Origin of the sequence: Nostoc sp. (genome assembly GCF_036917975.1) — a bacterium.
Taxonomy (GTDB): Bacteria; Cyanobacteriota; Cyanobacteriia; order Cyanobacteriales; family Nostocaceae; genus Nostoc.
The window spans coordinates 57,672-115,342 of the sequence record NZ_JBALEJ010000034.1 but is presented as its reverse complement, the minus strand read 5'-3'; the positions used below and the strand labels follow the sequence as shown (position 1 = coordinate 115,342).

Annotated in this window: 46 protein-coding genes and 1 pseudogene (2 of these 47 cut by a window edge); 24 read left to right on the top strand and 23 right to left on the bottom strand. The window is 42.6% G+C overall.

Going from position 1 to position 57,671, the window contains the following annotated elements:
• The 3 genes from V7K76_RS15175 to V7K76_RS15165 form a co-directional block, all read left to right on the top strand.
• Window positions 1-217, top strand: the 3' portion of a protein-coding gene (locus tag V7K76_RS15175; protein WP_334780087.1) for a hypothetical protein. The gene continues 1,073 nt to the left of window position 1, outside the view; 217 of the gene's 1,290 nt are visible here — the last part of the coding sequence; its start codon lies beyond the left edge, outside the window; its stop codon occupies window positions 215-217.
• A gap of 525 nt (window positions 218-742) precedes the next feature.
• Entirely contained in the window at window positions 743-1,102 is a 360-nt protein-coding gene (locus tag V7K76_RS15170; protein WP_442936234.1) for a chaplin, read from the top strand.
• 249 nt (window positions 1,103-1,351) lie between these two features.
• Window positions 1,352-2,440: a nucleotidyltransferase domain-containing protein gene (locus V7K76_RS15165; RefSeq protein ID WP_334780085.1), complete on the top strand. Its 1,089-nt coding sequence runs from the start codon at window positions 1,352-1,354 to the stop codon at window positions 2,438-2,440.
• Between the two features lie 84 nt (window positions 2,441-2,524).
• Here V7K76_RS15165 and V7K76_RS15160 read toward each other — a convergent pair whose 3' ends face one another.
• The 3 genes from V7K76_RS15160 to V7K76_RS15150 form a co-directional block, all read right to left on the bottom strand.
• Window positions 2,525-2,821, bottom strand: coding sequence for a hypothetical protein (locus V7K76_RS15160; protein WP_334696389.1), 297 nt, complete (start codon window positions 2,819-2,821; stop codon window positions 2,525-2,527).
• A gap of 169 nt (window positions 2,822-2,990) precedes the next feature.
• Complete coding sequence (gene bchI / locus V7K76_RS15155) at window positions 2,991-4,115, bottom strand: magnesium chelatase ATPase subunit I (protein WP_334780084.1); 1,125 nt, start codon at window positions 4,113-4,115, stop codon at window positions 2,991-2,993.
• Window positions 4,116-4,391: 276 nt separating this feature from the next.
• Window positions 4,392-7,094 (bottom strand): beta strand repeat-containing protein, encoded by a 2,703-nt coding sequence (locus V7K76_RS15150; RefSeq protein ID WP_334780083.1) that lies wholly within the window; start codon window positions 7,092-7,094, stop codon window positions 4,392-4,394.
• A 782-nt stretch (window positions 7,095-7,876) separates the two neighbouring features.
• Between V7K76_RS15150 and V7K76_RS15145 the strand changes: the two genes are divergently transcribed.
• From V7K76_RS15145 to V7K76_RS15130, 5 genes and pseudogenes are all read left to right on the top strand, one after another.
• Complete coding sequence (locus tag V7K76_RS15145) at window positions 7,877-9,100, top strand: glycoside hydrolase family 10 protein (RefSeq protein ID WP_334780082.1); 1,224 nt, start codon at window positions 7,877-7,879, stop codon at window positions 9,098-9,100.
• On the top strand, window positions 9,101-9,451 hold the full coding sequence (locus V7K76_RS15140; RefSeq protein WP_334780081.1) for a DUF952 domain-containing protein: 351 nt from the start codon (window positions 9,101-9,103) through the stop codon (window positions 9,449-9,451).
• A 36-nt stretch (window positions 9,452-9,487) separates the two neighbouring features.
• Window positions 9,488-9,556: pseudogene (locus tag V7K76_RS34600) on the top strand (AtzG-like protein); the annotation flags it as partial.
• Between the two features lie 72 nt (window positions 9,557-9,628).
• Window positions 9,629-10,231 carry a hypothetical protein gene (locus V7K76_RS15135; RefSeq protein WP_334780080.1) on the top strand — a complete coding sequence of 201 codons (603 nt, stop codon included), beginning with the start codon at window positions 9,629-9,631 and terminating at the stop codon, window positions 10,229-10,231.
• Between the two features lie 521 nt (window positions 10,232-10,752).
• The gene (locus V7K76_RS15130) at window positions 10,753-11,712 is read left to right on the top strand and encodes an RluA family pseudouridine synthase (RefSeq protein WP_334780212.1); all 960 of its coding nucleotides are present in this window, start codon (window positions 10,753-10,755) and stop codon (window positions 11,710-11,712) included.
• Between the two features lie 354 nt (window positions 11,713-12,066).
• On the opposite strand, the gene V7K76_RS15125 is transcribed toward V7K76_RS15130, so the two are convergent.
• From V7K76_RS15125 to V7K76_RS15115, 3 genes are all read right to left on the bottom strand, one after another.
• Complete coding sequence (locus V7K76_RS15125; protein WP_334780079.1) at window positions 12,067-12,834, bottom strand: phycobilisome rod-core linker polypeptide; 768 nt, start codon at window positions 12,832-12,834, stop codon at window positions 12,067-12,069.
• Window positions 12,835-13,310: 476 nt separating this feature from the next.
• On the bottom strand, window positions 13,311-13,856 hold the full coding sequence (locus V7K76_RS15120; protein ID WP_334780078.1) for a hypothetical protein: 546 nt from the start codon (window positions 13,854-13,856) through the stop codon (window positions 13,311-13,313).
• On the bottom strand, window positions 13,853-14,470 hold the full coding sequence (locus V7K76_RS15115; RefSeq protein WP_334780211.1) for a phycobiliprotein lyase: 618 nt from the start codon (window positions 14,468-14,470) through the stop codon (window positions 13,853-13,855). The genes V7K76_RS15120 and V7K76_RS15115 overlap by 4 nt, the downstream gene beginning before the upstream one ends.
• Before the next feature lie 318 nt (window positions 14,471-14,788).
• On the opposite strand from V7K76_RS15115, the gene V7K76_RS15110 reads away from it, so the two are divergent.
• The 4 genes from V7K76_RS15110 (at window position 14,789) to V7K76_RS15095 (ending at window position 17,173) form a co-directional block, all read left to right on the top strand.
• Complete coding sequence (locus V7K76_RS15110) at window positions 14,789-14,959, top strand: NblA/ycf18 family protein (RefSeq protein WP_442936235.1); 171 nt, start codon at window positions 14,789-14,791, stop codon at window positions 14,957-14,959.
• 235 nt (window positions 14,960-15,194) lie between these two features.
• Complete coding sequence (locus tag V7K76_RS15105; protein WP_179068457.1) at window positions 15,195-15,752, top strand: bleomycin hydrolase; 558 nt, start codon at window positions 15,195-15,197, stop codon at window positions 15,750-15,752.
• Between the two features lie 85 nt (window positions 15,753-15,837).
• Entirely contained in the window at window positions 15,838-16,332 is a 495-nt protein-coding gene (locus V7K76_RS15100; protein WP_181931968.1) for a bleomycin hydrolase, read from the top strand.
• Between the two features lie 232 nt (window positions 16,333-16,564).
• Complete coding sequence (locus V7K76_RS15095) at window positions 16,565-17,173, top strand: HEAT repeat domain-containing protein (RefSeq protein WP_334780077.1); 609 nt, start codon at window positions 16,565-16,567, stop codon at window positions 17,171-17,173.
• Between the two features lie 51 nt (window positions 17,174-17,224).
• Here V7K76_RS15095 and V7K76_RS15090 read toward each other — a convergent pair whose 3' ends face one another.
• The 6 genes from V7K76_RS15090 to V7K76_RS15065 form a co-directional block, all read right to left on the bottom strand.
• On the bottom strand, window positions 17,225-17,623 hold the full coding sequence (locus V7K76_RS15090) for a helix-turn-helix domain-containing protein (RefSeq protein WP_334780075.1): 399 nt from the start codon (window positions 17,621-17,623) through the stop codon (window positions 17,225-17,227).
• Complete coding sequence (locus V7K76_RS15085) at window positions 17,607-17,906, bottom strand: type II toxin-antitoxin system HigB family toxin (protein WP_334780074.1); 300 nt, start codon at window positions 17,904-17,906, stop codon at window positions 17,607-17,609. The genes V7K76_RS15090 and V7K76_RS15085 overlap by 17 nt, the downstream gene beginning before the upstream one ends.
• A gap of 105 nt (window positions 17,907-18,011) precedes the next feature.
• Window positions 18,012-18,920: a HEAT repeat domain-containing protein gene (locus V7K76_RS15080; RefSeq protein WP_334780073.1), complete on the bottom strand. Its 909-nt coding sequence runs from the start codon at window positions 18,918-18,920 to the stop codon at window positions 18,012-18,014.
• Window positions 18,921-18,952: 32 nt separating this feature from the next.
• Window positions 18,953-19,192 carry a hypothetical protein gene (locus V7K76_RS15075; protein ID WP_179068461.1) on the bottom strand — a complete coding sequence of 80 codons (240 nt, stop codon included), beginning with the start codon at window positions 19,190-19,192 and terminating at the stop codon, window positions 18,953-18,955.
• 576 nt (window positions 19,193-19,768) lie between these two features.
• Complete coding sequence (locus V7K76_RS15070) at window positions 19,769-21,397, bottom strand: Na/Pi cotransporter family protein (protein ID WP_334780072.1); 1,629 nt, start codon at window positions 21,395-21,397, stop codon at window positions 19,769-19,771.
• Window positions 21,398-21,744: 347 nt separating this feature from the next.
• The gene (locus V7K76_RS15065; protein ID WP_334780071.1) at window positions 21,745-22,545 is read right to left on the bottom strand and encodes a DUF1838 family protein; all 801 of its coding nucleotides are present in this window, start codon (window positions 22,543-22,545) and stop codon (window positions 21,745-21,747) included.
• A gap of 152 nt (window positions 22,546-22,697) precedes the next feature.
• On the opposite strand from V7K76_RS15065, the gene V7K76_RS15060 reads away from it, so the two are divergent.
• The gene (locus tag V7K76_RS15060; RefSeq protein WP_334780070.1) at window positions 22,698-23,966 is read left to right on the top strand and encodes a HEAT repeat domain-containing protein; all 1,269 of its coding nucleotides are present in this window, start codon (window positions 22,698-22,700) and stop codon (window positions 23,964-23,966) included.
• 126 nt (window positions 23,967-24,092) lie between these two features.
• Here V7K76_RS15060 and glgA read toward each other — a convergent pair whose 3' ends face one another.
• Entirely contained in the window at window positions 24,093-25,535 is a 1,443-nt protein-coding gene (gene glgA / locus V7K76_RS15055; protein ID WP_334780069.1) for a glycogen synthase GlgA, read from the bottom strand.
• Window positions 25,536-25,873: 338 nt separating this feature from the next.
• Window positions 25,874-26,866 carry a hydroxymethylbilane synthase gene (gene hemC / locus V7K76_RS15050; RefSeq protein WP_334780068.1) on the bottom strand — a complete coding sequence of 331 codons (993 nt, stop codon included), beginning with the start codon at window positions 26,864-26,866 and terminating at the stop codon, window positions 25,874-25,876.
• A gap of 645 nt (window positions 26,867-27,511) precedes the next feature.
• Between hemC and V7K76_RS15045 the strand changes: the two genes are divergently transcribed.
• Complete coding sequence (locus V7K76_RS15045) at window positions 27,512-27,697, top strand: hypothetical protein (protein ID WP_335029857.1); 186 nt, start codon at window positions 27,512-27,514, stop codon at window positions 27,695-27,697.
• Between the two features lie 29 nt (window positions 27,698-27,726).
• Here V7K76_RS15045 and V7K76_RS15040 read toward each other — a convergent pair whose 3' ends face one another.
• The gene (locus tag V7K76_RS15040; RefSeq protein WP_334780067.1) at window positions 27,727-29,994 is read right to left on the bottom strand and encodes a sensor histidine kinase; all 2,268 of its coding nucleotides are present in this window, start codon (window positions 29,992-29,994) and stop codon (window positions 27,727-27,729) included.
• A 154-nt stretch (window positions 29,995-30,148) separates the two neighbouring features.
• On the opposite strand from V7K76_RS15040, the gene V7K76_RS15035 reads away from it, so the two are divergent.
• Together V7K76_RS15035 and V7K76_RS15030 are read left to right on the top strand one after the other, a co-directional pair.
• Entirely contained in the window at window positions 30,149-30,484 is a 336-nt protein-coding gene (locus tag V7K76_RS15035) for a hypothetical protein (protein WP_334780066.1), read from the top strand.
• A gap of 736 nt (window positions 30,485-31,220) precedes the next feature.
• Window positions 31,221-31,904, top strand: coding sequence for a response regulator transcription factor (locus V7K76_RS15030; protein ID WP_179066558.1), 684 nt, complete (start codon window positions 31,221-31,223; stop codon window positions 31,902-31,904).
• A 213-nt stretch (window positions 31,905-32,117) separates the two neighbouring features.
• Here the strand turns inward: V7K76_RS15030 and V7K76_RS15025 are convergent, their stop codons facing one another.
• The 6 genes from V7K76_RS15025 to V7K76_RS15000 all read right to left on the bottom strand — a co-directional run bounded on the left by V7K76_RS15025 (window position 32,118) and on the right by V7K76_RS15000 (window position 41,136).
• Entirely contained in the window at window positions 32,118-35,426 is a 3,309-nt protein-coding gene (locus V7K76_RS15025; RefSeq protein ID WP_334952822.1) for a GAF domain-containing protein, read from the bottom strand.
• A 255-nt stretch (window positions 35,427-35,681) separates the two neighbouring features.
• On the bottom strand, window positions 35,682-36,869 hold the full coding sequence (locus tag V7K76_RS15020; protein ID WP_334780064.1) for a TRC40/GET3/ArsA family transport-energizing ATPase: 1,188 nt from the start codon (window positions 36,867-36,869) through the stop codon (window positions 35,682-35,684).
• A gap of 104 nt (window positions 36,870-36,973) precedes the next feature.
• Window positions 36,974-37,255 (bottom strand): hypothetical protein, encoded by a 282-nt coding sequence (locus tag V7K76_RS15015; RefSeq protein WP_292842212.1) that lies wholly within the window; start codon window positions 37,253-37,255, stop codon window positions 36,974-36,976.
• A 439-nt stretch (window positions 37,256-37,694) separates the two neighbouring features.
• Entirely contained in the window at window positions 37,695-38,615 is a 921-nt protein-coding gene (locus tag V7K76_RS15010) for a polysaccharide deacetylase family protein (RefSeq protein ID WP_334780063.1), read from the bottom strand.
• Between the two features lie 436 nt (window positions 38,616-39,051).
• Window positions 39,052-39,699 carry a response regulator transcription factor gene (locus tag V7K76_RS15005; RefSeq protein ID WP_334780062.1) on the bottom strand — a complete coding sequence of 216 codons (648 nt, stop codon included), beginning with the start codon at window positions 39,697-39,699 and terminating at the stop codon, window positions 39,052-39,054.
• 219 nt (window positions 39,700-39,918) lie between these two features.
• Window positions 39,919-41,136, bottom strand: coding sequence for a sensor histidine kinase (locus V7K76_RS15000; RefSeq protein ID WP_334780061.1), 1,218 nt, complete (start codon window positions 41,134-41,136; stop codon window positions 39,919-39,921).
• A 464-nt stretch (window positions 41,137-41,600) separates the two neighbouring features.
• On the opposite strand from V7K76_RS15000, the gene V7K76_RS14995 reads away from it, so the two are divergent.
• The 8 genes from V7K76_RS14995 to V7K76_RS14960 all read left to right on the top strand — a co-directional run bounded on the left by V7K76_RS14995 (window position 41,601) and on the right by V7K76_RS14960 (window position 55,062).
• Entirely contained in the window at window positions 41,601-41,984 is a 384-nt protein-coding gene (locus V7K76_RS14995; protein WP_334780060.1) for a hypothetical protein, read from the top strand.
• A gap of 151 nt (window positions 41,985-42,135) precedes the next feature.
• Complete coding sequence (locus tag V7K76_RS14990; RefSeq protein ID WP_334780059.1) at window positions 42,136-43,416, top strand: S41 family peptidase; 1,281 nt, start codon at window positions 42,136-42,138, stop codon at window positions 43,414-43,416.
• A gap of 276 nt (window positions 43,417-43,692) precedes the next feature.
• Window positions 43,693-44,601, top strand: a complete 909-nt coding sequence (locus tag V7K76_RS14985; protein ID WP_334780058.1) for a hypothetical protein — start codon at window positions 43,693-43,695, stop codon at window positions 44,599-44,601.
• 20 nt (window positions 44,602-44,621) lie between these two features.
• Window positions 44,622-45,611: an RNA polymerase sigma factor, RpoD/SigA family gene (locus V7K76_RS14980; protein WP_334780057.1), complete on the top strand. Its 990-nt coding sequence runs from the start codon at window positions 44,622-44,624 to the stop codon at window positions 45,609-45,611.
• 255 nt (window positions 45,612-45,866) lie between these two features.
• Entirely contained in the window at window positions 45,867-47,480 is a 1,614-nt protein-coding gene (locus V7K76_RS14975) for an efflux RND transporter periplasmic adaptor subunit (protein ID WP_334780056.1), read from the top strand.
• Window positions 47,477-50,599, top strand: coding sequence for an efflux RND transporter permease subunit (locus V7K76_RS14970; RefSeq protein WP_334780055.1), 3,123 nt, complete (start codon window positions 47,477-47,479; stop codon window positions 50,597-50,599). Before V7K76_RS14975 ends, V7K76_RS14970 begins: the two co-directional genes overlap by 4 nt.
• 262 nt (window positions 50,600-50,861) lie before the next feature.
• Window positions 50,862-51,842 carry a HEAT repeat domain-containing protein gene (locus V7K76_RS14965; RefSeq protein ID WP_334780054.1) on the top strand — a complete coding sequence of 327 codons (981 nt, stop codon included), beginning with the start codon at window positions 50,862-50,864 and terminating at the stop codon, window positions 51,840-51,842.
• An 85-nt stretch (window positions 51,843-51,927) separates the two neighbouring features.
• Window positions 51,928-55,062: an efflux RND transporter permease subunit gene (locus tag V7K76_RS14960; RefSeq protein WP_334780053.1), complete on the top strand. Its 3,135-nt coding sequence runs from the start codon at window positions 51,928-51,930 to the stop codon at window positions 55,060-55,062.
• A gap of 333 nt (window positions 55,063-55,395) precedes the next feature.
• Here V7K76_RS14960 and V7K76_RS14955 read toward each other — a convergent pair whose 3' ends face one another.
• Window positions 55,396-56,946, bottom strand: a complete 1,551-nt coding sequence (locus tag V7K76_RS14955; protein ID WP_334780052.1) for a metallophosphoesterase family protein — start codon at window positions 56,944-56,946, stop codon at window positions 55,396-55,398.
• A 134-nt stretch (window positions 56,947-57,080) separates the two neighbouring features.
• Window positions 57,081-57,671: the 3' portion of a YegS/Rv2252/BmrU family lipid kinase gene (locus V7K76_RS14950; RefSeq protein WP_334780051.1), read on the bottom strand. 381 nt of this gene lie beyond the right edge of the window; 591 of the gene's 972 nt are visible here — the last part of the coding sequence; its start codon lies beyond the right edge, outside the window — the gene reads right to left on this strand; it ends in the stop codon at window positions 57,081-57,083.

Sequence of the window (57,671 nt, the reverse complement as noted above, 5' to 3'; positions counted from 1 at the left end):
TAACTCTGGAATAATATTAATGTTTATTAATCCAAGTGTCTTTAAGCTCAATCCAACTACCAATCAAGAATCATCTCAAGACCAACAAAGGTCTCTAATTTTTGTAATAGCATTCGTTGTTGGTTTTAGTGAAAGACTTGCAAAAGATTTTATAGGTAAAGCAGAAGAAATAGCAGGTGCTAACCGAGATAACCCGGAATATAAACCAGTTACTTAGGAATTAGCAAGCGATGTAGATAGTTTAAATACATTGCCAATAAAAGCAACTAATAGTGCAGTTGCTTCAAATAAACTGCCAAATAAAGTAGATGGTAATGATTTGCTAAATATTGCAGAGAATTTAAACTCTAGCACAGGCGATCGCTAATCCCAATTTGAAAAATAATTGCGACAGATAGATTAATATAACCCAATACAATTCAGAATGAGCAACAAAACACTTGTAGAGACGGCGATTTATCGCGTCTTTATAGCCGTCAAAATAAATTTTACAGACGACTAGATAACAGTTCAACACTTCTATCCCAGTGATTGTATACCGCCTTTTTATCAAGAATTATGGATGCTTTGTTAATAATTATTAAATTATGTTGAAGCAAGAGTTTTGAAGTATATATTTTTTAAATTTAGAATTGCTAGAGTATCAACAGGAGACTTTCTATTGTCTCCTTGTTTATGGAAGAATACAAAAATCTGTATCATAAACTTTTTTTGCAGAAGTTAAGTCAAAACCTAATATTCTTTGGTAAAAGAAATGAAAAACTTTGTCAAGCTTATAGTTTTCAGCTTTTTGATACTTGTTGCAACTGTAGGACTTGTTATAAGTCCAGTACTATTTGATAATCAAGCTTTTGCTGCTGAGTCTTCTACAAAAACTCAAGATGTTCCAGCAAAAAAATCTAGTACAACTGTAGTTGGCGTTGGTGCCAATGCGAGTGTAAAAAAGCCTAATGTTTCGTCGCCTGGTGTTCTGTGGGGTAACCTCGTTCAAGTTCCCGTTCATGTACCTGTTAATGTCTGTGGTAACAGTGTTAATGTAATTGGTTTATTAAATCCAGCATTCGGGAATACCTGTGTCGATTCTGAAGAACCCAAGAAATAAAGAAGAATTCAGGAGTCAGAATCAATTAAGTGACTGAATTAAGCTCCAAGTTGTCTTTTATAATCAGACAACCTGGAGCGATGCTAATTGCTAATGTGGATTCAAGACTGGCGATAGTAGGCAAATTCCATTGGAGAGGCTACGCGTAGCAAGATCCCCGTAGGGGTACACTCTACTTCGTTACGTACCCTGCGGGTTCCCCAAAGGATTACGCAATAATACAGTTATAAATTTTACCCACTTACGTAGATGAAAAGAATAGAAGTTGAGCAAAGAACTATTTTAATTGGTTTGGCTGGTAGCCACGGCTATGGTTTAAATCGTCCTGATTCCGACTTTGATTATCGGGGAGTATTTATCGCGCCCAAAAGATATTACTTGGGATTTGACCACATAGAACAAAAAGATACTGGTTGGGATGAACCAGGAATATTTCCATTCGTTGATGGTAACAAAGACACGGTTATATATGAATTAAGAAAAATCCTCCAGTTATTAGCGGGCGCTAATCCCAATGTTTTAGAATTACTCTGGTTAAATAATTATCCTTTTTTAAGCGCAGTCGGACAGCATTTAATCGATCATAAGCAGCTATTTCTGAGTAAAAAGGTAAAACATACTTACACTGGTTATGCTTTTGCCCAAATTAAAAAGATGGAAACTCATCGGAAATGGTTGTTAAAGCCACCGCAAAAAAAACCGATACCATCTGAATTCGCCATAGAAGACGAAGCACCCCTCAGTAAAGATGAGCTAAATGCTTTTCTGGAGTATCTTTATAACTTAATTAGAGGACGGATTGAGTTTTTGGAAGAAGCAGAACAATTATATCAATTGCTGACAGCAGATATTGATTTTAAGGGAGTGCTAAAACAATATACTTTACCTGATGAAACTTTAGAATATACCCAAAAGTTAACTAATAGCCGTAAAGATTTTATCCGTCTGCTTCAGAAAAGCCAAAGCTATCAAATAGCTTTAAGAGAATGGAAGGCTTATTTATCGTGGCAGGAAAATAGAAATCCGGCTAGGGCAGAAATGGAAAGAAAGTCGGGTTTTGACCTCAAACATGGAATGCACTGCATTAGATTGTTACGCAGTGGAGTAGAAATATTGCGACGAGGCGAAGTCATTGTAGATAGAAGAATAGCTGGTAATTTTGAGGATTTAAAAGCTATTTTAAAGGGTGAGTATTCTTATGAGCAGGTGATGAAAATGGCAGAAGATTTAGTTGCCGAAATGGAAGTTGTTTACGAACAATCTACCCTACCTCATAAACCTGATTTGGAGCAAATTAATGAGTTGTGTATGGAATTGGTGGAAATGCAGAATTGGTAAATGCAAAAGTTAGGAGTTAGGAGTTAGGAGTTAGGAGTTGCTAATTAATTTCTCACTCATAACTCCTAACTGATTAATTAAATTTTAAAGAGTGTACATTAAATCAGCAAAACCATAGAGGCTGATGATGAGTAATAGGGATGCTGTTAGTTGGGTAATTCGCGTCTGGGGTGAGGGGGCGATCGCTTCCCGCACTAAGATAGAAACAGATGCCCCAACTACTAAGCTCAAGCCTAAGATTAAATAGGGTATATCGGGTAAAATACTGGCTATTGCCAGCATGGCGATCGCTAATAAGAGCATCAATAATTCTACAAACCTGGGCGGGTTGTATTGACTAGATAAAACAAAGCTGTTGAACCAAAAAGACCAAAATCTCATATTTAGTGCTGAGTGCTGAGTTAGGAGTTAGGAGTTATATACCCAGTTCTGAGTGCTGAGTTAGGAGTTAGAAGTTGTGAGTTATATACTCAGTGCTGAGTGAGGAATTAAAGTTGTGAGTTATGAAGCAGCTTTCCATTCAAAACTCTTAACTCCTAACTCCTAACTTTTAACCCCTAGCCCCTAACTTTTGACCTGTGCCGTTTTTTTGTGCCGTATCACTTTCTGGTAGTTCAACGCCAAAGACGCGGCTAAAAACTTTGGCGACTTTGTAGCCAGAATCAATCGATTCTAAGGGGTCTTTCCGCAGTCTGTGACGCAAGCATAGGGTAATTACGCGATGGATATCATTAACTGTAACTTCAGTGCGTCCTTCATAAGCTGTTAAGGCTTTGGCGGCACGGTTACTAACAATGTCACCCCGCAAACCATCTACATCTAGTTCTGAACAGACTTCAGAAATTTTCACCCGCAAATCGTAGTCAATTTTCACTTCTGGCAAAAGCTGTTGAGCATTGACAATTTGCTCTTGCAATGCTTCTTGCTGGGGTTTGTAGTTTTCGAGAAATACTGGCGGATTTTGGTCAAAATCTGCTCGTTGTTCTACGATTTGCACCCGCAAGGCTGGTTCTTTGACCGTGTGAATTTCAGCGTGCATCCCAAAGCGATCGAGCAGTTGGGGGCGTAGTTCGCCTTCTTCGGGGTTTCCAGAACCCACAAGCACAAAACGCGCTGGGTGACGGATAGAAATACCTTCCCGTTCTACAGTGTTCCATCCACTGGCAGCGGAGTCGAGTAACACGTCTACAAGGTGGTCATCTAGTAAGTTGACTTCATCCACATAGAGAATTCCTCGGTTAGCCTTTGCCAGCAGTCCCGGTTCAAAGGCTTTGACACCTTCAGATAAAGCTTTCTCGATGTCGATTGTGCCACAAACTCGGTCTTCTGTAGCTCCTAGCGGCAGGTCTACCATTTGGACTTTTTTGTGAGCTACGGGAATTTCTGCCCCTTGTTCTAACAGTTGGCGGACTTCATCGCTCATCAAGTCGGGGTCGCTAGGATCGCTACTAAAAGGGTCATTGGCAACCACAGAAATTTCTGGCAGCAGATCCGCCAGCGCCCGGATAGTTGTGGATTTTCCGGTGCCGCGATCGCCCATAATCATTACACCCCCAATTTTGGGGTCAATCACGTTCAATAGCAGCGCCAGTTTCATTTCTTCCTGGCCCACTATTGCCGTAAAAGGAAATACTACGCGACGCGCACTTGCCGTGGATTGAGCAGTTGGACTCACTAAATTACCTTAACAATATTTTTCTTATTACAGTTCTTTATTGTGACACAGGTCGGGCGTGGGGGAATGTGAAGATGAAGAAGCAGGGAGGCAGGGGAGCAGGGAGCAGAGGAGAAGTTGTAGTAAGTATTTCCTCTTGTGCCCAATGCCCAATGTACATTGGGCACTAATGACTACTAAAGAATGAGGATTTGCATTTAGCAAAAGAGATGCGAGATGCTAAAAATAGCACCGCGCAAACCTTGCCGATTGGTGATGATAGAGTGCGAATAAAGATTAAAGAACAACCACAAAATTATTTTCGGTCAATGACAGACCTGCAGATAATTGTGCAAATTGTACCTTAGCAAAAGCGCCTGCACTACCATCTTGATCAAAGAACAATCCACCTGTAGTGGAGTCATAAATAAATCGCTGACTGCTTGTGGTTGCAGATGTTCCGATTCTAAACTGACTAGCTAAGAGTATACCTGGTGATAACCCGCCACCAAAACCAGTAGATGATACCTGAATCACTTCATTAGCGGCGTTGAAGTCATAAATGCGATCGAAACCTTCGTCGTAACTATAGAAATTAAAGGTATCAATACCATCTCCTCCATAGAGGGTATCATTACCAGACTCACCTGTGAGAATATCATTGCCAAAACCACCATAAAGGGTGTTATTGCCTGAATAGCTAGCAGTCAAGATATCGTTACCTGCACCGCCAATAATTGTATCATTGCCACTATAGCCCCCATCTATCGTATCGTTCCCACTATTTCCCACAATGTTGTCATTGTAGGTTGTACCACTGATATCTAATCGTTCGATATTCTTGTAGCTAACTTGATTCGTGCCTGCTGTAATTGATCCAACGTTAGTAGTAGCATTGAAAGTTGAAGTGATTCCTCCGTTAGCACTCCTGTAATTGATCAACAACACATCTTCACCCTTACCCCCGTCTATGGTATCTTTGCCACCATCGCCCGTGGAGAGGGTATCGTTGCCATTGCTACCCACAATGTTGTCATTGTAGGTTGTACCACTGATATCTAATCGTTCGATATTCTTGTAGCTAACCTGATAAGTACCCGCTGTAATTGAGCCAATGTTAGTAGTGGCATTGAAAGTTGAAGTGATCCCTCCGGTAGCATAGCTGTAATCGACGGACAACAAATCGTCACCTTTACCCCCATCGATCGTATCTTTGCCACCATCGCCCGTGGAGAGGGTATCGTTGCCATTGCTCCCCACAATGTTGTCATTGTAGGTTGTACCACTGATATCTAATCGTTCGATATTTTTGTAGCTAACGCGATTTGTACCTGCTGTAATTGAGCCAATGTTAGTAGTGGCATTGAATGTCGTTGCGATCCCTCCGGTAGCATAGCTGTAATCGACGGACAACAAATCGTCACCTTTACCCCCATCGATCGTATCTTTACCGCCATCACCTGTGGAGAGGGTATCGTTGCCATTGCTCCCCACAATGTTGTCATTGTAGGTTGTACCACTGACATCTAATCGTTCGATATTTTTGTAGCTAACGCGATTCGTACCTGCTGTAATCGAGCCAATGTTAGTAGTGGCATTGAATGTCGTTGCGATCCCTCCAGTAGCATAGCTGTAATCGACGGACAACAAATCGTCACCCTGACCCCCATCGATCGTATCATTGCCACTAATGCTGCCAGAGTTCCCATCATTGGGATTGTTCCCTACACTGAATGAGTCATTGCCATCGCCCCCAGAGAGCAGATTATTGCCTGATGAATTTACAACATTCAAGTAATCATCACCAATACCACCGTTGAGAGTGTTATTACCTGCTGTATAACTAGCATCCAAGTAATCATTACCAGCATCACCGTTGAGGGTGTTATTGCCTGTGCCATAAATTCTACCAAAAGATCCAAATTCGTAGTCGTTGAAACCAGAAACGGAGAGTTTATCATTTCCATCGCCTCCAGAGAGCAGGTTATTACCTGTTGAATAGATAGCATCCAAGTAATCATTACCAGCACCACCGTTGAGGGTGTTACTGCCTGTTGAATACTCAGCATACAAGTAATCATTACCAGAACCACCGTTGAGGGTGTTATTCCCAGAGATAGGATTGCCAAATGAAATGCTGTGTCGGGGTCGGGTGTAGTCACCAGAGGCAGAAAGAGAATCATTTCCATCGCCACCATCCAGCAGGTTATTACCTTCTGAATAGTTAACATTCAAATTATCGTCACCAGTGCCACCAACGAGGGAGTTATTGCCCGCATTACCAACGAGAGTATCATCACCCACGCCACCAATGAGAGTATCATTCCCCGCACCACCTCTCAAAAGGTCGTTGCCAGTCAAGCCATCGATTTTGTCATTACCTCCCTGACCATTAATGACATCATCTGAGTTGTCTAAACCCGTAATGTTGTTGTTCAGGTCATTGAAGAAGGTCACCGTGTTTTTGATGCCGATGCTCGTATCGGTAGAGTTGGCATCTAGGACATTAAAACTATCGGTGATGCTAGTTTGCCCATCAAACAAGATATTACCAATGGCTGGTCTTGTACCAGAAGCTTTCAGGTTCTTAAAGTCCTCTAATTTGAAGTTTTTCAGGATGACTTTTGTATTAAATGGTCCTTCAAAGGTGATTTCCAAATTGCTCCCATTCTGAGTCAGCACAAGATTTCGGGCAGTCAACCCAGCACCCTGGAATTTGATGGTATCGACTTCGGCAATGACTGCTGCTGTTGGGTTTGTGCCTTTACCTATGCCACCGAAATCGGTGATGATATCAGTGCCGTCGCTCGAGTAGCCGTCGATCGAGTAGCCGTCGCTGTAATAGTCGTAAATAAATTTATCCTTGCCACCACCACCAGTTAAGGTATCGTCGCCCTGGTTAGCTGTAATGGTATCGTTACCTGCTTTACCATTAATCGTGTCAGCGCTGTCGCTGCCCACTAGGGTATCATTCCCGTTGGTTCCAATGATATTTGCCATTATTTTTTCTTACCTGAATCGATTTTTTGACTAAGTATAACTTCTCAGTTGTTAATGCTGTTTTGGCACAGCGAAATCCGCCAAAACTTGACGAGGCGATTGGGCAAAGCCCACGCTAGGCGATCGCAAACTAACACTACCAATATTTTGGGGATGAGTCAAACTAGACCCGTGAAACCTAAGTAGGTTGGCTTAAATAAACCTAACTATGTAACTAAATGTAAAATGGACGAAACCCTGCGATTGCAACTCTTGGAGACGCTACGCGTAGCTTGCTTCCTCGTAGGGGTACACTTCGCTTTGCTCCGTACCCTGCGGGTTCTCCAAAGGAGTACGCAATGACATAGTTATAAATTTTCCCACCCACACCAGAGTTGGGATAGCCAGGAGGTACCCACAGAATCGGACTGAAGAAAAACTGTAAATCTGGTGCAACCTCCTGATTGTCCTGACTATGCAAAAACAATCCAGCTTCAGCGATCGCATTAGTTGTGATTGGGGACTTCCAAGAAATAAAATATACAGTTATTGAAAATAATAATTATTCCAGAGGCAGACCAATGGTGAACAACTATCTACTAATTACGTCTAACATTTTATAACTTTGCTGGGTCTGGCTTTGGTTATTCTGGTGCAAAAGTTCCATAAGCAGGGAACAAAAAACTACCAACTTATCAATCCTGTTGTAAGCATAAATACTGTGTAAACTATATATGCTTAGTAAATTCATTTATAAAAACGAGCAATGACGTGTGTGGGTAGTTAATGCATCATTCAAACCTATGAAATCATCTTTTAGTATTCAAAATTGGCGGCGTAGATGCCTAGCAGCTTGTTGTCAGGCATCGCTCAAGTATCTTTTTCCCTTTCTGATTTTAATATCCTTTGTTACGGTATTGCTGGTAGACAGTTTTACCCCTGCCATCGCACAGATACCCCGTCAGGAAATTCGCGGGGTTTGGATGACCAGCAATGATTTTGATACCCTTAAGAGTCGCGATAAAGTGCATGATGCAGTGAGTCAACTGCGGCGGTTGAATTTCAATACAATCTATCCTGTGATATGGAACTCTGGTTATGTAATGTATCCCAGTGCCCTAGCGCAACGTGCAGGGATTCAACCTTTTGTCTCCAGAGGTTCAGATGGACATGATATTCTTGCAGACCTCATTACCCAAGCCCATCGCAAAGGATTGCTAGTAATTCCCTGGTTTGAATTTGGTTTCATGGCTCCCCCAACCTCAGAACTAGCATTAAATTATCCCGATTGGTTCACACAAAAGCGGGATGGTACCCAAACTTCAATTAGTGCGGCGGGTGAGGTAATGTGGCTGAATCCGTTTCATCCACAAGTGCAGCAGTTCATTACCAATCTGGTGCTAGAAGCTATCAGCCAATATGATGCCGATGGCATTCAGTTTGACGATCATACAAGTTTACCCTACGAATTTGGCTACGATAAATATACAGTTGCCTTGTACACCCAAGAAACTAATAATGCTCCCCCAAGTAATCCTCAAGATGAAGACTGGGTAAAGTGGCGGGCAGATAAAATTACGGCGTTCATGGTACAACTTAACCAAGCTGTGAAGCAGAGAAAACCCCAAACGATTTTCTCAATTTCTCCCAATTACTATGATTTTGCTTACAAATTTCAACTGCAAGACTGGCTGATTTGGATGCGGCAAAATATTGTAGACGAATTAATTGTGCAAGTTTATCGTCCGAATCTGCAAAGTTTTATAGCCAATATTTCCCGCCCAGAAATTCAAGAAGCGCAACAAATAATTCCAACTGGTATTGGTATTATGACAGGGTTAAGAAATAACCCAGTTCCCATGCAGCAAATTCAGTCTCAGGTGCGGGCTGCCCAAGAACGCGGTTTAGGCGTAACCTTCTTTTATTATGAAAGTCTTTGGAACGATGCCCAAGAATCTTTAGAAGAGCGACAAGCTGGATTTCAAAATCTTTTTCCATCTCCCGCACTCCGCGCCAGAGTTGAATAAATGAATACTATCCTCCACATTACCAAACGCCAACAATGGGAACAAGCAAAAAATCTCGGTAAATATCGTGCTGATTCGTTAGACAGTGAAGGTTTTATACATTGCTCAAAATCAACACAGATACTCAAAGTTGCCAAGAGATTTTTTGATAATCAAAAAGAATTGGTACTACTTTTTATTGATTCGGAAAAAGTACAAGCTGAAATTCGCCATGAACCTGCTGAAATAGGCGAATTATTTCCTCATATTTATGGAGAGTTAAATATTGATGCTGTGTTTCAAGTGATTGATTTTGAAGCTGGGGAAGATGGTTTATTTGAGTTGCCGCAAGAAGTTATAGATTTAGAATGACGAACCGCAGAGGCGCAGAGGACACGGAGAAGGAGAGATGAGTATCGTGATGGTGTAGTGGCAAATTTTGAGAGAATTAAAGCGATCGCATCGCCAGGATTTTGATCCAGCGACACGCGATCGCTTTATGGCTAGGCATATTATACTGTATTCTAATTATCATCTGAAGAGGTAATAGTGAACCACCTTCTAAGTATTTTATCAAAATCCTTGGTGTTATTGCAATCGAAAGTTACCACACAAAATAGTACAAAACATTACAATTCAGTAAGACTTATAATTATAACAACTATTGTAATGCTGCCTGTTTTCTATTTGATGAACTCATTAGCTGTAATAGCTAAAGCTAATAAGTATCAAGCTATAGAATTATCTGGTAATCAATCTAAGCAACTATCTAAAGATGCTTCTCAAGTGGCATTTTTAAATGGGACTTGGCAAGGAACATATATATGCGCTCAGGGGTTAACAAACTTAAAATTAGTGATAGCAGCCAAAAGTACAACTGATATTGATGCAGTTTTTCTGTTCTCTGCTCATGCTAGTAACCCAACTGTCCCTTCTGGTTCTTTTAGAATGAAAGGAGTTTATACAATTTTCAATTCATCAGAAATCCCTAATACTTTAGAACTAAAAGCTACTAACTGGATTTCTCGACCCAGTGGTTATATGACTGTTGATCTGCAAGGAAATCTCACACCTTCAGACAGAAGGATAGTTGGCAATGTCTTAAATGCTCCTGGCTGTTCTAAATTTGATGTAAGTAAGTCGGCACAATAAAACCAAACTGTGTGAAAAAAAGTAAACAAGGCTCAAACCCTTTTTCCCCCTGCTCCCTGTCTTATCCCAACAATAATTATTTACGCAGACCTACTTAGTCAAAGTTAATGAAGGCATTTAGATAGGATTGCTATATAGCAATCCTATCTAAATCACTTGTGACAAACAAGAACTCCCATTTCTCTAAAAATAAACCAAACTAAACATATATTGCTTTTGTCGTGCCGATTTACATAGAAGAAGTAATCACAAAGCATTGCATTAAAACTAATATTTAATGCGGTTAAAACCGCACGAATCGCTTGTGTCTCAGGTCTAAAGATACGCTCGCTTTACACTTACCGCAAAGCTTGTAAAGCCTGTTTGACTCGTGAATTCTGTTATATTAATCGAGTTAGGCAATTCCGAAGCCCAACTAAAAGGATTCCGCATTTTACTTAAAGAAGGGGAATTAATCTAGAGCAATTGTGACCGAATTTAATTTACAAATCCAAGAAAATAGCGAACGCTTATCTTCTGTTATGGAGGATGCAGCACCTAGCCTACTTCCCTCCACTAATACGATACACTGCGTCAACACCAAAGGCGATCGCCTTGACCGTTTCCTTTCCCAAGAATTACCAGATTTATCTCGTTCCCGCATCCAACAGTTAATCGAACAGGGTAACGTCCAACTTAACGATCAAGTTTGCACATCTAAGAAGATCAATGTCAAGTTAGGCGATCGCATCACTCTGGAAATACCAGAAGTCCAACCCTTGCAACTGCTTGCAGAAGATATCCCTTTAGATATCCTCTACGAAGACGACCAGTTACTCATTCTCAATAAACCCGCAGGCATAGTTGTCCATCCTGCACCGGGTCATCCAGATGGCACTTTGGTAAATGCTTTATTGGCACACTGTCCCAATTTACCAGGAATTGGCGGAGTTCAACGTCCGGGAATCGTCCATCGATTGGATAAGGATACAACAGGAGCGATCGCGATCGCTAAAACAGATATTGCCCATCGTCATCTACAAGCGCAACTCAAAGCTAAAACTGCACGACGAGAATACTTGGGTGTAGTTTACGGTGCGCCAAAAACTGAAAGTGGCACTATAGATTTACCCATTGGTCGCCATCCCCAAGACCGCAAGAAAATGGCGATTATACCCGTTGAACAAGGCGGTCGAGTCGCTGTCACTCATTGGCAAGTACTAGAACGCCTTGGTAACTTCACCTTAATTCACTTTCAATTAGAAACTGGACGTACCCATCAAATTCGCGTCCACAGTAGCAAAATTGGACATCCAATTGTCGGCGACCGAGTTTATAGTTCTGGTCATTCAGTGGGGGTAAATTTGCCTGGTCAAGCACTACACGCTTGGCGACTAAAATTGCAGCATCCCATATCTGGGGAGTTGATTGAGGTGACAGCAACTCCTCCCGCCCACTTTACAAAACTTTTGGAGATGCTCAAAAGACGAACTACACTTTAACAATTCAAAATTCAAAATGACGCTCGTAGACTCGCTAACGCTGCGCTAACAAAATTCAAAATTAAAGACATTTTAGACGGGGATTTAAACCCCGATGGTTTCTGAGCCTGTCGAAGGGCTGAAATGGTTACTACATATAGATTGCAGATTCTTAAACCCTTTAATTTACGATAAAAAAACCATGCCCAATCCCCAATCCCCAATTCCCATTAACAACTAGCGTGCATCAGACATGGGATAGAGTCTGTTTCACTTAGTTATATCTAAATGAAACTCCTACATAACCCAAGACTTATGCACGCTATAAAATAATCAATCAAGTGGATGTACTAGCCAGCCACCGACCAAAAATTGTTATTTAATTCCTGCTATTTGCCGATAAGGTACAGACTTTTCGATATCAATGTTGAATGACGAGATCCGTTGGGGAGGATTGCCAGTTGCATTGATACTTTGTGCCAAAGCCAAGAATAAAGCTGGATCGCCAGCCTTGGGCTTTTGCTCTTGTGGAAGGAATCTGCGTACTTCTACCTGCCAAATAATTTGGGGGAAACCCAGTTTAGTACGGTGGTAATCTTCGTATCGCGGAGATTTGATGTTGAATGGCAACTCACCCGCAGATTGAGATGGCAGTATCCGACGGCGTTGATAAGGCACTGTGGAGTAACCAAAATTGCTCAGGTACTCTTCAGTGTTGAGTACTTCATCAACAAAGCCGACAATACCCTTGGTAGCAACTACAATTGACCAAGCGATTTTTTCCCGCTCGTTGTATGGGTCGCGTCCTAGAACACGCTGGATTACTTGCTCAACAAAGCGATAATTATTGTTGAGGTCGTAGAAGCTTCTCTTAAAGGTATTGGAAAGCAACAACCCACGAATAAAGTCCCGCACTGTAATTTGGCCATTACGGAGTTGAGACTCTAAATATGTTTCGCGATCGGCAGCAAAGGCATGAAAGAAAATTTGACGATATGCAGCTTCAATCAGATCGCCTAAATCTGACGGAGACAGAATATTGTCTGTATTAAAAATCCTGGGCTGTTCATCACCCGGCACTTCATAAGCAGCTACACGCTGGTTTTGACTTGAAGGTTCATATTCTAACAGAGGAATTGGCACTCTAAAGCCTCCATGTTCTTAATTAAAGTTAACAACTTTTAATCACATATTAAAGGAGTAGTTGGATCAGAACCTCAGAATTCTGATAAAATTTTACGAAACTTAACTAAGAGTGATTTTCAGGATTCGGATGAAATAATGATTAGTCTGCTAGATTCAACCATAGCTAATCAATAGAGGGAGTGGGGGGTTTCCACCTTAAATAACTATGTGAATCACCAAACAAACTTTATTCACATATTTTAGATTAGGAGATTCAGTTTCACCTTTTTGAACTAGAGCAATAATTTTTAACATTTAGCAAAAGAAATTAATGGGGACTGGGGATTGGGGACTGGGGACTGGGGACTGGGGATTGGGGACTGGGTAGGAATAATGCAGCAGTTTTCAAGTAGATAAGGTACAAAATGCAGGACTCAAAATCAGACATCAAGAGTTTCTACTTACTGCCCCCTGCCTCCTGCCTCCTGCCTCCCTCAGCGACCTATCCAAAATTCCAGGGGATCTATTGTTGATTTACAGTAAGGCCAGCTACGCAAAGTTGCTTCCATTCCTGCCTCCCAGTAGGGTGGTTCCAATCCCAGTCCTAAACATAAATGAGATAGGATACTAGCAAACTGCTCATTGTGGCCAAAGTCTCCTAGATGGGCATGGGCGTATTCATGGACAACTACACCAAACCAGTCTTTAGGCGCAACTCGACCGACATCTACCAAAATAGTGATTGGGTTTGTAAGAATGTTACATAGTCCATCTATGCCGAAGGATTGAGCTATGGGTACTGCAAAAATTTGGATGTGGCGACGCTCTTGGGGATGAAAGCACTCATGACAAAAATCCAGATAAGCGTTGATCTGGGCGTTTACGGTATTAATATTATCGCCGATCCAAGTGCAAATGGGGATGCGATCGCGCAAATTATCAAACACATCCACCATACCCGGCTCTAGGGCAAGTCTCTGCACTAGATGCAGATAATCTTGCCCACGAGTAAAAGCATCACTCTGGTTGAGATAATTCACCACCCCAAAACTGAATAAAACTGTCTTTTTTCTAGAACATCCGTCCCAAGTCTTTCTGTTACTTCTTCTGTGCTGGAAACCTCAACAGCAGCATCAATACGAGTTTCAGTACAAAACGATGCTGTGCTAAAGCCGCCAAACCGTTTGACTGTACTGGTTCGCATTCGCATATTTGGGCTGGCAAACCAGAATCGCTCAATGGAACTCATTGTTTCGTATTCGGTTGTCAACACCAGTCCATCTTCATCATCCATGTGAAAAAGACCGACTACAGGCACGATTTCGGCGTAACCTCTTTCGCGGAGTAATTTTCCTTGCCTGGGGTTATCGCCATCAGGCACGATCGCAAAAATGGTTTTCCCTTGATGATTCTCCTCACCCTCTCGATCCCAAGCCATTGTCCCTAGCCAACGCACGCGCGAACCACCTATTGAAAGGCTGGGGTCAATCTCATGATACTGGCACAATTCTATGATTTCGGGATGGTCGGCATCGAGAGTTTCTACCTGTATATCCGATTCTCCTGTCTCTGAGCGCTTGAACGCTAGATGATGAGTTGCACGTTGCGATCGCCACTTACCAGCACTTAGCTGAAAAAATTCCATTGCGTCTATCAATCTTCTGACTCCTACTTAATTACTCCTGCGGACGATGTTTACCTTGTTTTTTCTTTTTAGAGTTATTCGTATCTAAACATTCTAAACATTACAGCCATTAGCGGGTCAGGTTCAATAAATTCCCTACCAAGGGAGAGGCAGACATGTTGTCGTGTAATTGTAAACTTTTATAAGCATGATTTGTTATGACTTGACAATGTAGACGTTTTAATATCTCGGTGCTAGAATATTGGAAAGCAATTTCTACGACAGCTATAGACCTTGAAACTAGTGGTAATAAAAAATACCCTTCGATCCAGTCAATCCGAGGAGTGAATGATGGACTTCCCAATCGAACTAACTTTAGAGCAACAGTTTCGCTTAAAAAATTTGAAAGACCAGGTAAAAAGTTTGAGTCAAGAAGAGGCTCAGGATTTTTTGCTAGAAGTTTTACGGCAGATGATGGTGAAAGATAATTTGGTCAAACATCTCCTAAAACAAGCTTGATCGAGTAAAAAATAAGATTTTTTCTTTTAAGACTTACGCAGTGGCAGAGTTCCATTGAAATGCGTAAGTCTTAATTTTTTGCCCAAATTAAATATTACAGATTATTACTTTGTCTCTCATAGTAAAGACTAGGGTACTGTTGATCCCCTATGTTTTTGTTTGGCTACTCACAGTGAACCTGATCGAGAACAAGCCAAAAATAATATCCGCCATTTGTGAATATTAAGGAGAACTCATGGTTCTTGATGCTTTTTCCAGAGCTGTAATTACGGCTGATGCCAAAACCGCTCCTATCGGTGGTGCTGATTTAGCAGCCCTAAAGTCTTTTATTGCTGAAGGCAACAAGCGCCTTGATGCTGTAAATGCGATCGCCAGCAATGCTAGCTGTGCGGTTTCTGATGCGATCGCTGGGATTGCTTGTGAAAACACTGGTTTGCTTCAAGCTGGTGGTAACTTGTATCCCACTCGTCGGACTGCTGCTTGTTTACGTGATGCTGAAATCATTCTGCGCTACGTAACTTATGCACTATTGGCTGGTGATTCTTCTGTATTAGACGATCGCGCTTTGAATGGTTTGAAAGAAACCTACACAGCTTTGGGCGTACCTGCCTCTTCTTCTATACGTGCTGTTCAGATTTTGAAGGCGATCAGCGTCGCTCACATCACCAACACTAACACTGAAGCTAACGCTGGTAAGAAGTTCCGTAAACTGGATACTCCTCAAGGCGACTGCTCTGCTCTAGCTGCTGAAGCTGCTAGCTACTTCGATCGCGTTATTTCTGCTCTGAGCTAATTGCTAATCGCTAACGGCTAAAGCCTATTAGTCAAGCCAACTGAAATCACAACTCGATCAAATCTAATCTGGAGTATAAAAAGCAATGAAATCAGTTATCACTACGGTTATTGGAGCTGCTGATGCAGCCGGTCGTTTCCCAACTAGCTCTGATCTAGAATCAGTTCAAGGTAGCATTCAACGTGCTTCTGCTCGTCTAGAAGCTGCTGAAAAGCTAGCTGCTGGTATCGATAACGTAGCTAAGGAAGCTTATGATGCTGCCTTCAAGAAATATCCTTACTTGACCCAAGAAGGTGAAGCTGGTGCTACCCAAGTTAAAAAAGATAAGTGCCTGCGCGACATCAAGCACTACCTACGCTTGATCAACTACAGCTTAGTTGTGGGCGGTACTGGCCCTCTGGATGAATGGGGTATTGCAGGCGCTCGTGAAGTTTATCGCTCTTTGGGTCTGCCAACCGCTCCTTATGTAACCGCGTTGACTTACACTCGCGATCGCGCTTGCTCTCCTCGTGATTTGTCTCCTCAAGCTTTGGTTGAATTCCGCGCTCTCCTCGACTATGTAATCAACTCCCTGTCATAGTAACAAGGATTGAATAGACGAGCGATCGTCATACTCTAAAACTTAGGGACTCTCAGTCTGTTGCTTTGCCTGTATCTGGTTGAGTGACTGACCAAGAGTCCCTCAGTTGTTAGTAATTCGTAATTCGTAATTCGTAATTCGTAATTCGTAATGACGCTCAAGGTCTTGCTAACGCTGCGCTAAGGTAATTAATGATTGAACTTGGGGGATTGAAACAGGAAAATTTGATTTTATGACAATAGATTCTCTATTTGAACAGTTGAAACATCCCAACCCCAATTTGCGAGAACGAGCCATGTGGGAACTGGCTGATGTCCGTGATGAAAATACCATTCCTCGGCTGATGGGTATTTTAGATGAGGAAGATGTCACCTACCGTCGAGCGGCGGTAAAGGCACTGGGCGCTATTGGTACGGACGCTGTACCGCTACTGGTAGAGTCATTAATAAATAGCGATAATGCGACCATTCGGGGTAGCTGTGCTAAGGCCCTGGCACAGATTGCTGCTAACCATCCCGATGTTCCTTTTCCGGCTGAGGGCTTACAGGGATTGAAAACAGCGCTCAATGACCAAAATCCCGTTGTTTATATTGCATCAGTGATGGCGCTGGGTGAAATTGGTTCTCCTGCCTTTGAGATTTTGACTGAAGCTCTGAAAACAATAGATAATGTGGCGGTGGCTGTAGCGATCGTCAATGCACTCGGTTCAATGGGTGATATCCGAGGGTTGGAAGTGCTGACGGCGTTGACAAATGATGAATCTGTTGATCCCTATGTTCGAGAGTCAGCAGTGAGTGCTTTGCCTCGATTAGATCAGGTAATTAAATATAAAAGAGGGTAGCGATCGCTCTTAAATACAACTACTTTCATCAATTCCAATAGAACGAATACATTAGATGAACAGATTGGGTGTCACCTTGAAGTAATCTCCAAGTGCCTTAGCTTGTGCCTTACTAATCGACCGCTTGCCGTTCACAACCTCAGACACCACACCGCTCGACCCAATAATACCCACCAAATCGGCTTGACGGGTATCACTGACTTCCATAATGTGTTGGAGAATTTCATACGGTGCAGATTCATCCATTGGATAGTTCTGTGCCTCATACGCTTCAATCAGCGTAACTATCAGCTTATGCAAAGCTTGTTCTTCTATAGTCCGATTCTTGCAAAAAGTTAGGCGCTCTGCCACAGCTAGGACGCGATCATACTCCTCTTCCGTCTCAATCACCTTGGGAGCAACTTCAGCTAGCAGACTACTATAAACTGCTTGGTCAAAAGTAAGGGTCATTTTTCCATTTACCTTTGTCGTATTCGGTATGAGTTAGAAAGTATTTGTAGTAAACCGTTTGGTTTTCGTAGTCAATACCGACAATCAGGCGATAGTCATTACCTTTGATGTTAAAGACTGTAAAATTTCCAACCGCTTCAGCATCCCGATAAATCTGACGAACATCCTCCAAGTTCTGCCATTCCACTTTCTTGACGGTTGCGTACCAGTCATTAATTTGCTTTTTGACATCGGGGTAGTGGGCAGCATCAATGCGGAGGTTACGAATCGCAATCAGATGCATTTGTCTCTACGCTCTTGTCTATATTCATCAATCAATGAAAAACTAATTGCTAATTAAATACTCTCAAAACGAGAGAAAAATGTCAAGTTGTAAATGTCCATTGCCCTATTCCCAAGCATCCTCCTCTAATTGTCTCTCAATTTGAGAAATCGCTAGCTTGATAACTGCCTGAACTGCCGCTTCCTCTTCGTTGGTCAATGCGGCTTGCAGGGGTTCTAAGGAAGTGCGATCGCCAATCTTCATTAATGCTAAAGCTGCTGCTTTTCGAGTTTCCCAATCGGTATGATGGAGTAACTCAACCAGGTGAGGAATTGCTGGTTGATAGGTGAGGCTACCCAATGCTGCTGCTGCTTCACACCGTACAATTTCAGATGGATCGGTGAGGGCGTTAACTAAAATATTAAATGCTCCTTCTTCGTTGCCTTCTTGAGCAATTTTAGCGATCGCACCTACTACCGCCGCTCGAACTTCATCTGAGTCTGAGTTAATCTCTTGATATAAATACTCTTTAGCGTCTGCCCCAATAAACCCCAACGCCCATACCGCATGACCTTTAGCACTTTCTGGATACTCGGTTGACGCTAAAATTTTCAGCAATGCTGGCACTGCTGCCTCACCGATTTTAGCAAGCCCTCCCACCGCCGAGGTTTTGACCACGGTATCTTCATCATTTAACAGGGCGTTGACTAAAGTGGGAACTGCGATCGGATCAGCAATCAGTGTCAGGGTTTTAGCGCTGGCTCTCCGCACAACTGGGTTTGGATGACTTGCCACAGCTTCCATTAATAAAGGGGTCGCTGGTTTGCCAATTTTACCCAAAGCCTCTGCAAAACTCAGCCTAACCATGCCCCGTGAGTCTCCCATACTCTCAATCATTCGCTTGAGTAGCTCTTGATCATCTGAGTTGAAGGTGTTTAAGCTTAATTGCTCACTCACGACTGCAAATAAAGCATCAGTTTCTACATGGGACAGATTTAACGAATCTACCCCGGATTGAGTTTCGGAGTTGAGCATATAACTTCTGGTTGAATTATCAAGATGAATGACTAGTTGCTGACACTCAGGGCAGCTTGTTGATCGCGGAGTTCCTGGAGAGCAGAATCAATCTTGGCAAGCTCAGGCTCCAGTTTTGCCATGACACTTACTTTCATTAACTTAGCTCGTTTTGCTGTTTCCGTAGTTTCTTGAACTAGACGTTCCCGATATTGCTCAAGTTCTGCAATTACTTCTGCTACATCTTGGGCTGTGACGTTATTGGTTGTTGTCAATTCTGAGGTTTCATCCATAACTTTTGTTTCCTAAATGTCTGTTTATATAAATGATGTGTGGTCAGTGTTCCAAGAATGTTTGTGTTTGGTTATTTGTTAAAGACCAGTATTTAGCTATTACATAGAACGGAATAGTTGGCAAGAGGCAACTAACTAAATAGCTGACGAATAGATATATTTTGATCTTCTCAGATCGCGTAACCACTGGTAAAGCTTTTTGACAGGAATCTTCAAAAGTTGTCTACAAGACAGTGCCTAAGAACTTCCAAATAAAAAAATATCCAATTAACTCTTGTGGGGTGGGCATCTTGCCCGCCCTATGAACTGAGCGGGCAAGATGCCCACCCCACAAAATATAATTTATTTCTGGTAGTTCCCGTAAGCGTAGGACATCATAGATATCGCACTAGCATCGTGCAACACGAGAAGTCAATGTGATTGAGTCCGAGACACTGATTTTGCCAGGAGGTCTTCAAGTCAAGTCTACTACTAATGAATTAATCTACCCTAAGAAATAATTACCAACTATGAATAATAATATTCACTTAATATATTAATCTCAATCTCCAACTACCTGACACAGGTCTCAATAAATTACAACTCTCCTTGAATAGCACGGGCAATGCTACTGATGTGAGAAAGAATACGACTCATTGCATTAACCATCTCCAAAAGAATGGAGCTGGCATTAAGACTGACAGGATCTCCTGAACTTAGATGCTGGAGATGGCGTAGATAAATTTCTCGCTTGAATTGATTGAGCCACTGCCGTTGGGACAATACTTCGCCTGCAATAGTTGAATCTTGTGCAGCCAACCCTATTAATGTTTGTTGCAACAGTCCTAGTACCTCGCCGTGGAAAGCAACAATGTCGTTCCACTCCGGCTGAGAAAAAGCAATTCGTTTGCGCCGTTTGCGTCGGGCTAATCGCATGAGTTGTCTGTCGATGATGTCGCCAATTGCCTCTAACTCCGTACTGATAGAAAGCAATGTTAACTCCCGTTGCGACTGTTCTGCTGTCAGCAATTCATCATTTATTTGAATCAGATAATGCTTAATAGCAGTTTCCATATCGTCAAGTTGGTTATCGAGTGCCCCAATCTGTTTAGGTAAATCTTTTACTCCATCTTCAAACGCCTGAATACTAAGCTGTAACATCTCTGCGGATAAATCTGCCATCCGCATAATCTCACGCATTGCTTGACCGAGCGCGACAGCAGGCAATGTCAATGCATTGGGATCAAGGTAGCGCGAACTTAGTTTCTTTTCTGTCTCCGGCTCTGGTAAGAGTCTGGTAGCTAAGTCTGCTAGTAGACTTGCTAGTGGCACAAAAACGATCGCCAATATTAAGTTAAATCCCAGATGTGCCAATGCTACTTGTGTTGAAGGATTGGGCAGCAAACGAGTCAACAACACCGTCAAGGGATTGAGCAATACCAGCACCAATCCTCCTCCAAGAAGCCTAGTGCCAACATAGATGAATCCTAGCCGGCGTCCAACAATGCTACCTCGGTTTAATGCAGTGAGTAAGGGCATGAGTGTTGTGCCAATATTAGCACCTAGCATTACTGCCAGAGCAGCTTCTAGCGGGAGGGCACCTCCTCCAGCCAAAGCCATAACAATTCCGATTGCGGCAATGCTAGAGACAAATGCTGCTGCTAGCAAGATGCCCAGTAATACCAGTACTAAAGGAGACTGGGAGAGTGCATGCATAATGTCATTCGTAATCGGATTATCGGCAATGGGGGCGCTACTAGCATCAATCATTGCTAAACCCTGCAACACCAACGCAAAACTGAATACACCACGACCAACATCCCGCAGTGCCTTGCGTTGAGTCAACAGGGCAAACGCTGCCGCTAAACCCAGGAACTCTTGTGCATATTGAGTAATGTGGAACGCCAACAGTTGTACGACCAATGTAGAGCCTACAGCCGCTCCCTGTAACATGATCACTGCTGCTGCTAAGGGTACTAACTGTGCGCTTACCAATCCTACCATCACGGAGGCTGTTGCTGTAGAGCTTTGAGTCAGCATAGTTACGATAATCCCTGAGATAAAAGCTGCTAGAGGATACCTCGCCAGTTTCATCATCACCAGCCGTAGACGTGAACCTAATGCCCGCTCCATTGCATCAGTAACTAGTCTCACTCCGTACAGAAGCAGCGTTGAACCTCCAATTAACAGTATCAATACTTGTGTGGGATCTTGAGTCTTCAGCATCAGCACTCCTTACTTTGCTAACTGACAAAAAATACAGTAAATTTGTATACATACTGTATCTAAGGATAAGTTAACTTAAGGTTAAAAAAACATCTATGGGTTGATCAGTGCTAAAAATGCAGGAGTTTAGGAAAAACAATATTCTTTATTGAAAGCGGCGGGAAACTCCATCCCGCAAGTGGGTGGAGAGGGATAGCCGCCCCGCCGCTTTAGTCATTAGTCATTCATTAGTCATCGGTCATTGGTCATTGGTACTAATGACTAATGACTAAAAACTCCATCCCGCAAGTGGCGTGGAGTTTTTTATAATTCGTAGTTAAGAATTCAATTACGAATTAGTAATTACTTTAAGAGGTTTCTTGAAGTGGAAAAATATCTCCCTGCAAGTAGGATTCAAAGTTCTTCTTAAAGTATTGAATGCTTGTCACATTTGGCTCATCACTTTCTGTCGGCGTGAATTCATAAATTGGTACTTTCTCCCTCACCAGCTTGACCAAACTAGGATGAAGCTGCTCAAAAGAATCTACTCTAAATATTGTGGTTTCAAATCTTAATTTCGCTGGATGAGCATATCCTAACTTCATCCAGGGCAACCAAGGACAGTCTCTCGCCCACTTAGCAGGAGGGACATCAGTTGCATCGGGTCGGCAAGTATTTGAGATAAAGTACTCAACTCCCTTAAATTTTTCTCCAGGACAATAGTCTGAATATTTGCTATCTCCTGCTAAGGGATGCGGGTATTCTAAAGGAATTTCCATGACAGAGGTAATATATCCCCTGCCTTTGGGTATGACAAATTTCTTTGGTTTGACTGAGCCTTGGACAATGCGGTTAGCAATGTGTACTACTGGTACTGGTTGACTCGCTGTTGGTGACTTCCAAAAGTGCAAAATCTCTTGGGTATCTGGGTCACAAAATAAACCCAACTCTCTATTAATGCGATATCCGACTTCGCCGTACTCAGAATCGGGCTTGAGAAATACTTTGGTAGCATTCATCCCAATAATAGAGAACAATTTTTCTTTGGATTTTTCTGGTGTTTCTTGCCACCAAATTTCCCCAGACCAGTTGTAATAAAGCTGTAAACCATGATTTTTTCTATAAAAATCGAGGTTATTAAATTCATAGTCATCTAAATAATCACTCATATTTGTTCCTATTATTCTCAAATAGCTATGTAGACGCTTTTGATGGTTCAATCAATCCCCAAATAGATCCCAATCCCCAATCCCCAGTACCCAGTCCCTAGTACGATGGTAAAAGTGATCTCTAAAATTATCCAAGAGCAATTTACAGATCAATGGATAAACGTTTTTTTAAAATGTTTGGGCTAACAGAAGAAGAAGCGATCGCAATTATTGATACACCATTAGAACAACTCGAAGATGCTTCTGATAAGTATATTGCTGTTTCCCATCTAATTAACTTTCCCACTGAGCAATCGATCGCAGCTTTAGTACGGGCGATTGAAACCAGTAACCCTGATGAGTTAGACCACCGCATTGTTCGACGCAAAGCTGTGGAAAGTTTGGGGCGATTGCAGGCGGAATCAGCTTTACCTGTAATTCGGCAGTGCCTTCAAGATGATGATATTTATACTGTTGAGAATGCCGTGTGGGCGATCGGGGAAATCGGCACGAAAGATCCAGAAATTCTCGAAGAAGTCTCGCAACTGCTGGATAAGCCAGGTCAAATCTATCGAGTGATTATTCACACTTTAGCGAACGCTGACTATCAGCAGTCTCTAGAACGTGTACGGAAATTTACCCAAGTGGAGGATGAACCTACCCGTAGTGCGGCGATCGCTACAGTTTGTCGGTTCACTGGTGACTATTCCCAAATCACTGAGGTGATGGCGCTGCTGCAAAGTTCCAGCGTCAATGCACGGCGCGGTTGTATTCAAGACTTGATTGATTCCCGCTACTACAAAGCCATCCCAGAAATCGCCCGTTGTCCTGTATCTCTGGTGTTTCGCTTGCGAGGTTTGCGGATGCTTTTAGATGCAGGCGTTCCTAGTGGTGAAATTACCTTTACAGAAATTCAACCTTACTTAGAACAAGTACTCTACGATCATCCCGACGACCTTGATTTAGTACATGAGTATGATGCTACCCCTGTGCTAGATTTTGTGATTAATGAACTTTACGAAACTGATTTTGGACGGTGTTATTTAGCGACAAAAACCTTATTGGATATCTACTCGCAAGAAACACCAGCAGCACTTCTAGTAACTTATGGGGACAAAGCATATAACGACTATGGCGCTCATTATCATGTCATGAAACTTTTCGGCTGGCTGAAATATGCTCCCGCCTACGATTTGTTGGTGGAAAACCTCCACAACCGCGAACCCCAGTTTCAGAAATCTCGTGCTGCGTGTGCGATCGCTCTTGCTGAATTGGGTGATTTACGAGCAATTCCTGAACTCAAAATTTGCCTAAATACACCGATTTGGGATTTGAAATACGCTTGTTTATTAGCGCTAGACCGCTTAGGAGACTCATTTGGTCGAGAAATTTGTGTTAGCGATCGTGATTGGTTAATTAGGGCGAAAGCGACAAGTAATTAATAGCCCTGGCGACTGGAAGTCGCGGCTACACAAACAAAGTCCGCCTCCGCGGACTAAGGAAAGACTGAGGTTTGAAACCCACGGAGGTGGGTTTTGTCTGTATAGACGCGGTTTCTAACCGCCCTTTTACTTGCTGGTGCTAGTGACTATCTCGTTTAATACTAGCTTTGGTTGTGGTGTCTCCTCTTCTTCTTCTGGCAAACCGTAAATCGACCTGTATAATTTCACGTACTGCTTGGCAGATTGATACCAACTAAAATCTTGACTCATGCCACGTTTTTGTAGTTCTTGCCATTGCGGTTTGAAACGGAAGCCTTCCCAAGCCCGAATCATACAGGTGAAAAGGTCTAGCGGTTCATAACGGTCAAAGCAATAACCAGTACCTGCGACATTTTCAGGGTCATAATGGGTTACGGTGTCAACTAATCCACCTGTACGGCGAACAATCGGTACAGAACCGTAGCGCAAAGCCATCATTTGGCTAATACCGCATGGTTCAAAACGACTGGGCATTAAGAAGGCATCAGTGCCAGCGTAGATCCGGCGAGACAGGGCATCGTTATACAGTAAGTAAGTTGCCATGCGTCCGGGAAAGCGCGATGCTAATTGCCACATCTGAGTTTCATAGTAGCGATCGCCTGTCCCCAATAGTACAAACTGGGCATCTGTGTAAGAGAGGAAGCGATCGAGAATTTGTAATATCAAATCAATGCCTTTTTGTTCCACTAATCGGGTAACGATCCCAATTAAAAAGGCTTTGGAATTGACTTCTAATCCTAGTTCTTGTTGCAGAGCAATTTTGTTGGCTTTGCGTTTATCTAAAGTATCAGCAGTAAAGGTTTGGACAATGTATTTGTCATTTTCTGGATTATATACCTCAGTATCAATGCCGTTGATAATTCCAGATAATTTACCGCTAATAAAGGACAGCAAACCTTCTAATGTTTCACCGTAAGTAGGTGTCTTAATTTGCTCGGCATAAGTGGGCGAAACTGTATTTACCTTATTGGCAAATTGCACCGCCGCCGCCATTACGTTGTGTCCCTGCATATACCAGGGACACCAAGTAATTTTCTCTAAATACCAACGCCACGGCCCTTGATAAGCCAAATTATGAATGGTAAATACTGTGGTGATATCAGGATCTTGGTGCATCCATACAGGAATCATCCCCGTATGCCAATCGTGACAGTGGATAATTTCTGGTTTCCAGTAATTCCAGGTAAACTCGGCTGCACCGTTGGCAAACAAGGTGAACCGCCAGTCTTCACCATCTCCAGAATAAATATGGCGGGGTAGGAAGGCAGGATGTCCAAATAAGTACAAGGGAACATCAGTACCAGGCAGAATGCTTTCATAAACAGCAAATTCCTGGAACATGGCAGATCCCCGCCAGATGGGTTCGTTAGGAATTTCCATTTTGTCTGGCAGGAAGCCATAGTAAGGCAAGAATATCCGCACATCATGCCCCATTTCTCTCAGAAATTTGGGTAATGCCCCGACAACATCACCCATTCCTCCTACTTTGGCAATGGGTGCTGCCTCTGCTGCAACAAATAGAATCCGCATGGTAATTTTTGCTTCCCTGAGTCTATATTGTCAAACGATTTTGGATTTTAGATTGCCGATTTTGGATTGACCCAGACCACAAGGGTACTTGTCTACAGGATTTTAGATTTGCGATAGCGAGTTATCGATAGCGTAGCGTTAGCGAGTCTTCTCCCAAGGGGAGACGCCAAAGGCGAACGAGCGTCGCGTCTTTTGGAATGACTATGCCCATAAGGGACGAAGTATGAACCAAAAAATTCTTTGAATCCAAAATCCAAAATCCAAAATCTAAAATTGCAGCACATATTTTGTGCAACGGCGATCAATTCTTATCTAATCACATCGGCTTCACCAATTGCTTAGGAACCGCGCTGAATCACTGCAAAAATTTCTGATAAAATTTCTTGCGCTCCCTGTTGCCGCAACCGTTCTGCTAGTTCTATACCTAGTGCTTCAGCATTGTTAGCTTGACCAGTGACGGCATCTTTGACGAACTTTTGACCGTCTATGCTGGCGACTATTCCTGTTAAGGTCAAATTCTCACCAGATATTTCTGTATTTACACCGATAGGTACTTGACATCCGCCCTCTAAAGAGCGTAGAAAAGAGCGTTCAGCGAGACAGCGATCGCGTGTTTGGGGATGTTCAATCGCTTTGAGTAGAGATAGCAATTCACTATCATCAGCACGGCATTCTATCCCTAAAGCACCTTGTCCAACGGCGTGGAGGGAGATTTCACTGGGGAGGATTTGATGAATGCGTAGGTGCAACCCGGCGCAGCCATCGCTCATTCCCAATCTTTCTAACCCTGCTGCTGCCAAAATCAGGGCATCATATTCGCCTGCATCCAGTTTTGCCAACCGTGTAATCAAGTTTCCCCGGACATCCTTAAATGTAAAGTGCGGGAAATGGTGGCGTAACTGTGCTAACCGCCGCAGCGAAGATGTTCCAATTACCGCACCTTCTGGCAATGTATCGATTTGTTTATCTTTGTGCTTTTCATGCACTACTAATGCATCGGCGGGATTTTCCCGTTCAGTAATTGCTGCCAGTGTCAACCCTTCTGGTAAATTAGTCGGCAAATCCTTGAGGGAATGAACTGCAAAGTCAATCTCCTGATTGATCATTCCGAGTTCAAGTTCTTTAGTAAAAAGTCCTTTATCGCCAATCTTAGCTAATGCTACATCCAAGATTTTATCGCCTTGGGTAGACATGGTGTGGACTTCAAAAGTGATATCAGGATAGCAATTCTTGAGTTGCTCTTGTACCCAGTAGGTCTGAACCAGAGCAAGTTGGCTTTTGCGTGAACCAATCCGAATAGTGCGTGGGGGACTAGAAACAACTGATGTCATAAAACAATATAATATCGCAGGCGATAAATTCACTCTCATCTAGACTACCGTAGTCAGGGACTCATAAGAATTTTGGGTTTTGGATTTTGGATTTTGGATTACAATTCTTTACTAAAAGCTGGTTTTAGTAATTTCAAGCAAGCAAATTAAATTTGGCAAAATCTTGCAATGCCAATGCGTCGGGTAATAATAGACCTTTGCAAAAGTCCTTAACACCCCCAACCCCCCCGCTTGCGCGGCTACGGTGTACACATAAGTCTTCTAACCATTGCTCCACAAGCTTTTGATCCCCCCAACCCCCCTTTTTAATGGGGGCGAAAGCCCTTCATTCAAAGTCCCCCTTTTTAAGGGGAATTTAGGGGGATCTTCAACGACTTTGATTTTATTAAGTACTAATGCAAAATTAAATATACATTTGTCATTGCGAATGAAGCGTTCGCGTAGCGTCTCGTAGAGAAGCGAAATGAAGCAATCGCAAGGGTTTGGAGATTGCTTCGCTACATTTCATTTCGCTCGCAATGACATAAATAATTTTGCGTAACCACTTATGTGTACACCGTAGGCTTGCGGGGAGAGAAGCGTTTGCTTTACTCAAATGTGGGGTGGGGTTCTTTATTTTTGATTTATGCAAGAGGTCTAATGCCAATGCATCAAGTCACAATGCCAATGCGTCCAGTCACAATGCCAATGCGCCGACTAACAATGCCAATGCGTCCAGTCACAATGCCAATGCGCCGACTAACAATGCCAATGCGCCGGCTAACAATGCCAATGCGCCGACTAACAATGCCAATGCGTCGGCTAACAATGCCAATGGTCTCCTTGCATTAAAAACGCTATGCTTTTACCCAAAACTTTCCTTAAGACTTATCTTCTAATGGCAGTATTACCGCACAAGTCGTACCAATTCCTACTTCTGTGGTGATGTTAATATGACCTTGGTGTAAGTCTACACACTTTTTCACCACTACCAAGCCTAATCCTGTACCGGGAATGCTTCTGACATTTTTGCCACGATGAAACGGCTGAAATAGCTGCTTTTGATCTGCTAGCGGAATCCCAATACCTTGATCTTGAACTTGGAGAATGACCGTATCTGATTTAAACTCCAGACTCAGATTAACATTCCCTCCTTCAGGAGAATATTTAATCGCATTCAGCAGCAAATTAGACAGAATGGAACGCAATAACCTTTCATCCACCCAAGCAGAAACAGCTTTTCCTTGGCAAGCAAAACTCAATGTGTGCCTCTCATTTGTACTTAAGCGCATTTCTTCGACAAAATAAGCGCAGAATTCTTCTAAATCTATGAGTTTGGGATTAAATTCTAGTTTTCCGGTTTCGGCTCGATTGATAGTCAAAATATCGTCTAACATTTGAACCATATTTTTGACGGAAAGTTGAATCCGCTGTAAGTTCCTCAGTCGCTTAGAAGAGTTATCCCATTCATCTTGACAATTCTCTAGCAATTGCGCTGCTGCTAAGGCAGTACTTAGAGGAGTACGAAACTCATGAGATGCCATTGAGAAAAAGCGTGTTTTCAGGACGCTAAGTTCTCTCTCTCGCTCTAGTGCCATCCGAATTTCATCTAGCCTTTTGCGTCCGGTAATGTCACGTTGTACTGCTATCCAGTGGGTGTAACAGCCAGTTTGATCGGCTACGGGAACGATGCTGAATTCATTCCAAAATTCCGAGCCATCTTTACGGTAGTTAATTACCTGAACTGTGACTGATTCCCAATGAGATAGAGCATTCCAGACTTTATCCAGTTCAACCCGACTTGTTTTCGCTCCTTGAAGAATACGCGGTGTTTTACCTAAAACTTCTTCCGGGCTGTAACCTGTGATTCTGGTGAATGCTTCATTAACATAAATAATATGCGGCCCAGGTTTGCCAATTGGTTGCGCTTCAGTAATAACTACACCATCATTAGTATTTACAACTACAGATTGCAATAGCCGCACCTGTTCTTCTTGCTTCTTTTGGTGTGTAATATCGGCAATCACTGCTACCATGCCGTTGATACTATCGTCGCTATCATGCAATGGAGCAGCAGAAAAAACTATATCGATCGCAGTGCCATCTTTTTTTAAACGGCGCAATTCCACTCTGGTATAAGTTGTTCCTTGTAATATACTTTCTTGAAGAGTGTTGTATTCTTCTAATTGGTCATCTAAAAAAATGGGGTTGGGATGGTCAATTACCTCTGCCTCTGTCCAACCAAACATCTTTTCAGCAGCAGGATTCCAGATTTTTACGTTGCCTGCTAAATCAAGTGTGAAGATAGCGCGAGGAGAGGCAGTAATCAAAGCTTGTAGTGCGGCTTGGGTGCGCTGACGTTCAGCAATTTCGGCTCGGAGAGAGACATTGACTGTAGCTAACTCTTGAGTCCGCAGTTGAACGCGGTGTTCTAGTTCGGCGTTGAGTGTTTGTAGCTGTTTGTAAAGTTCCGATTGTTGAATGGCGATCGCTACTTGGGTAGCAAGTTGCTTCATTAACTCAATTTCCCAAGATTCCCATACACGGGTGCGATCGCACTGATGAGCAATCAATAAGCCCCAAAGATAAGGGGTAGAAGCTGGTGTTTTGCTGTCTTGCTGTTTATCCCCTTGCCGATTCTCTTGTAAAATTGGCACTACCAACTTAGCTTTGACACCAAACTGTTTCACAAACTCTGCTAGACATGGTTCGACATCAGCTTGATCGACATTTGCGATCGCCCGGGTTTTTCCCAACGAATACGCTTGATGATACTCTCTAGGAAACACTTCTGGTGGAAAGGTTTCTCCCAAAATTGTTGTATATTCAGGTAGAACTGTTTCAGTGATGGCGCTACCCGTACCATTTTCCCAGAGGCGATAAATTAACACCCTATCCGCTTGGAGAAACTCGCGTACTTCTGCAACAGTGGTAGTCAGAACCTCCTCTAACTCCAAAGACTTACGGATCTGGTGAGCAATCTGGCTTACTAGTCGCTCCCGCTCAGTTTGTTGTCGCAGGATCGCTTCTACCCGTTGTCGCCTAGTTACTTCTAGGTTGAGAAAATAGTAAATTACTCCCAAGGTAATAATGCTAAAACCAATACCGATAGGATTGAAATTGATAATACTAAAATCGGGTATGAGCATAGAGAGGAGATATTAGAGAAATAGAGTCTGGAAGGTTGATTGTTTGTCACTCCTGACTCTGAAAATTTTTTCTAAAAGGATTATGCAACTGGTGCTATTGTTTGAGCTAGGTTTGTGGGCTACAGCCTAACAAGGTAAATTATGACATTGCAAGTTGAAGAAGAATTCAGAAGTCAGAATTCAGGAGTCAGAATCAAGACGCGACGCTCGAATACTCGCTTACGTTGAAACTAACTTCGTCTTAGAACTAGTCTTTGAACAAGAACAGTGCGTAAGCTGTGAGCAGATTTTGCAATCTTGTGAAATAGGACAGGCAAAACTTATTATTCCAGCTTATAGTCTTGCTGAACCTCATGAGAAATTAAGTCGTCAGGCAAAGAGTCGTCGGGATTTACAGCAATTGCTTGATGCTGAGTTGCGGCAGCTTTCACGTACAGTATCTTATATAAATCGGAAATTGTTAATTGACTCCATCTTTCCGAAAGCATAGAAGTCGCTAAACATCAAAAAGAATTAACAACTTTTATCAAATCTAGTGTAAAAACTGCCATACTTAAACCAGTATTGCCTTAACTGATGACAAGGTGTAAATAAACTGGCTTTAACACGATAAAGAAAAACCTGCCGATGTTCGCCCATCCAAATTTTATCAACTGGCTCAACGGAAATTAATGTACCTCCCAGAGCGGCTATACACTCGTTAAATCTCTCAACGCAAGAATAGTCTATAGTCTCAAATATAAAAAAATGGCCGGAGCAGATTAAATGGCGGCTTCTTATCCAACATTGGAGCTTCTTATGCGCTTGTGGCGGCAACATTATTTTGCTTCAAGTAACTTGATAAAAATGCAAAGTTTATATAGATTCTTCAATCAATAAACTTCTTGGATAAATAAATTTTTGTCTAATTTAGAGGCGTTCCAGGTTAACAGAAAAATGCTTAATTGCTGATTCTGCCTTTTCTAAAATTTGAGTGAGTCTCTTGAAACAGGCTGATACCTAAGGGTGAACTAAGTTCAAAGTCCATTTGTTTGAAACATCTTAAGAAGGTTATTAGAAACCCATATAAAATATAAAATTACATCTCAAAAGTAAGGAAATTACTCAGGAAATAGTAAAGAAATCGGAAAGAAGCAACCAAATCGAGAAATTGTTACTTTTTGCAATATTTTCTCAATGAGAATTTGCCGATTGTTTGAAATATAACCAAGTATCTTTAAAAAATTATGCGAATTCTTTTAGTTGAAGATGATTTACGCCTTGCCGAAACTTTAGCAGAAGCCCTGACAGATCAGCGTTATACGGTTGATGTGGTGACAGATGGTGAGGCAGGATGGAATCAAGCCAAAATGCTGGATTATGATTTGCTGCTGCTGGATGTGATGTTGCCAGAACTCGATGGAATTAGTTTATGTCATCGGTTGCGATCGCACAGCTATAGTATGCCTGTTCTCATGCTCACTGCTCGTGATACCGTTAGCGATAAAATCACCGGGCTTGATGCCGGAGCCGATGATTATGTCGTTAAACCAGTGGATTTACAAGAACTATTTGCCCGAATTCGCGCCTTGCTTCGTCGGGGTAATGTTTCATCGCCGCCGATTTTGGAATGGGGCAATCTGCACCTCAATCCCAGCACTTATGAAGTGAGCTATGGAAAAAATATGCTACATTTAACCCCAAAAGAGTACGGAATCTTAGAGTTACTGCTGCGAAATGGTCGTCGTGTCCTGAGTCGCAGCGTGATTATTGAACATATTTGGTCATTAGATTCTCCTCCAGAAGAACATGCTGTGAAGGTTCATCTTAGAAGCCTACGTCAAAAGCTCAAAGCAGCCGGAGCTTTTGAAGATTTTATTGAAACAGTTCACGGTATAGGCTACCGTCTCAAGCAACTCGACCAATTATAAACCTCATCTAAACCTCGTCTAACTTGAGAACTGTAGTTTTTTACCAAAATTTTGCGATTGCTTCCTACGTCGCAATGACACAACAGAATAATTCAAAACTCCAGGTTTCAACATGGACGAGGTTTAGGTTTCAACATAGATGAGGTTTATACCAATTCTCTGATTTGGTTCAGGCCTCGATAAATTGCTCAGGTTTTGTGCGTCAAGCCAACCCTACAGGGTTTGATGGTGCGATTTGGTGATTTGTATCACTGGAATTTCAATCCAAAATTCTGTACCTAACCCTGGCTGAGAATCACATCTCAACACACCACCGTGTTTATCTACGACAATCTGGTAACTAATTGATAATCCTAAACCAGTGCCTTTTCCTACTGGCTTTGTTGTGAAAAATGGATCGCAAATTCTTGCCTTTAGGGATTCAGGTATTCCTGGGCCATTGTCTCTTATGCGAATGACTACACTCTTGATATTGCCTTCAAGTTCTCCAAGAGAAGTACGGATAGTAATTTGACTGTTATGAGTTGTTGATTGAGATTCTGTGTAATCTTCTAAAGCATCGATCGCATTGCTTAAAACATTCATAAATACTTGATTTAGTGGCCCAGCATAGCACTCTACTAAAGGAAGGTTGCCGTATTCTTTAACTAATTTAATCGCCGGACTTTCTGGTTTTGCTTTCAAGCGATGCTGCAAAATTAGCAAGGTGCTATCAATGCCCTCATGAATATTAACTGGTTTTTTTTCTGCCTCGTCAAGGCGAGAAAAATTCCGTAAACCCAAAACAATCTGACGGATGCGATCGACCCCAACTTTCATGGAAGATAGAGTTTTGGGCAAATCCTCCATAAGAAATTCTAAGTCGATTTCGAGTGCGCGATCGCGAATCTCTGGGTTAGGGTTGGGAGCATTGTGCAAATAGAGGTCTAATATACCAAGTAAATCTTGGGCGTAATCGTTGACATGATTGATGTTGCCATAAATGAAGTTCACAGGGTTGTTAATTTCGTGAGCAATACCAGCTACCAGTTGACCAAGTGAGGACATTTTCTCAGTTTGGATCAGTTGGGTTTGAGTTCGCTGTAAATCATGCAAAGCTTGAGCCAGTTTTTCTGTCTGCTCTTTGGTTTGATGATGTAATTGGGCTTGTTGGAGTGCAACCCCAAGCTGATTAGCAATTTGGGTAATAAACTTAATTTCTGAGGCTTCCCAATGACGGGGTGCAGAATTCTGGTAAGCTGCTAGTAAGCCCCATAGCTGTTGCCCAATAAATATGGGTGCGATCGCATAAGCCCTTGCTTGAATTTGCTCTAGAACTGCAATGTGACATTGAGAGTGGTCAGCTTCATAGATATCATCGACTGCAAAGGTTTCATTGTGACGATATCGCCCACCTTGGGTTTCTTGTAAATAGCTATCTTGCCAAACTGTCTTGGTATCTGAACCTACTAATTTTACCCAGTTATCACCTACAAACTCGGCGATATATTCACCACTCCAATCAGCCTGGAAGCGGTAGACTGCAACTCGATCTGCTTGTAGTGATTTACAGATTTCTTGGGTGGTTGCTTGAAAAATCGCATCTAAATCTAAAGATTCTCTAACTTTCGCTACAACTTCAAACAATACCCGTTGCTGTTCTGCTGCTTGTTGCAAATCTAATGTCTGTTGTCGTGTCTGAGTGAGTAAATCAGCTTGCTGGAGTGCTACGCCCATTTGAGCCGCAATCTGACTGAGAAAGTTAACTTCAGAAACTTTCCATTGTCGAGGCCCAGTGTGTTGATAAGTTGCCAACAAACCCCAAAGTTTTTGCCCAACAAAAATCGGTGCAAGTACAAAAGCATGAATTTGAAACTGCTCTAGATTGTCGATATGACACTGAGTAAACCCCATCTTGTAGATGTCATCGACTGCAAATGTTTCATTGTGGCGGTAGCGTCCTCCCTGTGTGTCTTGTAAGTAGGTGTCATTCCAAATTGTATTAATACCTAGTTCAGACTCATTCGACCAGTATGGACTAGCAGCTTCAAAATCTCCGACAAATTCACCACCCCAATTAGCATCGAAACGATAAACAGAAACGCGATCGGCTTTAATTAATTGACAAACCTCTTTAGTTGTGGTTTGAAAAATCGTATTTGTGTCTAGAGATTCCCGAATTTCGGCAATAACTTTAAACACAGCCTGTTCTTGTTCAGCTGTCCGTTGTAACTCAACTGTGCGTCTTTTAACTTGTTTTTCTAAATTTTCATTAAAGGTTTTCACTTGTTGGTATAATTCATACTGCTGAATTGCTGAAGCAAAGTGTTTACTGAGGTTTCTAGCCAGTTCAATCTCTTCAGTTGTCCATTTTTGAGCTTGTGCTTTTTTAGATTCGCGCCAAACCTCAAACGATAAACGAGGGTAAAGCTGCCTTTGATCGCCCTCATGCTGCCCCGCCCATAAAGTTTCTGTATCTACTTCATTGCGGAAAATACTTAAATAGCCTAGCAATTGCTGACGATACTGGAGTGGGATCATCAATATGCTGCGAATTTTAGTTGGTTGAAAAGCAACTTGCAAAGTTCGCAAGTCAGAAATTTTATATATATCTGAAATTGCCCAAACATCGTATTTACTAAACTTGTAGTATTCTTGCCAGACACTATACTGCTCTATGAGTGGATATATGGTTTGTTCTGGCATTACAGGTTGCTGTCCACAGATATAAAGCTTGATACAAGTATTTCCTGGTATTAAGCATTCTGTTAAGCTGGTGACGTTGCCATTGTGAAAATCAAGAGCTTCATTATTTCTAATGCACAGCCTGCCACCAACACCATTAAAGGCAGCAACAGCCGTTTCTAGGGCTGGCTGTAAGACAATTGTGGGTAGTGAATGTAGGAGGGTAGCAATGCGGTTAACGATCGCTTCTCGTTCGGCTGTTTTGCGAACTTGAGTGTGAAGGGTACTTTGAGCGATCGCCATTGACAGTTGCTCGACTACCATTTGTATTGCTTCTAGTTCATATTCTGAAATCGAACGCGCTTCAGAATTATGAGAGACTAGCAGCCCCCAAAGTTGATCTTGATAGAGAATAGGCGCTACTAGCGAAGATTTTACCCCCATTGCCGTCAAATATTCAATATGACAGGGATCTACAGGGCGGTAGCGGATCTCCTCTGAGATAGTTTCTCCATTATCTAAATCACGCAGGTGAATTTGACCAATCTCTTTAGTGTCAACATTTACAACCGAACGCATCCGTGATTTGATAAATAGTTCACGGGCATAGGATGGAATATCATCGTAGGGAAAATTTAACCCCAGTAGCGACGGCAAACAATTTTTATTAATCGATTCAGCAATTACTTGACCACTACCATCGGGATGAAATTTGTAAATCATCACTCGATCAGTTTTTAGTAGCGATCGCACTTCTGCCGTTGTGACTGTGATAATTTCTTCTAATTCTAAGCTGCGTCGGATACGGTTTGTAATGCGGCGTAGAAAACTTTCTTCATCGCGAGGATTGGAGGTCATTGTTATAGCAAAATAAATTAATAATTTGAAAACTGACATAATTAAATCTAAAGACATTCTGAAATTTATTTCATCAATTTGTCTTCAGTAAAACTACGGTCAAATCATTAATAAAAATATTTTTTTGGCTTTTATAAAAATTCACCAAAAAATCATAAAAACAGACGCTAAAAAGATTGCGTCTGTACTAGCTATAAGAGAAAGTTCTTGCTTTTTAGTTTTAACTTTTTGTTGACAGACTAATGTTCAACAAAATTAAACCCTTGTGTTGTCAGCAAAGCGGATTTTTAGATAGTCATTTTCCATCTTTGCCCCGGCTGGTTGCAGTGCTGCTAAGGCTTGTGGCAAAACTAAGTTACGACGATGGTTGCCAATCGTAATGTTTAATTCGTCTCCAGTTTTACTGAGTTGAACTTGGTCTTTAGGGATACCAGGTAAGTAAAGTTCTAAGCTGTATTGGTTTTCCTCTTGCACTACTTTAAGAGTTGTTTCTTTGTAATAAACCTGAGTAGGATCTTCATCTTTATAAAGAGTTTCTTTCAGGCGTTCTAAGGAAGCCAATCCACACATTTCTTCAGAAAATAGGGGAACTTCTTTTACAGGCAGAGGGTGAAAATCATCATGGATTTCCCGGCGATATTGTTCTTGACTTTCCTTCCAACGTTGGAAAAATGGGTCTTGGACAACACTTGGAATAATCCGATTCGCCACGACTAAATCTGTTGCAACATTATACAAACTCAGATAAGCATGGGCACGGAGAGATTCTTTAATCACCATTTTTTCAGGATTTGTTACTAGACGCACTGAAGTTTGAGTATTATCTGTTAATACTTTTTCCAGAGCTTCAATTTGTTCATAAAACTCATAAGGTGCATCCATCACTTCTTTATCGGGTAGCGAAAAACCAGCAATTGGTCTAAACAAAGGTTCAACCAGGGGTCGAAGTGCCACCGAGATGTTTTGAAATGGCTTGTAGAAACGCCGCATATACCAGCCACCGACTTCAGGTAAACTCAGTAACCGCAGTGCTGTGCCGGTGGGGGCTGAGTCGATAATTAAGACATCAAACTCACCTTCATCGTAATGGCGCTTCATCCTTACCAAGCCAAAAATCTCATCCATGCCTGGTAAAATTGCCAATTCTTCCGCCTGTACGCCGTCTAAACCCCTGGCCTGTAAAACTTGGGTAATATAACGTTTCACAGCGCCCCAGTTTCCCTCCAGTTCTTGCAGCGCATCTAGTTCAGCACCCCAGAGATTTGGGCGAATTTTTTGGGGTGCATGTCCCAGTTCCATATCAAAACTATCTGCCAGGGAGTGGGCGGGATCGGTACTTAAAACCAATGTCTGATAGCCTAGTTCCGCACAACGGAGTCCAGTTGCAGCAGCGACGGAAGTTTTGCCCACGCCGCCTTTCCCGGTCATTAAAATTACACGCATAGATGCTTCTGTCCTGCCTGAGGATTTTTTACATTTATTTACATTATCGACTGTTTAAGGAAAATAAATGTTGTTTCAGTGCATCTAGGGATTAATATAAGTATTTAACCTAAATCATCCGTTGGATTTTGCTGCAATAACCGATCCAGCTTAGTTTCCAGCGCTGAGAGTTTCTTGAGAATTGTGGGGCGATCGCCATCAAGAGAAATTAGTAAATTGGTGATTCTCTCTTGGATGTTCGCTAATTGTGCTACTGCATTCTGAATTTGGAGCATTCCTTCTCGGAGTTCTTGGCGTTCCTGACGTGCTTCCGCCATTTCATCTAAGATAGCTTGGACTGTTTTAGCGTTACTCTCAATTAGATGCTTGAGTTCTTTATCAGTCATTGCGATCGCACTTTGGAGTTGAGTTTATGATGAATCATAAAAAATTTAATTAACATCCGCATTATTAACTCTTTCTCCCAACAGGATTTTCAGGTTTTTAGCGGATTGATTTAGTATACTAAATATTGATACCAACTCTCCATATGGCAATACAGTACAGTTAAGCTTCTCTTCCTTCTCTTCCTTCTCTTGCTTTGCGTCCTTTGCGGTAGCCTGCGGCAAGCTGCTCCGCATCTACGTTAAAAAAAGAATTTTAGCCTTAACTGAACCGTATTGTGTTTAATTCTCGATTTCTAGAGCAGGGGACTAGCTACGCATCCTCTGGTAGGTCTTTAAACTCTTGCCTTAAACGTAGTTCAGTTAAGAACTTAGACTGGTCAGATGTGGGACTTTTTCAAGCCTCGCCCTTTAGGGCTGGGGTTTCTGACTGATGATTAAGCTAATTGTTTGGATGTTCATCCTTTGTAACTACAGGTGAAGCTACTTCCGCCAAATGTTGTTCTTGGGCTTGCATTTCCAGTAATTGGGGAATTGTCACAAATCTATAACCTTGGGACTTTAAACCTGCGATCATTTCTGGCAAAGCTTTGACAGATTTAGAACGGTTGCCACCGCCATCGTGCATCAGTACAATTGCACCTGGTTTTGCATATTTCAGCACATTTTTGATCAGCATTGGCACTTGAGGCGAACGACGTTCGGCATCCCCCGATTCTTCTGACCACATCATGACAGCGTACTTCTCATTTTTGGCATATTCGGCTAATCCATTATTCAGAAAGCCGCCAGGGGGACGAAATAGAGTAGTTTTCTCTCCAGTAGTCTTGTAGATGATCTCTGCTGTACGATCAATTTCACTAGCCGCAGTAGCTACGTCCATACGGCGATACCAATGATGCCATGTATGATTACCAATTACGTGACCATCAGCAGCGACTTGCTTGGCAATTTGGGGAAAATATTTCACCATTTCCCCAATCATGAAGAATGTGGCTTTGATATCATTTTTCTTCAAAATTTCTAAAATCTGTGTCGTATTTTTGGGGCCTGGGCCATCATCAAAGGTTAAGGCGATGACTTTCTCATTTACTTTTAGTTTCCCTTGATAAACGATTGTTCCCTGAAAAGACTTGGGAACTTCATTCATCTGGTCTGTAGCTGGACTGATATTCTGTTGTGCGGATGCACTCATCAACTTGTTCTGACTTGCTTTAGCGCTCTCGCTTTTTGGCTTTACAATTCCCAATAGATGCTCAAATCCTCTGGTAGTTAAAAGCAAACTTATACCCAAACTACTAGCACTAGTAAGCAATGTAATGATGATTAGTTTCGGTAACCAAGATAATTTACGGCTAGACACATTAAATATCCTCAAATATTAGTTATTGGGCATTGGGCAAAACAGTTCCGAGTTCCGAGTTCCGAGTGCTGAGTAGGGAATCTAACTTCTTTACTCAACACTCAGCACTCCTGAAGGGCATTGGGCATTGGGCATTGGGATTAACTCTTCCCCAGTCCCTAGTCCCTAGTACAACAAACACGGCGTAAATAAACCAACCATTTAAAATAGCCAGAAAGCTTACAAAATAAGCATTCTTTCTTTTTACTTTTGCCTTTTTACTTTTGCCTTCTTGTACTAGTCCCTAGTACCCAGCTTAGGTATAAAAATACTATCAGCTAATTATAGAGAGTTAGTCAAATTATGCGATCGCTCTTTATCCCAGCATACACTGCCAGCTATCCCGGACATATCTTGCATGGGTGGGATTCCCGGCGATTTTCTGATTCTTAATTATTTATTTAAGTCCACCAAACAACGAATGGGCAAACAAAGCGGCTTGAGTGCGATCGCGTAAATTCAACCGACTCAGAATATTGGTAACATAATTCTTAACAGTATTTTCTGAAAGAAACAAAGATTCAGCAATTTCACGGTTATTGGCTCCACAAGCAATTAACCGTAATACATCTAATTCTCTGGGTGTGAGTTGCGCCAATTCTGGAGGAGGTTGCACAGAGGAGATAGGGGCGGCAATCGGCGTGAGTGCTTTCTCAAATAATCCTGGGCCGAGTAGAGTTTGTCCCTTGTAGACGGATCTAATTGCCAACATTAATTCATCTGGTTCGGTGTCCTTGAGCAAATAGCCCTTTGCACCCAAACGCATCGCCTGAAAAACATACTCATCATCATCGAAGGTGGTGAGGACGAGAACCTTAATGTTGGGATATTGTTGAGCGATCGCTTTTGTAGTGGCAACTCCATCCATTACGGGCATTCGGATATCCATTAGCACAATATCGGGTTGCAGCGCGGCAATCTGTTCGAGTGCCCGTTGCCCATTCTCCGCCTCACCAATTACCTGCATCTCTGCATTCGACTCAAGCATACTCTTAAGTCCCTGGCGAATAAGATGCTGATCGTCAACTAATAAAATCTGAATCATAACTGAGATGGGGAGTAGGGAGTGGGGAGTAGGTAATTCAATTACAAAGAAAGGCAGGGGGCAGGAGGCAGGAGGCAGAAGGGAGAAAACTTTAGTTCTGGGTATTAAGCCGCAGTCAAAAAAAAAGAATTGGAGCCAGACGCGTAGCGCGACTTGTATTGCGTCCTTGCTATCCCATGTTTAAACATGGGTTTCTCCTGCCTTCTGAATTAAAAAGTCTTATAACAAAAGCTTTGATAGTGGCAAAGAAACAGAAATACAGCAACCTGTTCCTAGTTGACTGTGGAGATTTAACTGGCCGCCTAGTGCAACCGACCGTTCTCGCATTCCTTGCAGTCCAAACCCAGTTGTATTTTGAGTGGGGTTAAACCCTTTTCCATTATCTTCGATTGAGAGATAAATCATTCCCGCGTGAGCCAGAAGTTTAACGGTGACACTTGTCGCTTGAGCATGTTTGCAAATATTTGTCAACGATTCTTGCACAATACGGTAAAGGGCGGTGTTTACTTCTGTTGGTAAAGTGTGCGGGAGATCAAATTTACAGGAAGGTTCAATACCTGTGGTTTGCTGAAAATCTGTCAGCAGCTTTTCAATGGCTGATTTGAGAGATTGCCCTTGCAAAGGATTTGAACGTAAAACAGAAAGCGATCGCCGAATTTCTAGCAGCGCCTCAGCCCCCAATTCTTTCGCCTGTTTGAGAAATGTCAATGCTTTATCATTATTTGATTGCCAGAACAACAGAGTATTATTTATTTGAATGGTTTGGGCAGCGAGAGTGTGTCCTAACCCATCATGAATTTCGCGGGCAATGCGGTTGCGTTCTTGCAAGGTTGCCTGATCTTCAATTCTTAGTGCATACTGGCACAGTTGTTGATTGATAATCTCTAATTGCTGATGGGCAATTTCTAACTGCTCTCGACTTTGGCGCTCTGCAAGCAGGGCATTAATTAACAATAAAGCGAATACTAAGGTTAAGCTAAATAATAATATATTACTTAATCGCCAATCCCAAGACATGGCGATCATTTTATCGCGCATAAAATTCTCAGGTACAATGGGTCTTAATAAAAGTAGTGTTCCATGAGAGAGCAGAGATAAACCCAAGACAACCAACTGTCCCGATCGCTTAAATATCAGACAACTCCGCATTACCAGTACTAGACACAGCAGCAAAACTGAGCGAGGAGATAAGCTTTGTTGAATTGCTGGCAGCCAAATTAAAACTAATTCCAGGGCTGTATAGAGTAATTTTGTTTCCAGCTTTACCATTGGTAGTCTTAAGCCCATCAAGCTGAAGATGGCGATCGCCATAACTCGTAGCAGCAACGACCAAGACAACTGAAATGGCAGCAGAACTTCCATGAACACTGCCGTAGCCAATAACAGCCACTCTAGGTAAAGCAATAGACGAAACGATGGGTAGGTCAAGCTAACCATAGAATTATTCCAATTTAATGGTCTTTGTGATAAAACCATAGGTATCTTCACAATTTTAGAGGGAAATATTGAACTGGGGACTGGGTATTGGCGACTAGGGACTGGGAATTAGGAAAATTTTAATGGGAATTCATACCTCAATCAACTCTTACTCATAATTTTTTACCAGTGCCCAGTACCCATTCCCCAATACTCATTACTCCTCTATATAACGAATCTATCTCTGGTATTGGTAGAGCCGTTCCGACTGATTAATTATTTCTAAATTAGGAAAAAAGTCACAATCACTTGAGTACTTTTTTACTGGTCAGGTTAGGAATTCTAGCTCATGTGCAAACCCATCACAGCTTTTAAGATTAGCTGGTGTGAGTAAATCAGCAACTTTTCAAACATCTTCTAAACAGTTAGAAGCTGAAATTTACTCATAACAATGGTATTACACACAATCAAAACAAGAGAAGTAAATGATTAAAAAACAGATAATTTTACCAACCATGCTACTTGCGACTATTCTGATTGGGGGAATGACAGGTTGCAGCAATTCTAAATCTCCAGATGTATCCCAAGGGGATGACTCTGGCACAAAGGTATCTGATACTTCTACGACAAACTCTCCGGCATCAAATACGCCAGAACGCGCTCAAAAGCGCGAAGAAATTCGCAAACAAATTGAAGCAGTTCTGACCCCAGATCAGGTAAAGGAATTGTCAGGAAAATTACAACAAGGTGAAAAAATGCGTCAAGCAGTGTTGAGCCTGAATCTAACGGCTGATCAAAAGACTAAAATTCAGGATATTTTTAAGACTGCCTATCCCCACCGCAAAGGTAAATCTCAAGATAATTCCTAATAGTTTGTTCGAGACATAATTCAGTAGTCAGTCGCGTTGCGTCGCTCCGAATTCAAAATTCAAAATTAATGACTGAGGATATTCAACGCTTCATTGATTGCATTCTGAATTCTAAATTCTGAATTCTGTATTCTTCTTGCAGATTTAAAGTATGTTTAAACAAAAATTTCTCGTCAAGATAGAGCTAGCTGTTATAGCAATAATGCTTTTAGGAACTAGTCTCTACGCTTCCAAAGCTTTCGGTAAAGCCGAATCTAGCCCTCAAAAGCTCGTGGATGAAGTGTGGCAAATCCTAGATAAAAATTATGTTGATGTCAGCTTTAACCATCAAGATTGGAAAGCAATTCGACAGCAATATCTTAGCCGTTCCTATAGTTCTAATCAACAGGCTTATGGGGCGATTCAAGAAATGGTGGCGAAATTAGGCGATCGCTACACCGAGTTTTTCGACCCCCAGGAATTTCAAGCCCTAAATAACGACATTTCTGGCAACCTCAGTGGTGTAGGGCTGGAACTGTCACAGAATGAAAAAACTAAAGCCTTAACCGTTGTCGCCCCCATTGCCGGAACGCCTGCTTTTAAAGCGGGTATTTTACCAGACGATATAATTGTCCGGATTAACGGTCAAATAACTCAAGGGATGAAAATTGAGGATGCCGTGAAGCGAATTCTCGGCCCAGTGGGAACTAAGGTAGTACTCACAATTCAACGGGGTAGCCAATCGCAAACTTTCAACCTTACCCGTGCAAATATTGCCATCTATCCTGTAACTTACAACACACGAATAACGCCAGCAGGCAAGATTGGTTACATTCGTTTACCAGAGTTTACGGAAACTGCTGCCGCAGAGATGCATCGAGCAATTGAAGCATTAGAACAACAACAGGTGCAGGGCTACGTTTTGGATCTGCGTTCCGATCCAGGTGGACTGCTGGATGCAAGTTTACAAATTGCCAGTATGTGGTTGAAGCAAGGAGCGATCGTATCTTTGGTAAATCGAGACAAAGTTAAAGATAGCTACAATGCTTCAGGACATCCTCTCACCAACAAACCCTTAGTGATACTGGTGGATAAGGGATCTGCTAGCGCCAGCGAAATTCTGTCAGGAGCGTTGCAAGACGATCATCGCGCCAGATTAGTCGGGACTCGCACCTTCGGTAAAGGTTTAGTTCAAGCCGTAGAGCCACTAGAGGATGGTTCGGGGCTGAAACTAACGATCGCTAAATACTACACACCAAAAGGTCGAGATATCAATCATGTCGGCATTGAACCAGATATTACTGTGGAGTTAACCGAGGCACAACAGAAAGCATTACTACAAAAGCAAACCTTGGGGACATTAGCCGATCCTCAGTATGCTAGCGCCGTTGCTGACCTGAGCAAATTGATTCAGTCCGGGGCCGATCATGTGAGTTTAAAGAATGGGAAATGAAGGAGGCAGGACAATACGGTTCGGTTAACAAAGTTATCTGTTGAGGCGAGCAGGGGGAGAAGAGAAGCAGGGGGAGTAGGGGAAGAAGAGAAGCAGGGGGAGCAGGGGAAGAGAAATTGCTTAATAATAACTCTCTTTCCTCCCCTGCCTCCCCTGCCTCCGCAGCCTCCCCTGCCTCCCCTGCCTCCCCTGCCTCCCCTGCCTCCCCTGCCCTATACCTCCTGCCTTCCTTAATAAACACCGTCGTGAACAAGTCAGGAACCGTATCTTTCCATCATGTCAACCCGCAAAGCCCAACGACTTCAAATTTGTGAACCAGTCCCAGGTCTGCAAATCCTGGTTAAACTCAGTAACACTCCTTTAGTGCGGACAATCATAACTACTGTTACCCACCATCAGCTAGCAATCATTGGGGTTGTATTTGTTGCCACTCTAGTTTTTTCTATGCGGGACAATGCCCCCTGGCTGACAGTACCGAAACAGGTAGCGATTGAATTTTTTTCTGCTGTATCCCAATCCCTAGCCGCTTTATTGGGAGTGTTAATTGTTTTCCTCACCTTTACTAGTCAGTTGATTGCTCAAAGGAGATATGAAGACTACTATACACTTCAGATTCAGATTGACCAACTCATTCGTCTAACTCAGTCTCTTCCTCCCGAACTTAGTAATTTTGATGAAACTTTGATAGCCCTGATTAACTATTTAGTTCCTTTGCATTTAAAGGATTTTCCAATTTGGGCAACTACCTCTCAAGTATTACCTTGGGATAAGCTTTTAGACAATTTCAAGAATGAACATAAATTGATACGGGTGCAGCAAGAATTTTCCTTAGCTACCCACCTACACCAACAACAAATTTCACTTGTTATCAATAACATGGAAGAAATTCTGGAGAGATTTTCTCGGCTTTATAATCGCATTTTGGAGATGAGCCGTTTCATTCTAGCGATTGTAAAGTTGTCCTTTCTCCTGGGAGTTTCGCTCCTTTTTTTGCTGTTATTTGGCATTATCGATTTGCAAAGGGAGTTTCCCGATCTCAGCCTACCTGTAATTGTTTCTTTAGCAATTTGGGTATTGATTGCTCTTTTAGAGTTAGTACTTGACACCTGGTTTTTTTATAAAAGCCTCTATGGCTCTTCGAGTCACTATTTGCGCTTTTTTCCGAATAAAAACTACCCTAATTAATAGGCAGAAGCCAATTTACCATGAGTAACTTAACATTCACACACACCAAATTTAGTAACACAGGTAAAGCATCTCAATCTACATCTCAATCTACAACTGATACAGTACGTAGTTATCTTAAAGAAATTGGTCGGATACCTCTATTAACCCACGAGCAAGAAATTTATTTTGCCAAACAAGTTCAGCAGATGATAAAAATACTTGCTGAATCAGAAAAACTTACTGTTGAATTAAAGCGTACACCCACACTGGCAGAATGGGCTAACCAGATGCAGTTAAGTGAACAAGAACTACTTCAGCAGCTAAATCAAGGGAAAAAAGCCAAGCAGAAAATGATCGCGTCTAATCTCCGGCTTGTGGTGTCAATTGCCAAGCAATATCAGAGACGCAATTTAGAGCTTATGGACTTAATTCAAGAAGGTACTTTGGGTTTGGAGAGAGGGGTTGAAAAATTTAATCCGGCTTTAGGATATAGATTTTCAACCTACGTTTACTGGTGGATTCGTCAAGGAATTACTAGAGCGATCGCCCAGCAAGGACGCGCGATTAGATTACCCATTCACATTAATGAAAAGTTAAATAAAATTAAGCGTGTTCAGCGAGAATTATCTCAAAAACTAGGTCGCATTCCCACTAGTACAGAAATTGCTAATGCACTTTCTTTAAAGCCTAGTCAGATTCGAGAGTTTCTAATTTTGTCTCGCCAAACTATCTCTCTCGATATTCGAGTTGGATCGGATAGAGATATACAATTACAAGATTTAATAGAAGATTACAGATATTCTGATAATGCCTATACCACTGGAGAATACATTAGTCAAGATGTCGAAAGCTTATTGTCAAATCTGCCTCAGCAGCAACAAGAAATATTAACTTTGCACTTTGGATTGATAGACGGAAATGGACTTTCTCTAGAACAGATTGCTCAACGTATGGGTATTAGCCGAGAACGAGTTAGGCAGATAGAGAAGCAAGCTCTTAACCTTCTAAATCGACAGCTAAGTAACTAGTATGAAAGGGAATAGGGAATAGGGAATAGGGATCGATATGTAGTGAGTGTTGTTCAAAAATCAAATAGGAGTCCTATAGTAAGATTCATTACCCTGTTGAACTCAAAATTATGCTGAATTCTGACTCCTGAGTTCTGAATTATTCTTGATAAATCAACAAAAATTCAAGTCTATATCAAAGGATTTAAGATAATGAAACTTTCGACTATAATTGCCTGAGTGTTTTTAATAAGCTAGAATCCACTGGAGGTTCTGATGAACCATGAAATTCCTAACGAGAGTTCAACTGAAAATAGGAACGAGAATTTGACTGAAAATAGTGTGGAACCGAAGTTACCACAATCGCCAAAAAAGAAAAAGATTACTTGGATAATTTTGGGCGTGCTGTTGCTGGGTGGGCTAGTTATTTTGGGTATCCATGCGGGTGCAGCCAAGACAGAGAAAACTGGAAAATCTGATCGTAATAAGCAGCAAGTGACACCTGTAACTGTGGCAATGGTGACACAAAAAACGGTTCCGATACAATTGCAGGCGATCGGTAGTGTGCAATCGGGATCTACGGTATCGATTACGCCCGAAGCCACTGGCCGGATTATTGGAGTTTATTTCAAGAAAGGTCAAGATGTGAAAAAGGGACAACTTTTGTTTACCATAGATGACCGATCGCAAACTGCTGCTATCCAGCAAGCTGAGGGAACTGTCGCCAAAGACCAAGCCTCGGTAGAACAAGCAAGAGCTGCATTAGCTAGAGATTTGGGTCAGGTAGACCAAGCTAGGGCCACCTTAATCAAAGACCAAGCCTCCGTGCGACAAGCCCAGGCGACTGTGATCAAGGATGAAGCACAAGTAAATTTTGCCCAGGGACAAAGCGATCGCTATGGTGCATTGTACAAGAAGGGCGCGATCAGCTTGGATACAGCACAGCAATACGTTGAAAACATCCGTACAGCTCAAGCAACCCTACAAGCAGATCGAGAAGCGGTCGCTAATGTTCAGGCTGTTTTGAAAAGCGATCAAGTGGCGTTGACTAATGCTGGTGCAGTTGTTAAGGGCGATGAAGCTGCGATCGCTAATGCTCAAGCTGTTGTTCGTTCCGACCAAGGAGCATTAGACAATGCCAAAGTGCAATTGTCTTACTCCAAAATCTATGCGCCAATTGATGGTCGTGCTGGGAATGTTTCGGTGACTCAGGGTAATGTGGTGCAAGCTAACAGTAGTGCTTCGCTGACTCAAGGTAATGCCCTGCAAACCAACAGTACAGCTGGTACGACTAGCAGCACGGCTCCACTTGTCACCATCACCCAAATTCGCCCAATTGAAGTTGCTTTTTCCATTCCCGAAACAAATCTACCCCAGGTACAAAAGTATATGCGGAATGGCAAGCTGAAAGTAGATGTGACATTCCCCAATCAAAGTCATTCGACACCAGGTGTTTTGACATCTGTCAATAATACGGTTGATAACACCACGGGAACAATTCAACTGATTGGCCAATTTGACAACGCTGAAGGAAACTTGTTTCCTGGTCAATTTGTGAACGCAACACTAACGCTGACCGAAGAACCGAATGCAACAGTTGTTCCCTCCCAAGCCGTGCAGAATGGCCCCGATGGACAGTTTGTTTTTGTAGTTAAGCCCGACATGACAGTAGAAAATGTGCCAGTTACAGTTAGCAGCACCATTGATGGACTAGATGTGATTCAGAAAGGGCCACAACCCGGCGATAAAATTGTCACCGATGGTCAAGCGAATCTCGTTTCGGGTAACAAAATCCGCATCAAAACAGCCGACAATAACTCAAGTGCAGGTGGAAATTCCTCAAAGTCAAAAGGAAATCATGCGCCGAAGTCAGGCGGAGGTGATTCATGAACCTCTCAGAACCATTTATCCGTCGCCCAATCATGACGACTCTGGTGATGGCGGCGATTTTGATCTTCGGTTTCATGAGCTATCGCTTACTGCCAATCAGTGATTTACCAAGTGTGGATTATCCCACAATTCAGGTAAGTGCTTCCCGACCGGGAGCTAGCCCCGAAACGATGGCAGCATCGGTTGCTCGTCCTCTGGAGAAGCAATTTTCTAGTATTGCTGGACTGGATTCGCTGAACTCAACTAGCACTCTGGGACAGACTCAAATTACCCTGCAATTTAACCTGAGTCGGAATATTGATGATGCGGCACAGGATGTGCAAGCCGCGATATCGGGGGCATCGGGGCAAATTGCGACTGATTTACCCAATCCTCCCACCTACAGCAAGGTTAACCCTGCCGATCAACCGATTCTCTACCTTTATCTAGACTCTCCCACTCTGCCCCTTTCCCAGGTAGACAATTATGCCGAGACTTATTTGGCGCAAAAGCTATCTACAATCAATGGGGTGGCACAGGTAGCTGTTTATGGTTCCCAAAAGTATGCGGCTCGAATTCAACTAGATCCGCAGCAATTGGCTACGCGGCAAATTGGGCTAGATCAGGTGGCGACAGCGATTCAAGATGGTAACGTCGATTTACCTACTGGTAGTCTTTCGGGAAATCACAAGAATTTTACAGTCCAAACTAACGGGCAACTCCAAGATGCGGCTGCTTATCGTCAGCTGATTGTGTCTTATAAAGATGGTGCGCCCATCTATCTTTATCAACTCGGTCGGATTATTGACAGTGTAGAAAATGACAAAGTATCAAGTTGGTACAACAATACCCGCGCCATTATTCTCACCATTCAAAGACAACCCGGAACCAATACAGTACAAGTCGTAGATACGATTAAGAAACTACTCCCGAAATTGCGAGACCAGATTCCAGCATCCGTGGAAATTGGGATTCTCTATGATGCATCTCAGTCAATTCGAGATTCAGTAGATGATGTCAGATTTACGTTGATTTTGACGATCGCTCTAGTTATTTTAGTAATTTTCATCTTTTTACGGAACCTCTCAGCCACGGTGATTCCCAGTTTGGCGTTACCCGTTTCGCTGATTGGTACTTTTGCAGTGATGTATTTGCTGCAATACTCACTAGATAACCTCTCGCTGATGGCGTTGACCCTTTCGGTGGGTTTCGTCGTGGATGACGCGATCGTGATGCTAGAAAATATCGTCCGTCACATGGAAATGGGAGAACGTCCCCTAGAAGCGGCGTTGAATGGGTCGAGAGAAATTGGTTTTACCATCCTATCAATGACCCTTTCCTTAGTTGCAGTCTTCATCCCCATGTTGTTCATGAGTGAAGTACTGGGACGATTATTTCATGAATTTGCTGTAACGATCGCAGTGGCAATTCTCGTCTCTGGTTTTGTGTCTTTGACTCTGACTCCCATGTTGTGCAGCCGTTTTCTGCGTCCTGTAGATCATGCTAATCAAAGTCGGTTATACCAAGCTTCGGAATATGTCTTTGATCGCTTCCTCGGTTTGTACGATTGGAGTCTGAAAAAAGTCTTAAAATATCATCGCACCACGATGATTTTATCTGTCTTTCTATTTGCGGTGACAGTTGGGCTGTTGATGATAGTTCCCAAAGGCTTTATTCCTAGCGAAGATACCGGACAAATTACAGGCATTACCCAAGCAGCCCAAGATGCATCCTTTGATAATCTTGTCCAGCATCAGCAGACAGTTGCTAACCTGATCCGTCAAGACCCAAATGTGGATGCAGTCAACTCCAATATCGGGGCGGGAGCGAGTGCGAGTGGCGGTGGGGCAGCAGTTGCAGCCAATTCTGGGAGTTTGTTTATTCGGTTAAAACCGCGATCGCAGCGTCAACTTGGGGCTGACGAAATCGTGCAAAATTTGCGAACCAAACTCGCCACTGTTCCAGGTATTCAAGTATTCTTACAAAATCCGCCAGCGATACCTATTGGCGCTCAACAAAGCACAGGACTTTATCAGGTAGCACTCCAGAGTTCTGATGTCAAACCCTTACAGGAGTATGTTCCTCAACTTGTTACCAAGATGAAGGAGATGCCAGAACTCCAGGATGTGAACAGCGATTTACAGTTTGCTTCCCAGATTCAAATTGACATTGACCGCGATAAAGCCTCAACTTATGGTATAACCGCCGAGCAAATCGAAAATACCCTGAGAAGTGCCTACGGTTCTTACCAAGTGTCAACCATCTATGCTGCGACTAATGAGTATCAGGTGATTTTGGAATTAGCACCCCAATTTCAGCAGGATATCAATGCTCTGTTGACGTTATACATTAACTCCAGCACAGGAGTGGCAGTACCTCTGAAGACATTCGCCAAACTATCTCAGGGAGTCAGCCCGTTAATGGTTAATCATAACGGTCGGATGAACGCCGCCACCATTTCCTTTAACCTCGCTCCCGGTGTGGCCTTGGGAAATGCCAACGGAGAGATTGAAAAAGTGATTAATCAGGTGATTCCTGCCAGCATTAGCACCAGCTTTCAAGGTGCAAGCCAGGTATTTCAAAGTTCACTGCCGAGTTTGGGTTTATTGTTAGCGATCGCTATCCTCGTAATTTATCTGATTTTGGGTGTTCTCTATGAGGATTTCATTCACCCAATTACGATTCTTTCCGGTTTGCCGTCAGCAGGTTTTGGGGCATTGTTAACGCTGATCATATTCCATGTGGAACTCAATGTTTACTCCTTCATTGGGATAATTCTCTTGGTGGGCATAGTCAAGAAAAACGGGATTATGATGGTGGACTTTGCGATTGTTGCCCAGCGAGAAGAATTGAAAAAACCTTCTGAGGCAATTTATCAAGCCTGTTTGGTGCGCTTCCGCCCAATTATGATGACGACGATGGCAGCATTAATGGGAACCTTGCCGATTGCGATCGGGTTTGGGGCTGGCTCGGAATCCCGCCGTCCTCTAGGGATTGCAGTTGTGGGCGGGCTGATATTTTCTCAGATATTGACCCTGTATTTAACACCCGTATTCTATATATATATGGAATCGTGGCGGAAAAAGCTCAGTCAAGTTAAATTCCGGCGGGTGTTCTCATTTTCAGGGGGGCGATCGTAATGTTCAACCTGATTTGAGCCTAATTTGTTCTCGCTTATTAGCCCAGCAATAATCTGAAAAAAAGTCAATGCTGAAGTTAATTATTTTTTAAACGAACCGCAGAGACGCAGAGGAGACAGAGAGTTAAGAAATTTAAATATAGTTACGCTTTCAACTAACGCACCGTTAACAATTCAAGGTGCGTTAGCCTACGGTATAACACACCCTACTTCTGATTTTCTCAATTACGAATCACGAATTAAGAATTACAAATTAAACACTTATGTCAGATATTAAAGATGCATTAACCCGAATTCATTACTGGTTTAAAGAAAATTATCCAGCAAAGATTGCATCATTGGCATCAGGTTTAAGTCCATTAGAAATAGATAATGTGTTGAGTACCCTATCTTTTCAAGTATCCAAAGAAGTTCAGGAAATTTATGAATGGTCAAATGGATACCCAATGTATGGCTGTGCAGATGATTGGATATTTTATCCGATGTTTCTTCTAAGTTTAGATTCAGCAGTGTCAGAAGCTCAAACTTGGGTAGAGGAACATGAAGAAATAGCCCTGATGTATAAGTATGCAGGTAAACCTGTCTTGCCAGTCTGTATGTCAGATGTCGAGTTTTTAGCAGTTGTCGCAACGGATGATGAACAAACAACTTCTCCTGTAATTCATATCTCCGAAATTGTAGAAATTTCACTGCGATACACCAATTTAACAGCCATGATGTTGACTCTAGCGGAATCTTATGAGACTGGGGGATTGTTCGTCGATTGCAAAGGTTACATAGAGAAAGATGAGAAAAAGTATGCTGCTGCATATCGAAAATACAACTCAGGAATTACAGACTTAGCTCTCGAAAGATTTCTGAAGATATTTCCTGAAGATTCCTCTTGGCAAACCGTACAACTACTTCATAACGACCTATATATGAGCAATAGCTATGGAATAGAAATTCCCCCAAATAATCTGAAAAATAAAGTAGTTAATACTCTTCTGAATCTGCTGCAAGACGAAAAATATGATTCCGGCTTTTCTGTAGTATTAGTACTCGAAGAACTTCGAGCAGTAGATGCCTTAATTCAAGGACTTCAACACCCTAGCAAATGGGTTCGCAGTCGGTCGGCCTTTGCTTTAGGAAAAATCAAAGCATTTGAGGCTGTGGAGTTTGTATCGCAGCTTTTAGAAGATCCAGATCCAGTTGTTAAAGAAGCAGTGAAGGAGGCGTTAGATATGTTTAGAAATCAAAGATAGAGTTATTGCACTATTACAAATTGATCAAATTCACGTTGAAATTATTTTTAGCGATCGCTACCACATTTCTGGGAGAACAAAACCCATGAACCTTTCAGAACTCTTCATCCGTCGTCCAGTCATGACCACTTTGGTAATGATGGGTATCCTCATCTTCGGTTTGATGAGTTATCTACTATTACCCATTAGTGCGTTGCCTAACGTTGAATATCCTTTTATATCTGTCTCTGCTAGTCTCCCTGGTGCCACCCCGGAAACAATGGCATCTTCGGTCGCTGCACCTCTAGAAAGACAGTTTACCGAAATTGCCGGACTCAATTCATTTAATTCCACCAGTTCCACAGGCAGCACCAGCATCTCCCTACAATTTGACTTTAGCCGGAGAGTAGAAGATGCTGCCAAAGATGTCCAGGCAGCCATCTCAGCCGCCGCCGGACAATTGCCCGCCGGAATGCCTCACCCGCCTACCTACCGCAAAGTCAACCCATCTGTCTCACCTGTTCTCTACCTCTATATGTATTCTGAGACACAGCCAATCTCGACAGTAGATGAATATGCAGAGGTAACAGTTGGTCAACCCATCTCGATGATTGATGGTGTTGCTCAGGTACAGGTCTATGGCCAACAGCAATATGCAGTCCGCGTTCAGGTTGACCCGCGAGAGTTGGCATCGAGGGGAATTGGTCTAAATCAGGTAAAAACTGCTATTCAACAGGGAAATGTTGATTTAGCAACCGGCAGTCTCTCTGATACTTTCAAAAATTATACGATTCAGGCGAATGGTCAACTTACCGATGCTGCCGGCTATCGCCAACTTATTGTAACTTACGCTAATGGTGCGCCTGTGCGGCTCCAGGATTTGGGGGACGTGATTGACAGTGAACAAAACAACAAAGTCTCGAATTTGTATAACGATGACAAGGTGATAAACCGCCATTCTGTTGTTCTCGCTGTACAGCCGCAACCAGGTGCTAACACTGTAAATATCGTTGATGCTATCCAGAAACTTTTACCTACACTCCGCGAACAAGTTCCCAAATCCATTGAGATGGGGATTATGTACGATCGCTCCCAAACTATCAGAGCCTCTGTCAACGATGTAAAATTTACCTTGGTTCTCTCGATTTGTCTAGTTGTCTTGGTGATTTTCTTATTCTTGCGTGACATCACGGCGACGCTGATTCCCAGTTTGGCTCTACCTGTAGCGATCATTGGTACTTTTGCGGTGATGTATCTGTCGGGCTTCTCCCTGGACAACATCTCACTCATGGCCTTGACCCTCTCCGTGGGCTTTGTGGTGGATGATGCGATCGTGGTGTTGGAAAATGTCGTCCGTTATCGGGAAATGGGCGATTCTCCCCTAGAGGCAGCATTGAAGGGATCAAAGGAAATCAGTTTCACAATTTTGTCAATGACCCTCTCCTTGGTGGCGGTGTTCATCCCCATCATGTTTATGAGTGGAATCATCGGTAAATTATTTCATGAATTTGCTGTTACCATCGCTGTGGCAATTTTGGTTTCGGGTTTTGTTTCCCTCAGTCTCACCCCCATGTTGTGCAGTCGTTTCTTAAGTTCGCCCCATCAGCAAAGACCAAATCGGCTCTATCAATTTTTAGAAGGGGGATTTGATTTACTACTGCGGGGATATGATTGGACGCTCAAGCCCATCTTAAAATACCGCTTGATGACACTGATTGGTTCTGGGATTCTGCTAATAATGACCGCCTATTTGTTCGTCATCGTTCCCAAAGGATTTATCCCCACAGAAGATACCGGACAATTGATGGGGAACACGAAAGCCGCGCAAGATATTTCTTTTGATGATATGCTGCGTCACCAGCAAAAGGTTGTTGAGATTATTCGCAAAGACCCCAATATTGAAGCAGTTGACTCCATTGTGGGTGCAAGTGGCCCGAACGGTTCAGTCAACGGTGGGCGAATTACCATTCGGCTCAAGCCACGCGATCAACGTCAACTCAGTGCTGACGAAATCATTCAAGAGCTAACCCCCAAATTGAGACGTACAATTGGGATTAAGACATTCCTCCGCTCTCCGCCAGCTATTCCTATCGGTGGTCAACAAACTAATTCTACTTATCAGTTCACGTTGCAGAGCTTGAATTTACAAGACTTGCGCCAATACGTTCCTAAACTTCTAGATAAAGTCAAAACCCTACCAGGACTCCGGGATGTTGACAGCGATTTACAACTCAGCACTCCCCAAATCGAAGTCGAAGTTGACCACAACAAAGCCGCAACTCTTGGGATTACCGCCCAACAAGTTGAACAAACCCTCAGTGCTGCCTATGGTTCCAGCCAGGTTTCTACTATTTTTACCCCAAATGACGAATTCTATGTAATTTTAGAAGTGAAACCGGAGTTTCAGCGAGATCCCACCGCCCTATCAATGCTCTATGTGCAATCGAGTGCTGGAAAACAAGTACCTCTGAGTACGATCGCTAATATTACCCAGAATGTTGGCCCCCTCACTGTCAATCACGTTGGTCAACTCCCGTCTTCGACTATCTCTTTTGACACTCTCCCAGGAACGTCTCTTAGTCAGGCTACTGATGCCATCAAGCAAGCAGCTAGTGAGATGTTACCCTCAACAATTACCCCCAGCTTTCAGGGTTCAGCCCAAACCTTCCAACAGTCCTTCAATGATTTAGGGGCGCTGTTGTTGGTGTCTATTTTAGTCATCTATCTGATTCTCGGTATCCTCTATGAGGATTTCATTCACCCAATCACTATTCTTTCCGGTCTACCTTCGGCGGGTTTTGGCGCATTACTGACGCTGCTGATTTTCCAGGTTGATTTAAATCTTTACTCTTTCATCGGCATCATTCTGCTAGTGGGTATCGTTAAGAAAAACGGCATTATGCTGGTGGATTTTGCCATTGAAGCGCAACGAAAGGAAGGTAAAAATTCCTTTGATGCCATTTATGCCGCTTGCTTGACTCGCTTCCGCCCAATTATGATGACGACGATGGCGGCTTTAATTGGCACACTTCCCATTGCTTTGGGGACGGGAGTAGGTTCAGAAGCACGTCGTCCTTTGGGGATTGCGATCGTTGGTGGGTTGCTGTTCTCTCAGATATTGACTCTCTATTTGACTCCAGTGTTTTATATTTACATGGAGGCATTACGGAAAAAGCTCGGACAACCGAAGTTTTACCGCTTTTTCTGGAAAAAGAATTCAGGAGTCAGAAACCAAAATTAAGATCGTGTCCGGTTAAAACAAGTCGCAAGTCGCAAGTCGCAAGTAAGTTTTGTGACGGGGATTTAGACCCCGACCCAAAACTTACCGATTATTGAACCGGGGGACTTAAACCCACGGTACTCGGTTAAAAAACTTATCTTAGAGTAGCAAGGCAATACTTCTCTGTTAAGCACTTTTAACTCAATACGGTTCAGTTAAGGATAATCGTAGGTTGGGTGGAACGAAGTGAAACATTTGGGATGCTCCCCAGTATGTTTTCAGAAATCAAATCGGAGTCCTATATAATACCAACTTTAAACTAGCGATTAGGGATTGAGGATTAGCAACAGCTTACTAGATAATCAATGGCTCAAGTTCACGATTATGCCATTGCCGCTGATGCCATTCGGCAACCAAAGGACGGATAATAAACTTAGGCTGTCCATCGCCTTTAACGTCAATGCGTAAACCTGAATAAGGTCGTCGCTTTTGAAAACCTTGACCGTTGCGACCAATGAAGAGATGCGATCGCGCCACTAATCTATTTTCTTCCATCAAATCTGCTCCCTCAATTCGCTGGCGGCGCAAACTAAAGCCACTACCGCCACAAACAATCCAGTGGATATGAGAATCAGCGTGTCCTGTATCCATTGTCTCAATGTGTTCCAAGCAGTGTGCGTGACCGTTCAATACCAAATCTACCAAGGGACGCCCCTGAGTTAAGGAACCGATTTCTTTTGCTACCGCATCCAGCACACCACGTAAGCGATCGCGAACGATCAGAGTTTGGGCTTGTTGCCACTTTGTTGCCTCAGTTACATAAGGTGGATGATGAAAATAAATCACCCTTCCCCGAACTTCACTATTATTCCAAGATGCAATTAATCTTTGTTTGAGCCAGTCTAATTGTTCGATATCAGTTAGCGTTGTTTTATTAGTAGCTAGTTGTTTATCGATATCAACAATCAGTTCTTCAATTTGTGACATCTTGGCGTGTAAGTCGTCTAATTGGTCGGCTTCGCTGGGATTTTCGGGACGAAGTTTTGATGAATTTTCAATGATTTCCAGCTTTTCTTGCTCGAAATCTTCACGGCGTTTTTCTAAGAGTTTGCGATTAGCGTCACCTTCTTTGGTTTTAGGTAGCGGTGGTGGATCGTTAAATGTATTAGAATCCAAGGCAAAAAAATCAATCCCGCTATAGCGAAAAGTGTAGTAGCGATTGGGAAGACGGGTAAACTGCCCAGGTTGATATGAAAGACAACGACCTGTATCTGTCTTGGCTGTGTAGTATTTATCTAAGTGGCCAGCTAACTCTCCCGGAAGCTGAAACGCCTTCAGATAGTCCAGAAATGCTCGTGCGTAAGCGTCACCGGTTCCTGAACCATGCAGTCCCACATCTAAGTCTAAGCGCGATCGCAACAGGTGACGAATGGGTAATGTTGTTAAGGATGCCAAGCTTAATAGAATCGGCAAGTTATAGTAATCGTGATTTCCCGGTACAGGTAAAATGGGCAGCTTAAAAATCATCCGATCGTAAGCAACCTGTTTGGAATGCTCTGTACCCGCGAGAAACTCTCGGTAAGGCTGGATGAAGTTCTGTTGATAGTATTCACTCGATCCCACTAAATAGATCACATCCCCGGTATGCAGCATAAAACGGGATTCGTTGTGATGAGGCAGCATGAGTTCAGCCACCTGTCGCTGGGGATTGTGTCCTCGGTGTTTGCCGGAACCACTATCACCTACAACTAAAAATGAGAACTCAGAATTATCTGTTTGATCATCCTCCAACACCAGCCGAGTTTGGTCGATGTTCCGTTCCACAATTAACGGATCTTGCCACCGTACTCGCTGATTCATTTTACGAATTTTGTTAGCGATCGCCGGATCGGATACAAGTTTCAATGTAATCTACTCCTGAATTTAGAATTGCTGAAGGATTGGGGATTGGGGACTGGGGACTGGGGACTGGGAAGATAAGTATGAGCAAGGTTGCAGCAAGTCTTTCCCCTCCATCCGACGCCCAATGCCCAATGCCCTCATTCTCCTACTGTGTCTTTCATCTCAATAGTCAGATTAGGGAGTCCTTCTAGTTTTTCTGTAGGTTCAACTTCTTCTACTAATGGCACAAAAATTCGTAAGCCTGCTGGTACACACTTAATTTCTACTGGTGTTGTGCCCACTATTTCACCATCTAACACAACCTTTTGTGGTGGTTCAGCCGTAATTTTAAATTGTTTGGCTCGCAGGAAACCAATATCATTCCGTTCTGTGGCGTTACCTGTAGAAGCCGTTTGAAATAGATGAAATGTCGCTGCGATCGCTCCTGCTTTGTTAGCTGGAGCTACAATCGTTAAATCTAATAACCCATCATCATAAATCAGACCTGCTGGCCCTTGAGCCAAAACTGAGGTGGCAGGCGCGGCATTTGCGACTGTTACTGCACAGGCACTAGTTTTAATTATCCTGTCTTCAGTTTCAATTTCAACATCAAAGTTATGTAAATTTCTCAATTGCTGGATTCCTGCCAAGATATAGGCCATCATCCCAAAGCGATTCTTGGAATCGCGGTCTGCCAATTCTACAGTTTCAGCTTCAAAGCCAATACCTGCCAAGAGTACCATTGGCCG

Excerpts from the sequence above, each read along its gene's own strand:
- V7K76_RS15015 (WP_292842212.1), bottom strand. The coding sequence starts at position 37,255 with ATGACTGATAAAGAACTCAAGCATCTAATTGAGAGTAACGCTAAAACA.
- V7K76_RS15030 (WP_179066558.1), top strand. The coding sequence starts at position 31,221 with ATGCGAATTCTTTTAGTTGAAGATGATTTACGCCTTGCCGAAACTTTA.
- V7K76_RS14995 (WP_334780060.1), top strand. The coding sequence starts at position 41,601 with ATGATTAAAAAACAGATAATTTTACCAACCATGCTACTTGCGACTATT.
- V7K76_RS15165 (WP_334780085.1), top strand. The coding sequence starts at position 1,352 with ATGAAAAGAATAGAAGTTGAGCAAAGAACTATTTTAATTGGTTTGGCT.
- V7K76_RS14975 (WP_334780056.1), top strand. The coding sequence starts at position 45,867 with ATGAACCATGAAATTCCTAACGAGAGTTCAACTGAAAATAGGAACGAG.
- V7K76_RS15090 (WP_334780075.1), bottom strand. The coding sequence starts at position 17,623 with ATGACCCTTACTTTTGACCAAGCAGTTTATAGTAGTCTGCTAGCTGAA.
- V7K76_RS15065 (WP_334780071.1), bottom strand. The coding sequence starts at position 22,545 with ATGAGTGATTATTTAGATGACTATGAATTTAATAACCTCGATTTTTAT.
- V7K76_RS14960 (WP_334780053.1), top strand. The coding sequence starts at position 51,928 with ATGAACCTTTCAGAACTCTTCATCCGTCGTCCAGTCATGACCACTTTG.
- V7K76_RS15005 (WP_334780062.1), bottom strand. The coding sequence starts at position 39,699 with ATGATTCAGATTTTATTAGTTGACGATCAGCATCTTATTCGCCAGGGA.
- V7K76_RS15045 (WP_335029857.1), top strand. The coding sequence starts at position 27,512 with ATGCATCAAGTCACAATGCCAATGCGTCCAGTCACAATGCCAATGCGC.
- V7K76_RS15110 (WP_442936235.1), top strand. The coding sequence starts at position 14,789 with ATGATGGACTTCCCAATCGAACTAACTTTAGAGCAACAGTTTCGCTTA.
- V7K76_RS14980 (WP_334780057.1), top strand. The coding sequence starts at position 44,622 with ATGAGTAACTTAACATTCACACACACCAAATTTAGTAACACAGGTAAA.
- V7K76_RS14970 (WP_334780055.1), top strand. The coding sequence starts at position 47,477 with ATGAACCTCTCAGAACCATTTATCCGTCGCCCAATCATGACGACTCTG.
- V7K76_RS14985 (WP_334780058.1), top strand. The coding sequence starts at position 43,693 with ATGTCAACCCGCAAAGCCCAACGACTTCAAATTTGTGAACCAGTCCCA.
- V7K76_RS15080 (WP_334780073.1), bottom strand. The coding sequence starts at position 18,920 with ATGCTCAACTCCGAAACTCAATCCGGGGTAGATTCGTTAAATCTGTCC.
- V7K76_RS15130 (WP_334780212.1), top strand. The coding sequence starts at position 10,753 with ATGGAGGATGCAGCACCTAGCCTACTTCCCTCCACTAATACGATACAC.
- V7K76_RS15100 (WP_181931968.1), top strand. The coding sequence starts at position 15,838 with ATGAAATCAGTTATCACTACGGTTATTGGAGCTGCTGATGCAGCCGGT.
- V7K76_RS15040 (WP_334780067.1), bottom strand. The coding sequence starts at position 29,994 with ATGCTCATACCCGATTTTAGTATTATCAATTTCAATCCTATCGGTATT.
- V7K76_RS15060 (WP_334780070.1), top strand. The coding sequence starts at position 22,698 with ATGGATAAACGTTTTTTTAAAATGTTTGGGCTAACAGAAGAAGAAGCG.
- V7K76_RS15085 (WP_334780074.1), bottom strand. The coding sequence starts at position 17,906 with ATGCATCTGATTGCGATTCGTAACCTCCGCATTGATGCTGCCCACTAC.
- V7K76_RS15095 (WP_334780077.1), top strand. The coding sequence starts at position 16,565 with ATGACAATAGATTCTCTATTTGAACAGTTGAAACATCCCAACCCCAAT.
- hemC (WP_334780068.1), bottom strand. The coding sequence starts at position 26,866 with ATGACATCAGTTGTTTCTAGTCCCCCACGCACTATTCGGATTGGTTCA.
- V7K76_RS15160 (WP_334696389.1), bottom strand. The coding sequence starts at position 2,821 with ATGAGATTTTGGTCTTTTTGGTTCAACAGCTTTGTTTTATCTAGTCAA.
- V7K76_RS15140 (WP_334780081.1), top strand. The coding sequence starts at position 9,101 with ATGAATACTATCCTCCACATTACCAAACGCCAACAATGGGAACAAGCA.
- glgA (WP_334780069.1), bottom strand. The coding sequence starts at position 25,535 with ATGCGGATTCTATTTGTTGCAGCAGAGGCAGCACCCATTGCCAAAGTA.
- V7K76_RS15020 (WP_334780064.1), bottom strand. The coding sequence starts at position 36,869 with ATGCGTGTAATTTTAATGACCGGGAAAGGCGGCGTGGGCAAAACTTCC.
- V7K76_RS15150 (WP_334780083.1), bottom strand. The coding sequence starts at position 7,094 with ATGGCAAATATCATTGGAACCAACGGGAATGATACCCTAGTGGGCAGC.
- V7K76_RS15075 (WP_179068461.1), bottom strand. The coding sequence starts at position 19,192 with ATGGATGAAACCTCAGAATTGACAACAACCAATAACGTCACAGCCCAA.
- V7K76_RS14990 (WP_334780059.1), top strand. The coding sequence starts at position 42,136 with ATGTTTAAACAAAAATTTCTCGTCAAGATAGAGCTAGCTGTTATAGCA.
- V7K76_RS15000 (WP_334780061.1), bottom strand. The coding sequence starts at position 41,136 with ATGGTTAGCTTGACCTACCCATCGTTTCGTCTATTGCTTTACCTAGAG.
- V7K76_RS15145 (WP_334780082.1), top strand. The coding sequence starts at position 7,877 with ATGAAATCATCTTTTAGTATTCAAAATTGGCGGCGTAGATGCCTAGCA.
- V7K76_RS15025 (WP_334952822.1), bottom strand. The coding sequence starts at position 35,426 with ATGACCTCCAATCCTCGCGATGAAGAAAGTTTTCTACGCCGCATTACA.
- V7K76_RS14965 (WP_334780054.1), top strand. The coding sequence starts at position 50,862 with ATGTCAGATATTAAAGATGCATTAACCCGAATTCATTACTGGTTTAAA.
- V7K76_RS15070 (WP_334780072.1), bottom strand. The coding sequence starts at position 21,397 with ATGCTGAAGACTCAAGATCCCACACAAGTATTGATACTGTTAATTGGA.
- V7K76_RS15105 (WP_179068457.1), top strand. The coding sequence starts at position 15,195 with ATGGTTCTTGATGCTTTTTCCAGAGCTGTAATTACGGCTGATGCCAAA.